Source organism: Cellulomonas rhizosphaerae (genome assembly GCF_003470205.1).
GTDB lineage: Bacteria > Actinomycetota > Actinomycetes > Actinomycetales > Cellulomonadaceae > Cellulomonas > Cellulomonas rhizosphaerae.
On record NZ_QWKP01000218.1, the window covers coordinates 1 to 57,288 of the forward strand.

The 57,288-nt window shown below is 73.7% G+C and carries 52 protein-coding genes (1 of these 52 only partly in view); 34 read left to right on the forward strand and 18 right to left on the reverse strand.

Annotated elements, in window-relative coordinates:
• The 3 genes from D1825_RS15360 to D1825_RS15370 form a co-directional block, all read right to left on the reverse strand.
• Positions 1-828, reverse strand: an 828-nt coding sequence (locus tag D1825_RS15360; protein WP_118768292.1) for an MFS transporter, incomplete at its 3' end; no start/stop codon positions are given.
• Between the two features lie 107 nt (positions 829-935).
• A complete protein-coding gene (locus D1825_RS15365) occupies positions 936-1,412 on the reverse strand; it encodes a MarR family winged helix-turn-helix transcriptional regulator (protein WP_118768293.1) in 477 nt (158 codons plus the stop codon).
• Positions 1,413-1,545: 133 nt separating this feature from the next.
• Entirely contained in the window at positions 1,546-3,054 is a 1,509-nt protein-coding gene (locus D1825_RS15370; RefSeq protein ID WP_118768294.1) for a sugar porter family MFS transporter, read from the reverse strand.
• A gap of 201 nt (positions 3,055-3,255) precedes the next feature.
• Here D1825_RS15370 and D1825_RS15375 point away from each other — a divergent pair, with 201 nt between their 5' ends.
• The 3 genes from D1825_RS15375 to D1825_RS15385 all read left to right on the forward strand — a co-directional run bounded on the left by D1825_RS15375 (position 3,256) and on the right by D1825_RS15385 (position 6,165).
• Positions 3,256-3,855, forward strand: coding sequence for a hypothetical protein (locus D1825_RS15375; RefSeq protein ID WP_118768295.1), 600 nt, complete (start codon positions 3,256-3,258; stop codon positions 3,853-3,855).
• Between the two features lie 675 nt (positions 3,856-4,530).
• Positions 4,531-5,151, forward strand: coding sequence for a DUF47 domain-containing protein (locus D1825_RS15380; RefSeq protein WP_118768296.1), 621 nt, complete (start codon positions 4,531-4,533; stop codon positions 5,149-5,151).
• 6 nt (positions 5,152-5,157) lie between these two features.
• Complete coding sequence (locus tag D1825_RS15385; protein ID WP_118768297.1) at positions 5,158-6,165, forward strand: inorganic phosphate transporter; 1,008 nt, start codon at positions 5,158-5,160, stop codon at positions 6,163-6,165.
• A 29-nt stretch (positions 6,166-6,194) separates the two neighbouring features.
• Here D1825_RS15385 and D1825_RS15390 read toward each other — a convergent pair whose 3' ends face one another.
• Genes D1825_RS15390 through mshD form a run of 3 tightly spaced genes read right to left on the reverse strand, consistent with a single transcriptional unit; the run spans position 6,195 to position 10,365 of the window.
• Positions 6,195-7,172 carry an NUDIX hydrolase gene (locus tag D1825_RS15390; RefSeq protein WP_118768298.1) on the reverse strand — a complete coding sequence of 326 codons (978 nt, stop codon included), beginning with the start codon at positions 7,170-7,172 and terminating at the stop codon, positions 6,195-6,197.
• Positions 7,169-9,406 (reverse strand): RNA degradosome polyphosphate kinase, encoded by a 2,238-nt coding sequence (locus D1825_RS15395; RefSeq protein ID WP_118768299.1) that lies wholly within the window; start codon positions 9,404-9,406, stop codon positions 7,169-7,171. Before D1825_RS15395 ends, D1825_RS15390 begins: the two co-directional genes overlap by 4 nt.
• Positions 9,403-10,365, reverse strand: a complete 963-nt coding sequence (gene mshD / locus D1825_RS15400; protein WP_118768300.1) for a mycothiol synthase — start codon at positions 10,363-10,365, stop codon at positions 9,403-9,405. Before mshD ends, D1825_RS15395 begins: the two co-directional genes overlap by 4 nt.
• A 92-nt stretch (positions 10,366-10,457) precedes the next feature.
• On the opposite strand from mshD, the gene D1825_RS15405 reads away from it, so the two are divergent.
• Positions 10,458-11,867, forward strand: a complete 1,410-nt coding sequence (locus tag D1825_RS15405; RefSeq protein ID WP_233549933.1) for an NAD(P)-binding domain-containing protein — start codon at positions 10,458-10,460, stop codon at positions 11,865-11,867.
• Between the two features lie 326 nt (positions 11,868-12,193).
• On the opposite strand, the gene D1825_RS15410 is transcribed toward D1825_RS15405, so the two are convergent.
• The 5 genes from D1825_RS15410 to D1825_RS15430 form a co-directional block, all read right to left on the reverse strand.
• The gene (locus tag D1825_RS15410; protein ID WP_118768301.1) at positions 12,194-13,618 is read right to left on the reverse strand and encodes a cellulase family glycosylhydrolase; all 1,425 of its coding nucleotides are present in this window, start codon (positions 13,616-13,618) and stop codon (positions 12,194-12,196) included.
• A gap of 184 nt (positions 13,619-13,802) precedes the next feature.
• A complete protein-coding gene (gene serC, locus D1825_RS15415) occupies positions 13,803-14,918 on the reverse strand; it encodes a phosphoserine transaminase (protein WP_118768302.1) in 1,116 nt (371 codons plus the stop codon).
• A 139-nt stretch (positions 14,919-15,057) separates the two neighbouring features.
• Positions 15,058-17,046, reverse strand: a complete 1,989-nt coding sequence (gene acs, locus D1825_RS15420) for an acetate--CoA ligase (RefSeq protein WP_118768303.1) — start codon at positions 17,044-17,046, stop codon at positions 15,058-15,060.
• Between the two features lie 89 nt (positions 17,047-17,135).
• Positions 17,136-17,957, reverse strand: a complete 822-nt coding sequence (locus tag D1825_RS15425) for a hypothetical protein (RefSeq protein ID WP_118768304.1) — start codon at positions 17,955-17,957, stop codon at positions 17,136-17,138.
• Between the two features lie 52 nt (positions 17,958-18,009).
• Positions 18,010-18,834, reverse strand: coding sequence for a formate/nitrite transporter family protein (locus tag D1825_RS15430; RefSeq protein WP_118768305.1), 825 nt, complete (start codon positions 18,832-18,834; stop codon positions 18,010-18,012).
• Positions 18,835-18,925: 91 nt separating this feature from the next.
• Between D1825_RS15430 and D1825_RS15435 the strand changes: the two genes are divergently transcribed.
• Both D1825_RS15435 and D1825_RS15440 read left to right on the forward strand, forming a co-directional pair.
• Positions 18,926-20,029 (forward strand): NADH:flavin oxidoreductase/NADH oxidase, encoded by a 1,104-nt coding sequence (locus tag D1825_RS15435; RefSeq protein WP_118768306.1) that lies wholly within the window; start codon positions 18,926-18,928, stop codon positions 20,027-20,029.
• Between the two features lie 40 nt (positions 20,030-20,069).
• Positions 20,070-20,420, forward strand: coding sequence for a hypothetical protein (locus D1825_RS15440; protein WP_138067696.1), 351 nt, complete (start codon positions 20,070-20,072; stop codon positions 20,418-20,420).
• Here the strand turns inward: D1825_RS15440 and D1825_RS15445 are convergent.
• Entirely contained in the window at positions 20,417-21,811 is a 1,395-nt protein-coding gene (locus D1825_RS15445) for an NAD-dependent malic enzyme (RefSeq protein WP_118768308.1), read from the reverse strand. The two genes, D1825_RS15440 and D1825_RS15445, sit on opposite strands and share 4 nt — an antisense overlap.
• Before the next feature lie 53 nt (positions 21,812-21,864).
• Here D1825_RS15445 and D1825_RS15450 point away from each other — a divergent pair, with 53 nt between their 5' ends.
• Genes D1825_RS15450 through D1825_RS15460 form a run of 3 tightly spaced genes read left to right on the forward strand, consistent with a single transcriptional unit; the run spans position 21,865 to position 23,588 of the window.
• Complete coding sequence (locus D1825_RS15450) at positions 21,865-22,299, forward strand: helix-turn-helix transcriptional regulator (protein WP_118768309.1); 435 nt, start codon at positions 21,865-21,867, stop codon at positions 22,297-22,299.
• A 24-nt stretch (positions 22,300-22,323) separates the two neighbouring features.
• Positions 22,324-22,725, forward strand: coding sequence for a VOC family protein (locus D1825_RS15455; protein ID WP_118768310.1), 402 nt, complete (start codon positions 22,324-22,326; stop codon positions 22,723-22,725).
• A 23-nt stretch (positions 22,726-22,748) separates the two neighbouring features.
• Positions 22,749-23,588 (forward strand): Fic family protein, encoded by an 840-nt coding sequence (locus D1825_RS15460; RefSeq protein WP_118768311.1) that lies wholly within the window; start codon positions 22,749-22,751, stop codon positions 23,586-23,588.
• A gap of 415 nt (positions 23,589-24,003) precedes the next feature.
• Here D1825_RS15460 and D1825_RS15465 read toward each other — a convergent pair whose 3' ends face one another.
• Positions 24,004-24,810: an HAD family hydrolase gene (locus D1825_RS15465; RefSeq protein ID WP_233549934.1), complete on the reverse strand. Its 807-nt coding sequence runs from the start codon at positions 24,808-24,810 to the stop codon at positions 24,004-24,006.
• Positions 24,811-25,009: 199 nt separating this feature from the next.
• On the opposite strand from D1825_RS15465, the gene D1825_RS15470 reads away from it, so the two are divergent.
• From D1825_RS15470 to D1825_RS15500, 7 genes are all read left to right on the forward strand, one after another.
• Positions 25,010-25,753 (forward strand): pilus assembly protein FlpE, encoded by a 744-nt coding sequence (locus D1825_RS15470; protein ID WP_118768313.1) that lies wholly within the window; start codon positions 25,010-25,012, stop codon positions 25,751-25,753.
• On the forward strand, positions 25,750-26,928 hold the full coding sequence (locus D1825_RS15475; RefSeq protein WP_118768314.1) for a TadA family conjugal transfer-associated ATPase: 1,179 nt from the start codon (positions 25,750-25,752) through the stop codon (positions 26,926-26,928). Before D1825_RS15470 ends, D1825_RS15475 begins: the two co-directional genes overlap by 4 nt.
• A complete protein-coding gene (locus D1825_RS15480; protein ID WP_233549935.1) occupies positions 26,925-27,551 on the forward strand; it encodes a type II secretion protein F in 627 nt (208 codons plus the stop codon). Before D1825_RS15475 ends, D1825_RS15480 begins: the two co-directional genes overlap by 4 nt.
• On the forward strand, positions 27,548-28,114 hold the full coding sequence (locus D1825_RS15485) for a type II secretion system F family protein (RefSeq protein ID WP_118768315.1): 567 nt from the start codon (positions 27,548-27,550) through the stop codon (positions 28,112-28,114). The genes D1825_RS15480 and D1825_RS15485 overlap by 4 nt, the downstream gene beginning before the upstream one ends.
• Before the next feature lie 145 nt (positions 28,115-28,259).
• Positions 28,260-28,844, forward strand: coding sequence for a DUF4244 domain-containing protein (locus D1825_RS18680; protein WP_233549936.1), 585 nt, complete (start codon positions 28,260-28,262; stop codon positions 28,842-28,844).
• The gene (locus D1825_RS15495; RefSeq protein WP_118768316.1) at positions 28,841-29,227 is read left to right on the forward strand and encodes a TadE family type IV pilus minor pilin; all 387 of its coding nucleotides are present in this window, start codon (positions 28,841-28,843) and stop codon (positions 29,225-29,227) included. The genes D1825_RS18680 and D1825_RS15495 overlap by 4 nt, the downstream gene beginning before the upstream one ends.
• Positions 29,224-29,571, forward strand: a complete 348-nt coding sequence (locus D1825_RS15500) for an Rv3654c family TadE-like protein (protein ID WP_118768317.1) — start codon at positions 29,224-29,226, stop codon at positions 29,569-29,571. The genes D1825_RS15495 and D1825_RS15500 overlap by 4 nt, the downstream gene beginning before the upstream one ends.
• A gap of 109 nt (positions 29,572-29,680) precedes the next feature.
• On the opposite strand, the gene D1825_RS15505 is transcribed toward D1825_RS15500, so the two are convergent.
• Positions 29,681-32,209 carry a DEAD/DEAH box helicase gene (locus D1825_RS15505; RefSeq protein ID WP_233549937.1) on the reverse strand — a complete coding sequence of 843 codons (2,529 nt, stop codon included), beginning with the start codon at positions 32,207-32,209 and terminating at the stop codon, positions 29,681-29,683.
• 100 nt (positions 32,210-32,309) lie between these two features.
• On the opposite strand from D1825_RS15505, the gene D1825_RS15510 reads away from it, so the two are divergent.
• The 5 genes from D1825_RS15510 (at position 32,310) to D1825_RS15530 (ending at position 37,643) form a co-directional block, all read left to right on the forward strand.
• A complete protein-coding gene (locus D1825_RS15510) occupies positions 32,310-33,068 on the forward strand; it encodes a LamB/YcsF family protein (RefSeq protein ID WP_118768319.1) in 759 nt (252 codons plus the stop codon).
• Positions 33,065-33,694 (forward strand): 5-oxoprolinase subunit B family protein, encoded by a 630-nt coding sequence (locus D1825_RS15515; RefSeq protein ID WP_118768320.1) that lies wholly within the window; start codon positions 33,065-33,067, stop codon positions 33,692-33,694. Before D1825_RS15510 ends, D1825_RS15515 begins: the two co-directional genes overlap by 4 nt.
• Before the next feature lie 97 nt (positions 33,695-33,791).
• On the forward strand, positions 33,792-34,658 hold the full coding sequence (locus D1825_RS15520; RefSeq protein WP_118768321.1) for a 5-oxoprolinase subunit C family protein: 867 nt from the start codon (positions 33,792-33,794) through the stop codon (positions 34,656-34,658).
• Positions 34,659-35,061: 403 nt separating this feature from the next.
• The gene (locus tag D1825_RS15525; RefSeq protein WP_118768322.1) at positions 35,062-36,855 is read left to right on the forward strand and encodes a ribonucleoside triphosphate reductase; all 1,794 of its coding nucleotides are present in this window, start codon (positions 35,062-35,064) and stop codon (positions 36,853-36,855) included.
• A gap of 77 nt (positions 36,856-36,932) precedes the next feature.
• Positions 36,933-37,643 (forward strand): anaerobic ribonucleoside-triphosphate reductase activating protein, encoded by a 711-nt coding sequence (locus D1825_RS15530; protein WP_407643340.1) that lies wholly within the window; start codon positions 36,933-36,935, stop codon positions 37,641-37,643.
• On the opposite strand, the gene D1825_RS15535 is transcribed toward D1825_RS15530, so the two are convergent.
• Together D1825_RS15535 and D1825_RS15540 are read right to left on the reverse strand one after the other, a co-directional pair.
• Positions 37,627-38,856: a hypothetical protein gene (locus tag D1825_RS15535; protein ID WP_118768324.1), complete on the reverse strand. Its 1,230-nt coding sequence runs from the start codon at positions 38,854-38,856 to the stop codon at positions 37,627-37,629. The genes D1825_RS15530 and D1825_RS15535 overlap by 17 nt on opposite strands.
• Positions 38,853-39,380 (reverse strand): RNA polymerase sigma factor, encoded by a 528-nt coding sequence (locus D1825_RS15540; protein ID WP_118768325.1) that lies wholly within the window; start codon positions 39,378-39,380, stop codon positions 38,853-38,855. Before D1825_RS15540 ends, D1825_RS15535 begins: the two co-directional genes overlap by 4 nt.
• Before the next feature lie 201 nt (positions 39,381-39,581).
• Between D1825_RS15540 and D1825_RS15545 the strand changes: the two genes are divergently transcribed.
• Positions 39,582-41,879, forward strand: coding sequence for a sodium-translocating pyrophosphatase (locus D1825_RS15545; protein WP_118768326.1), 2,298 nt, complete (start codon positions 39,582-39,584; stop codon positions 41,877-41,879).
• A 145-nt stretch (positions 41,880-42,024) separates the two neighbouring features.
• Here the strand turns inward: D1825_RS15545 and D1825_RS15550 are convergent, their stop codons facing one another.
• The gene (locus D1825_RS15550) at positions 42,025-43,047 is read right to left on the reverse strand and encodes an LLM class flavin-dependent oxidoreductase (protein ID WP_158580752.1); all 1,023 of its coding nucleotides are present in this window, start codon (positions 43,045-43,047) and stop codon (positions 42,025-42,027) included.
• A 113-nt stretch (positions 43,048-43,160) separates the two neighbouring features.
• Between D1825_RS15550 and D1825_RS15555 the strand changes: the two genes are divergently transcribed.
• Positions 43,161-43,643, forward strand: coding sequence for a hypothetical protein (locus tag D1825_RS15555; protein WP_147356276.1), 483 nt, complete (start codon positions 43,161-43,163; stop codon positions 43,641-43,643).
• Positions 43,644-43,646: 3 nt separating this feature from the next.
• On the opposite strand, the gene D1825_RS18310 is transcribed toward D1825_RS15555, so the two are convergent.
• On the reverse strand, positions 43,647-43,814 hold the full coding sequence (locus tag D1825_RS18310) for a hypothetical protein (protein ID WP_158580754.1): 168 nt from the start codon (positions 43,812-43,814) through the stop codon (positions 43,647-43,649).
• Between the two features lie 85 nt (positions 43,815-43,899).
• On the opposite strand from D1825_RS18310, the gene D1825_RS15560 reads away from it, so the two are divergent.
• The 11 genes from D1825_RS15560 to D1825_RS15610 form a co-directional block, all read left to right on the forward strand.
• Positions 43,900-45,417, forward strand: coding sequence for a DUF7059 domain-containing protein (locus D1825_RS15560; protein ID WP_118768329.1), 1,518 nt, complete (start codon positions 43,900-43,902; stop codon positions 45,415-45,417).
• A 166-nt stretch (positions 45,418-45,583) separates the two neighbouring features.
• Complete coding sequence (locus tag D1825_RS15565) at positions 45,584-46,768, forward strand: efflux RND transporter periplasmic adaptor subunit (protein ID WP_233549939.1); 1,185 nt, start codon at positions 45,584-45,586, stop codon at positions 46,766-46,768.
• Complete coding sequence (locus D1825_RS15570; protein ID WP_118768331.1) at positions 46,761-47,504, forward strand: ABC transporter ATP-binding protein; 744 nt, start codon at positions 46,761-46,763, stop codon at positions 47,502-47,504. Before D1825_RS15565 ends, D1825_RS15570 begins: the two co-directional genes overlap by 8 nt.
• The gene (locus D1825_RS15575; RefSeq protein WP_118768332.1) at positions 47,501-48,733 is read left to right on the forward strand and encodes an ABC transporter permease; all 1,233 of its coding nucleotides are present in this window, start codon (positions 47,501-47,503) and stop codon (positions 48,731-48,733) included. Before D1825_RS15570 ends, D1825_RS15575 begins: the two co-directional genes overlap by 4 nt.
• A 35-nt stretch (positions 48,734-48,768) precedes the next feature.
• A complete protein-coding gene (locus D1825_RS15580) occupies positions 48,769-49,740 on the forward strand; it encodes a DUF5666 domain-containing protein (RefSeq protein ID WP_118768333.1) in 972 nt (323 codons plus the stop codon).
• The gene (locus D1825_RS15585) at positions 49,733-51,919 is read left to right on the forward strand and encodes an HlyD family efflux transporter periplasmic adaptor subunit (protein ID WP_118768334.1); all 2,187 of its coding nucleotides are present in this window, start codon (positions 49,733-49,735) and stop codon (positions 51,917-51,919) included. Before D1825_RS15580 ends, D1825_RS15585 begins: the two co-directional genes overlap by 8 nt.
• 108 nt (positions 51,920-52,027) lie before the next feature.
• Positions 52,028-52,864 (forward strand): pyrroline-5-carboxylate reductase, encoded by an 837-nt coding sequence (gene proC, locus D1825_RS15590; RefSeq protein ID WP_118768335.1) that lies wholly within the window; start codon positions 52,028-52,030, stop codon positions 52,862-52,864.
• A gap of 11 nt (positions 52,865-52,875) precedes the next feature.
• Positions 52,876-53,883, forward strand: coding sequence for a LacI family DNA-binding transcriptional regulator (locus D1825_RS15595; RefSeq protein WP_233549940.1), 1,008 nt, complete (start codon positions 52,876-52,878; stop codon positions 53,881-53,883).
• Between the two features lie 135 nt (positions 53,884-54,018).
• Positions 54,019-55,191 carry an epoxide hydrolase family protein gene (locus D1825_RS15600; RefSeq protein WP_118768337.1) on the forward strand — a complete coding sequence of 391 codons (1,173 nt, stop codon included), beginning with the start codon at positions 54,019-54,021 and terminating at the stop codon, positions 55,189-55,191.
• Between the two features lie 164 nt (positions 55,192-55,355).
• The gene (locus D1825_RS15605; protein WP_118768338.1) at positions 55,356-56,960 is read left to right on the forward strand and encodes a xylulokinase; all 1,605 of its coding nucleotides are present in this window, start codon (positions 55,356-55,358) and stop codon (positions 56,958-56,960) included.
• Positions 56,961-56,973: 13 nt separating this feature from the next.
• Positions 56,974-57,288, forward strand: the 5' portion of a protein-coding gene (locus D1825_RS15610; protein ID WP_118768349.1) for an L-ribulose-5-phosphate 4-epimerase. It continues 393 nt past the right edge of the window; 315 of the gene's 708 nt are visible here — the first part of the coding sequence; its start codon is at positions 56,974-56,976; the stop codon falls past the right edge of the window.

Sequence of the window (57,288 nt, forward strand, 5' to 3'; positions counted from 1 at the left end):
GCCGACGGCGACGCTCCCGATCACCGCGAGGACCAACGTGCGGTTCTTGAACAGGTGCAGCGGGATGATCGGCTCGGCGGCCTTCGACTCGGCCCAGATCGCCAGCGCGAGCGCGACGAGGGAGCCGCCGACCATGGCGGCGGTCTGCCACGAGCCCCACGCGAACTTGTCGCCCGCGAACGTGATCCACAGCAGCAGGCCCGCGATTCCGACGGAGATGAGCGCGGCGCCCAGGTAGTCGATCTTGACGACGCGACGCACGACCTTGGGCAGGTGCAGCGTGCGCTGCAGCACGACGATGGCCGCGACGGCGAACGGCAGGCCGACGAAGAAGTTCCAGCGCCACCCGAGCGCGGAGTCGGTGAGCACGCCGCCGAGCAGCGGGCCGCCGACCATCGCGACGCCCATGACGGCACCCATGTAGCCCATGTACCGGCCACGCTCGCGCGGGCTGATGATGTCGGCGATCAGGACGCTGCCGAGCGCGGTCAGGCCGCCCGCGCCGATGCCCTGCAGGGCGCGCATGCCGATGAGCATCTCGGTGTTGTGCGAGAAGCCGGCGAGCGCCGCGGACACGACCGAGATGACCAGCGCGAGCTGGATGAGCAGCTTGCGGTTGACCAGGTCGGCGAGCTTGCCCCAGATGGGGGTGGAGATCGTCGTGGTCAGCAGGGTCGCGGTGACGACCCAGGTGAACGCGGACTGGTTGCCGTTCAGGTCCGTGATGATGCGGGGCAGGGACGAGGAGACGACGCTCGTCGCGAGGATCGAGACGAACATCCCCAGGAGGATGCCCGAGAGGGCCTCGAGGACCTCGCGGTGCGTCATGGCCGGTGCCTTGACGTCTTCGGTGCTGACTTCAGTGCTCAACGCGGTGTTCCTTCTGTGTGCGGGGATGGGGCGGCCCGGCGTCGTCGGCAGGTCGAAGGTGGGGGTCAGGCGTGGGGGTGCTCGGCTGCGTCGATGGCCGCGGCGAGCCGGTGCAGGACCGTCGTCGCGGCGTCGACCTCGGCGGGGGACCAGGCGGCGAACACGTCGCGGACCCGGGCCTCGAGCGCGTGCTCGATCTCCCGGGTGCGCCGCCGGCCCGCGGCCGTCAGGGCGATGGTCCGCACGCGGCGGTCGTCGGCATCCACGATCCGCTCGACGAAGCCGTCGTCGACCATGAGGCTCACCTGGCGGCTCGCGACCGAGATGTCGACGCGCAGCACCTGGGCGATCTCGCTGACGGGCAGCGGGCCGCGCAGGTCGAGCGTGCGGATGATCGCCAGCGTCGCTCGCGAGCAGTCGACCGTCCGCGCGAGCGTCGCGCCGCCCTCGCGGAGCGTGCGGGTGAACTGCTCGACCGCGCGCAGCAGGGTGAGGTGCGGGCTCGCGGTCGCGCGCTCGGGCTCGTCGAGCAGGACGCTCATGGATCTCCTTGGTTGCTTGCTGCAACCATATACACCGATGCTTGCAGCAAGCAACTTTTCTCCGGGTGATCTCGGACGCACGAAGGGCGCCCGACCGCGGTGGGTCGGGCGCCCTTCGTCGGGACGTGCGTGACTACGAAGGCTGGGCGGCGGCGCCGCGGCCCTTGCGCTCGACCTGGAGTCCCTCCATGTCCTCGAGCTGGCGCCCCTTGGTCTCGGGGACCTTGGTGAGCACGAAGAAGAAGGAGAGCGCGGCGAAGGCTGCGTACATCGCGTACGGGATGGTCGCGCCGAATGCCCCGAGCAGCGGGGGGAACGAGATGGTGATCGCGAAGTTGGCGATCCACTGCGCCGCCGCCGCGACGCCGAGCGCTGCGGCGCGGATGCGGTTGGGGAACATCTCGCCCAGCAGCACCCAGACGAGCGGACCCCACGTGGCGCCGAAGAAGACCACGAACAGGTTGGCAGCGACGAGCGCGACCGGGGCCCAGGCGCCCGGCAGGGAGACGTCGTCGCCCGTGCCCGACGACTGAGTGAAGGCGATCGCCATGATCCCGAGGCAGACGGCCATGCCGGCCGACCCGATGAGCAGCAGCGGGCGGCGGCCGATCTTGTCGATGAGCGCGATGGCGATGAACGTGACGGCGACGTTCGTGACCGACGTGATCGTCGAGATCGTGAACGAGTCGCTCTCGTCGAATCCGACCGCCTGCCACAGCGTGTTGGAGTAGTAGAAGATCACGTTGATGCCGACGAACTGCTGGAACACCGACAGCAGGATGCCGACCCAGACGACCGGCAGGAGCCCGAACCGAGGTCCCTTCAGGCTGGCCTGCTGCTCGAGCTTCTTGTCCGCCTCGATCGTCCGCTCGATCTCGGAGATGCGCTGCTCGGCGTCCTCGTCAGGACCGAGCACCGAGGCGAGCACCGTCTTCGCCTCCTCGCGCTTCCCGCGAGAGATGAGGTAGCGCGGCGACTCGGGGATCATCAGCGCGAGGATCCCGTAGACGGCGGCCGGGATCACGGCGACGATGAACATCCACCGCCAGGCCTCGAGGCCCCAGAGCTCGGCCGAGGCGGCGAGCTGGTCGCCCGTCGGGCTCGTCGAGCTGGCGATGATCTGGTCGGACAGCAGGGCCGCGAAGATACCGATGGTGATCGCGAGCTGCTGCAGCGAGCCGAGGCGGCCACGCATCGCGGCGGGCGCGATCTCGGCGATGTACGCCGGGGCGATGACCGAGGCGATGCCGATGCCGATACCGGCCATCACGCGCCACAGGATCAGGTCCCAGACGCCGAACGCGATGCCGGACAGGATCGAGGAGACGAAGAAGAGCACCGCGCCGAGGAACATGACGCGCGTGCGGCCCCACCGGTCGGCCAGCTTGCCGCCCGCCCAGGCACCGAACGCGCAGCCGAGCAGCGCGACCGCGACGGCGAAGCCCTTGAGCGTGTCGCCGAGGTCGAACTGCACCGCGATCGCGTCGACCGCGCCGTTGATGACGGAGCTGTCGAAGCCGAACAGGAAGCCACCGACGGCCGCCGCGACCGCGAGGGCGATCGCCCGGTTGTGGTGAGGGTGCCGCCCGGACTGCGCGGCCGATGCCGCTCCGCCCTGGGGTGGCTCTGGGGTGTGGGACATGGTCCAGGCTCCTCCGGCTCCGCCCCCAGGTGCCTCCCGGGGTGTGCTTTCCCCAACTCTGGCCCGCGACCTGCGTCCTTGCACGTCGAGGAGCATTTCGGACACTACCCAACTCTCGGGGGTGCCGGGAGGGGTGAGGCAGGATGGTCGGCGGAGGTGGTGATGTCCGACTCGGAAGCCCGACGCCCTCGTCGTCCCGCGATGCTCGACCCGGCCCAGGCCGAGGAGCTGCCCGGTGGACTCGACCCGGCCCTGCGCTCGCAGGTCGCGCACACGACGGCCGCCGCGCTGGTCCACCACGGGCGCGCGAACGCCGACCCCGACGTGCTGGCGCGGCTCATCGCCCTCGTCGAGACCGAAGGTCTGGACGTCGTCGCGGCACTCTGGTCCGACGCACCCGCGCCGACCCTGCCCGGGGCGCTCTGGCGGCTCTACGTGCTGCGCGAGTGGGTGCGGCGCGACCCCGACACGGTCGCCGACCGCTACCGGCTCGGTGTCGGCGCAGCGCCGGTGCACGAGGTCGTGGCCGGCGTGGCCGACGCCGCCGGCCCGGCCGACGTCCGCGCGGTCGCCGACGCGGTGCTGTCCGGCGTGTACACCGGGGACCTCGACGTCGCGCTCGAGCGGGCCGCCTCGTTCTGCCGGGTGCTCGCTGCGGGGGCTGCGTTCGACGCCGACCACCTCGACGTCGTCGATCCCGGCGGCGCGGTGCGGCTGACCCACGGCGCGGCGTCGCTCGTGCGGACCGCCGAGGAGCTCGAGCACGCCGCCGCCCTGTGGCGGGCCGGCAAGCTCGAGTGACGACGCCCGGACCCGGCCGGTGCCGCGGCGCCGGGCGTAGCATGGAGGGCGACGCCGGGTCGCGGTAGCCCCGGGCTCCATTTCAAGCCACTTCGAGTGGCCCCGCGCCGAGAGGCGCTCCCGGCCCGGCGTCGCCCTAGCGGGCACGCCTGCTGCGCCGGTGCTTCGCCCCGTCGCCGGCCAGGACCCACCGGCCCGGCGTCGCCCACCCCCCCGATCCCTGAACTGCTGTGAATGCAGGGATCGTTGCAGCGCGCGTGCACGTGAGCGGCGCGAATGGTTCAACGAGACCTGCGTTCATCGGGGGGAGCGGGGTGCCGCGGGGGCGGCGGGCGCTGCGGACGGGAGAGCGCGGATGGGGTGATCGCCTGAGCGCATCGGGGTGCTCGTGCCCGGGACGGGTGGTTCGCGCCGGTTCGGGTGGAGCGGGCGCGGCGGGTTGCTGGGCAGGGCTCCGAGTGAGGCTCGCCACCCTCGGCGCGCGCGGAACGGCGGGGCGCGAGCGTGGTCGAGGGCCACGACGTACGAGATGCGTCGCGGGAGGGACCAAAGCGGTCCCGAGCGCGTCGTTCGGGTGTCACCATGTGTGCACCCCCGAGTCGCCTCGCGTTAGGTAATCAAGGGGGCTTGTCCTAGCCTGATTTCCGTCCGCCGTCCCCCTCCCCGGAGCCTCCCGTGCGCCTGCGCCTGACACCGCGCGACACCACGTTCTTCGACCTCTTCGCCGCCTCTGCCAAGCACCTGGTCACCGGAGCAAACCTCCTGGGCGAGATGCTCGGCGCGGACCGGCCGACCCGCAAGGAGATCGGCAAGGCGATCGCTGAGGCGGAGCACGCAGCCGACGACGCGACCCACACGATCATGCGTCGCCTGAACCAGACGTTCGTGACGCCGTTCGACCGCGACGACATCTACAACCTCGCGTCGAGCCTCGACGACTGCATGGACTACATGGACGAGGCCGCTGACCTCATCGTCCTGTACAAGGTCGACGAGCTGCCCGCGCGCGTCTCGGACCAGGTCCAGGTGCTGCAGCGTGCCGCCGAGCTGACCGCCGACGCGATGCCGCGCCTGCGCTCGATGGACTCGCTCTCGGAGTACTGGGTCGAGGTCAACCGCCTCGAGAACCAGGCAGACAAGATCCACCGCAAGCTGCTGGCCCAGATGTTCGACGAGATCGCCGACCCGATCGAGCTCATGAAGCTCAAGGAGATCGTCGAGAAGCTCGAGGACGCCGCCGACGCGTTCGAGAAGGTGGCGAATACCGTCGAGACCATCGCGCTCAAGGAGTCCTGAGCCACGGTGGAAGCAGCACTCGTCGTCGTCGTCATCGCGCTCGCGCTCGGCTTCGACTACACCAACGGTTTCCACGACGCAGCGAACGCCATCGCGACCTCGGTGTCGACGCGCGCGCTGACGCCGCGGGTCGCGCTCACCATGGCGGCCGTCATGAACTTCGTCGGCGCCCTGCTGGGAACGGCGGTCGCCGAGACGATCGCGACGTCGATCGTCGACCTCAAGGACGCGACTGGGCACCAGGCGCTCGTCGTGATCGTCTGTGCGCTCGTCGGCGCCATCACGTGGAACCTCATCACCTGGTGGTTCGGCCTGCCGTCCTCGTCGACGCACGCGCTGATCGGTGGCCTCGTCGGCGCCGGCCTTGCCGCGAGCCTCGGCGTCTACTGGCAGTCGGTGTACGAGAAGGTCGTGCTGCCGATGGTCTTCTCCCCGCTCGTCGGCTTCCTGCTCGCGTTCGCGATCATGGTCGGCGTGCTGTGGCTGCTGCGGAACGCGGCGCCCGCCAAGACGATGCGGCGCTTCCGCCTCGCGCAGACCGTCTCCGCCTCGGCGATGGCCCTGGGCCACGGCCTGCAGGACGCGCAGAAGACGATGGGTGTCATCTACCTCGCGCTGCTGACGGTCGGCTGGGCGAACCCGGACGACGGCATCCCGCTGTGGGTCAAGGTCTGCGCGGCCGCCGCGATCTCCGCCGGAACGTACTCGGGCGGGTGGCGCATCATGCGCACGCTCGGGCGCAAGATCATCGAGGTCGACCCGGCGCGCGGCTTCGTCGCCGAGTCCGTCTCCGCGACCGTGCTGTACGTCAACGCGTTCGTGCTGCACGCGCCCGTCTCGACGACGCACACGGTCACCTCGGCGATCATGGGCGTCGGCGCCACCAAGCGGGCCTCCGCGGTGCGCTGGGGCGTGGCGAAGAACATCGGCATCGCGTGGGTCCTGACGATCCCGGCCGCCGCAGCCGTGGCCTCGCTCTTCTACTTCGTGCTGAACCCGATCCTCAACCGATAGCGGCCTGATCGGGGTGTGATCAGCGACGGTCAGGCCGCGACGGGCTTGTGCCGCTCGACGGCCACGACCCGCGGCCCCTTGGCCGTCTGGGCGACGTGCGCGACGAGCGCCTCGCCCGGCTCGAGGAACGGGTCGTCGGTGGGCATCGCGTCGACGACGGATCGTCGGGCGTGCTGGGCGAGGACGTCCAGGACGGTCGGCAGCACCGGTCGGTGCGTGCACAGCACCGAGTCGCCCGGCCACTCCAGCAGGTCGACGAGCTGCCGGGCCACGCGCGCGGGCGACACGGTGTGCTCCTGCTCGGTGAGCAGCGGCGAGATCTCGATCGGCACCTGCGCGGCGGCGCCGTAGGGCTTGACGGTCGCAGCGCAGCGGCCCCACTCGCTCGAGACGATGCGGGACGCACCGAACGCGGACAGGACCGGGACGAGCCCGGTCGCCTGCCGGGCGCCCACGGCGGTCAGCGGCCGGTCCAGCTCGGTGCCCTTCCACGCGGACCGACGGGTCGCGCGGCCGTGCCGGGCGACGACGACCGCGCGAGTATCGAGCCGCCCCTTGCGGTGGGCCTCGACGAGGTGGACCAGCGGGACGGCGTCGTCGGACCGGGTGAGCCGTTGAGCCGCGACGTCCACGTCGAACCAGCGCACCTGGTCGATCTCGTCCATCGAGGCACGGGGGACCGGCGGCCGGGCGCGCAGCGCGGCGGCGTCCTGCCGGCCCGCGACCTGGGCGGCCCAGTAGCGCACGCGCTTGGTGCGCCCGTCGGAGATCTTGTACTCCAGGCCGGGCAGCGGTATGCCGAGCACGACGTCGTGCGTCGTCTCCTCGGCGACCTCGCGCCAGGCGGCCTGCACGATCGTCTCGCCCGGGTCGAGCTTGCCCTTGGGCCACGACCAGTCGCGGTAGCGAGGACGGTGCACGAGTGCGACCTGCAGCCGCCCCGTACGGACGCGCCACACCAGGGCGCCGGCGGCCTCGACGACCGCCGGGTGGGTCGGGTGACTCACCGGCCCGAGCCCGGGCGCCGACGCTGCCGCGCGATGAGCTGGGCCTGCAGGTCGACGAGCGGCCCGTCCGGCCCCTGCGCGTGACGGGTCCAGGCGCCCTCGGCGTCGAGGTGCCAGGACGCGGTGCCCTCGTCCATCGACTCGTCGATCAGGTCGACGAGCTCGGCGATCTGATCGTGGTCGGCGATCCGGACGAGCGCCTCGACGCGCCGGTCGAGGTTGCGGTGCATGAGGTCGGCGCTGCCGATGAACACGTCGGGGCCCTCGAACGTGTCGTCCTCGGTCGGCACGGCGTGCGCGAACGCGAAGATCCGGGCGTGCTCGAGGAAGCGGCCCAGGATCGAGCGGACGCGGATGTTCTCGCTGAGTCCCGGGACGCCGGGGCGCAACGAGCAGATGCCGCGCACGACGATGTCGACCGGCACGCCCGACTGGGACGCGCGGTACAGGGCGTCGATCGTGGCCTCGTCGACCATCGAGTTGACCTTGATCTTGATCCACGCCGGGTGGCCGTCGCGCGCGGCCTGGGCCTCACGGTCGATCCGCTCGACGAGCCCGGCGCGCACGCTGCGCGGGGCGACGAGCAGGCGGTGGAACCGGCTCTTGGGCGCGTACCCGGAGAGCTGGTTGAACAGCCGCGTGAGGTCCTGGCCCACCTCGGGGTCGGCCGTCAGCAGGCCGACGTCCGTGTACAGGCGCGCGGTCTTGGGGTGGTAGTTGCCGGTGCCGACGTGGCTGTAGCGGCGCAGCCCGTCCGACTCCTGACGGACCACCAGGCTGAGCTTGCAGTGCGTCTTGAGCCCGACGATGCCGTAGACCACGTGCACGCCGGCCTGCTCGAGCTTGCGGGCCCAGGAGATGTTGTTCTGCTCGTCGAACCGGGCCTTGATCTCGACCAGCGCCAGCACCTGCTTGCCCGCCTGGGCGGCGTCGATGAGGGCGTCGACGATCGGGGAGTCGCCCGACGTGCGGTAGAGGGTCTGCTTGATGGCCAGCACCTGCGGGTCGGCCGCGGCCTGCTCGAGGAACGTCTGCACCGACGTGGAGAACGAGTCGTACGGGTGGTGCAGCAGGATGTCGCGCTCGCGGATCTTGGCGAACACGTCGGTCGGGGTCGCGCTCTCGACCTCGGCCAGCTGGCGGTGGGTGGTCGGGACGAACCGCGGGAACTGCAGGGCGGCGCGGTCGAGGTCGGCGATGAGGTTGAGCCCGGTCTGGTCGAGCGGCGCGGGCAGCTCGTAGACCTCGTCGTCGGCCATGCCCAGCTCGCGGATGAGCAGGCGGCGGATGCGTGGGCTGATGCCCTCGGCGATCTCGAGCCGCACGGGCGGGCCGAACCGGCGGCGCAGCAGCTCCTTCTCCATCGCCTTGAGGAGGTTCTCGGCATCGTCCTCCTCGACCTCGACGTCCTCGTTGCGGGTCACGCGGAACGTGTGGTGCTCCTGGACCTCCATGCCGGGGAACAGGTGCTCGAGGTGCTCGGAGATGACGTCCTCGACGGGCACGAAGCTCGTCGGGCCCTTCTCGACGCTCGCGGTCTGCTCGTCGGGCGCGCTCGGGCGGCCGCTCGCGTCGACCGCGATGAAGCGCGGCAGCAGGGGCGGCACCTTGACGCGGGCGAAGTGCTCCTTGCCGGTCGTCGGGTTCACGACGACCACGGCGAGGTTGAGCGACAGGCCCGAGATGTACGGGAACGGGTGCGCGGGGTCCACGGCGAGCGGCGTCAGGACCGGGAAGATCTGGCGCCGGAAGAACTTGCGCAGGCGGTCCTGCTCGCTCTCGCCGAGGTCCTGCCAGCGCACGAGCGTGATTCCCTCACGGGCCAGCGCGGGCTGGACCTGCTCGGCGAACACGCGCGCGTGCCGGTCCATGAGCTGGTGCGCCTGCTCGCTGATGGCCTCGAGGACCTGCCGCGGCGCGAGGCCCGACGCGGCCGTCACCGCGATGCCGGTCGCGATGCGGCGCTTGAGGCCGGCGACGCGGACCATGAAGAACTCGTCGAGGTTGGACGCGAAGATCGCCAGGAACCGCACGCGCTCGAGCAGCGGGAGGTCCGGGTCCTCGGCCAGCTCCAGCACGCGCTGGTTGAACGCGAGCCAGGAGACCTCGCGGTCGCTGAACCTGTCGTCGGGCAGGGGCTCCGAGGGCGCGGGTTCGGGCGCGGTCTCGGGGGCCGCGACGTGCTCGGCGATGTGGGCGGCGAGCTCGGCTTCGAGCGCAGGTGCGTCCGTCATGGTGCCATCGTGGCACCGGTCGGTGAACGGCGGGTATCGGAACCGAACATCACGTCCGTCGCCGACTTCTCGAACCCGGCGCGGCGGTACGTCCGGATCGCGACGGTGTTCTCCGCGCCGGTGTAGAGGATCGCCGCCGACAGTCCCCGCGCGGCCAGGTGGTTGAGGCCCGCGACGGTCAGCGCGCTGCCCAGGCCCAGGCCCTGCGCGTCGGGGTCGACGCCCACGACGTAGATCTCGCCGACCGGCACGGGCCCGTGCTCCCCGGCCGGGTGCACCTTGGTCCACACCGAGCCGAGCAGCTTGCCGTCGCGCTCGGCGAGCAGGAACCCGGCCGGGTCGAACCAGGCCTCGAGCTCGCGCGCGCGCAGGTCGGCCGACGTCATGCGGCCCTGCTCGGGGTGGTGCGCGAACGCGCGCGAGTTCACGCGCCGCCAGGCGTCCTCGTCCTGGCCGGGCACGAACTGGCGCAGCGTGACGCCGGGGGGCAGGACCACGTCACCGCCGCGCTCGAGCGGCTCGAGGCGCATCTGCCACAGCTCGCGGACCACCGGCATCCCCGCGTCGGCGGCGAACGCCCGGGCCGCGGGCAGGTCGCCGTGCGCCCACACGTGCAGCACCCGGTCGAGGACGTCGTCGGTCACGGGCGCTCCGGCCGCCAGCAGTGCCCGGCCCACGCCGCGGCGGCGGTGCGCGGGGTCGACGACCAGCTCGCCGCGGACCGTCGCGGCGAGGCTCACGTCGAGCTGCGCGTACCCGGTGAGCGTGCCGTCCTCGTCGCGGGCCAGCAGGTGCGCGACCCGCGCCTGGTCGTCCTCGAGCCACAGCAGCGGCTGCTCCGAGAGCGGCGCGATGCCGTCGACCGCTGCGGCGCGCGCGGCCAGCTCGCGGACCTCGTCCGCCTCGGGCGTGGGCAGCGGCCCCGTGCGGACCTGGACCGGCGTGCTCGGATCGGACATCCGTCCATCCCACCACGACAGGCCGTCCGCGGGGGCGGGTGAAATGCCGAAGCCCTCCTCGGCGCGCGCGTGGGCGGGTACGTTGGTCGGACATGGACCAGCCGCCCGACGAGACGCGCGAGGCCCCGGCGAGCCCGGAGCCGGCCCGTGCGTCTCCCCGGTCCGACGACACGATGGAGCTCGTGCTGGAGTTCGACGACGCGGGGTCGCCGCGGCCCGTGCCCGTTGGGGGTGGGGCGCACGCTCATGTGGACGCGGCTCCCGTGGACGACCTCGGTGCGGGGGACGACGAGGCGCCGTCGGCGGAGCCCGTCGCCGTCGAGGCGCCCAGCCGGCGGTCGCGGCGGGAGCGCGGCGCGCACCGGTCGGCCGACGGGCCGGTCGAGGTGGACGTCGTCGTCATCGGGGCCGGTCAGGCGGGGCTCTCGTCGGCCCATCACCTGCGCACGAGCGGCTACACGGCCGTCGGCGAGCGCGGGTGGGAGCGCGCGGAGCGGACGTTCGTCGTCCTCGACGACTCTCCCGCACCCGGCGGCGCGTGGCAGCACCGGTGGCCTGGCCTGACGATGGCCGACGCGCACGGCGTGCACGAGCTGCCCGGCATGCCGTTCCGCGTCGTCGACCCCGCGGAACCCGCCGCGCGTGCGGTGCCGCACTACTTCGCGCAGTACGAGGACGCGTTCGACCTGCACGTCCAGCGGCCCGTGAAGGTCGCTCGCGTGAGCGACGTCGACGGGTGGCTCGTGGTCGAGTCGCACAGCGTCGAGCGGCCCGACGAGGGCGTCGTCTGGCGTGCCCGCGGGCTCGTGAACGCCTCCGGCACGTGGTCGAAGCCGTTCTGGCCGGTGTACCCGGGGCAGGCGGCGTTCCGCGGCCGCCAGCTGCACACGCACGACTACCGCACGCCGCAGGAGCTGGCGGACGGGCACGTGATCGTGGTCGGCGGCGGCACCTCCGCGGTGCAGCTGCTGCTCGCGCTCGCGGAGGTCACGACGACCACCTGGGTGACCCGCCGGCCGCCCCAGTGGCGCGACGAGGAGTTCAGGCCGGAGGTCGGCCGGGCCGCCGTGGCGCTCGTCGAGGAACGCACGCGCGCGGGGCTGCCCCCGCAGAGCATCGTCAGCGTCACCGGCCTGCCGCTGACCCCGGCCTACCGCGCAGGCATCGAGGCCGGCGTGCTCGCGGCGAGGCCCATGTTCAGCCGCCTGACCGCGACGGGCGCAGAGTGGGACGAGGTCCCTGTCGCGAACGGCTGGGCGGAGGGGCCGGCGTCGGTGGAGGCCGCGACGGTCCTGTGGTGCACGGGCTTCCGTGCCGCGCTCGACCACCTCGCGCCGCTGCGGTTGCGCGGGACGGGCGGGGGGATCGTGATGGACGGCACCTCGGTCGTCGCCGATCCGCGCATCCAGCTCGTCGGCTACGGCCCGAGCGCGTCGACGATCGGCGCCAACCGCGCCGGCCGCGAGGCCGCCCGCAACCTCCAGGCCCTGACGACCCCCTGACACCGGCCAGGCCGCGCAGCACGCGCACCCTGGTCACTCGGCGTCGTGGGCACACACCGCACCGCGCCGCCCCCGACTGCGGCGCAGCGCTGCGCTCGGGCGCTTCGGTGCAGCGTTAGTTGCGCATAGCGGTACTAACGCTGCACTTAGTGGCCCGGGACGCGGACGCGGGTCGGCGCGGCGCGGCGCTTAGGTGCAGCGTTACTTACGCATAGCGGCATTAACGCTGCACCTAGTGGCCCTGGGGCCGGCGCTGGTGCGTGCGTGGCCCCGGGCTCGGGGGAGCACGGGGCCACGCGGTGGAGCTGCTCTGGCGGTGGGGTGGGTCAGCTGGCCGTGCAGGTGACCGGGGTGGAGGCGCTCGGGGCCGTGCCGGTCCCCACCCACCCGTAGGTCGTCGTCGCGCCGGCGCCCAGCGAGCCGTTCCACGGGGCGTTGGTGACCGTCTCGATCGAGCCCGCCTGGCTGAACGTGCCGGACCACCCCTGGACCGTGCCGCCCGTCGGGACAGCGAAGGTCGTCTTCCAGGCGGCGATCGCCGACGTGCCGGCCTTGATCGTCACGCCCGCCTGGTACCCGCCGGGCCAGGTGCTGCTCACGGTGAGCGTCGCGGTGCACGCCTTGCCGGCCGGGGTGGTCGGCGTCGGGGTGGGGGTCGGCGTGACCGTCGGGGTGGGCGTCGGAGTGGGGGTGGGGGTGGGAGTCGGGGTCACGGTCGGCGTGGGCGTCGGCGTCGGCTGGGTGCCGCCGTAGATCTTCGCCGTCACGGCCGTCGCCTTGATCCCGTTGACCCCGTTGAGCACCTTCTGGCCCCACGGGGAGAGGTTCGCCGGGTTGAAGTTGAGCACCATGTCGAGGATCGGGTCGGTGTTGCCCGACCACGACCAGCCGTAGTAGCCGATGTTGCGCTTCACGGCCTCGGCCATCACGGTCGCGTCGTCGACGTCGGCCGTGCTGTTCCGGTAGCCGAACTCGCCGACGATCAGCGGCAGGCCCTTGGCCTTGAACGCGTCGAGGTACGACGTGATCGACGAGGCGGTGTTGTAGACGCCGTACATGTGGATCGAGAACAGCGTGTTCGCGTCGGGGTCGGCGGCCGCGACCGTCGCCGCGCTGTCGCGCATGATGTTCTTCCAGTCCTGGCCCCACGCGGGGGCGTCGACCACGATGTTGTGGTGCAGGCCCGCGGCGCGCAGCTTCTTGATCGCGGCGGCCGTGTCACCGGCCCACTTGGTGTTGGCGGTGTCGTTGTTGCCGAACGGCTCGTTGCCGATGTTGATCTGGATGTAGTCCTCCTGGCCCTGGAGGACCGAGGCCAGCGAGATCCAGTAGCTGGCGGCCGTGTCGAGGCTCGAGGCGGCGCCCTCCTCGCCGTAGCCCGTGGTGTCGTGGTCCTCGAGCATGCAGATCAGCTTGTTCGCCTTGCAAAGGCTGATGATGTTCGCGACGTCGGCCGCGTCGTTCTTGGTCCAGCGCGTGCCGTCGGAGAGCACCACGCGCAGCGCGTTGGCCCCGGCGGCGCGGATGGCGGGGATCGCGGCCGCGGTCTGCGAGGTGTACCAGGTGTGCGCGTGGCTCACGCCGCGGGCGACGAACGGCGTGCCGTCCTTCTCCACGAGCTGGGTGCCCGAGATGTGCAGGCCGGGCGGCGTGGCGGCCCGCGCCGACGTGGAGACCAGCGTCGTCGCGCCGAGCGCGACGAGTGCGGTGGCCACGGCGACGCCGGGCAGCAGGGACTTTCGAGACCTCATGGGACATCCTCGTTCCGGGGGCTTCGGGTGGCCGCGCACGTGCCGGCGGCCGGTTGGCTGCACCCACCCGCCGCGCCGTCGTCGGCCGGCAGGCGGGTGCGTGGTCACACAACCAGTTAGCCCTGCGGGCCTCCACGGCCCGAAACGTTTCACCCCGGATGTCGGGCGCCCGACGAGGCAGGGGTCAGAGGTGCTCGACCACGTACTCCACGCAGCCGACGAGCCGGCTCACGTCGTCGGGCTCGATCGCGGGGAACATCGCGACCCGCAGCTGGTTGCGCTTGAGCGCCCGGTACGGGAACGCATCCAGCACGCCGTTGGCGGCCAGCGTCGCGACGACGCGGTCCGCGTCGACGGACGCGTCGAGGTCGATGGTCCCGACGACCTGTGAGCGGAACGCCGGGTCGGCGACGAACGGTGTGGCCCAGTCGGTCCGCTCGGCCCAGTCGTAGAGGCGCGACGACGAGTCGCGCGTGCGGGCGACGGCCCAGTCGAGCCCGCCCTGAGCGTTGAGCCAGCGGATCTGGGAGTCCATGAGGACCAGGGTCGCGATCGCCGGGGTGTTGTACGTCTGGTGCTTGGCCGAGTTGTCGATGGCCGTGACCAGGTCGAAGAAGTCGGGGATCCACCGGTCGGTCGCGGCGACCTGGTGCGCGCGCTCGATCGCGGCGGGCGACAGGATCGCCGCCCACAGGCCGCCCTCGGAGGCGAACCCCTTCTGCGGCGAGAAGTAGTAGACGTCGGTCTCGGCGATGTCGACCGGCAGGCCTCCGGCGCCGGACGTCGCGTCGACGAGCACCAGGGCGCCCTCGTCGGCCTCGGCCACGCGCTGCACGGGCAGCATCACGCCGGTGGACGTCTCGTTGTGGGGCCACGCGTACACGTCGCTGCCGGCGCTCGCGGCGGGCAGCACGCCCTGACCGGCGGGCACCTCCTGCACCACCGGGGCGGCCAGGAACGGTGCAGCGGCCGTCTCGCGTGCGAACTTGCGGCTGAACTCCCCCAGCACCAGGTGGTGCGAGCGCTCGCGGACGAGAGCGAACGTCGCGATGTCCCAGAAGGCGGTGGCGCCGCCGTTGCCGAGCACCACCTGGTACCCGTCGGGCAGCCCGAACAGCGTCGCGAGCCCCTCCTGCACCGAGCGCACGACGTTCTTCACGGGCGCCTGGCGGTGCGAGGTGCCGAGCAGAGCGCGGTGGGCGACGAGCGCGTCGACCTGCGCGTCGCGGACCTTGGACGGGCCGGAACCGAAGCGACCGTCCGCGGGCAGCAGGTCGGCGGGGATGGTCAGCTCAGCCACGGGGTGCCTCTCGATCGGGATCGGGGGCCAGTCTGGCAGCCCGCAACCCGCGCCCCGCCGCCCATTCCACGCGGCGGACGACCCAGGACGCGCGAACCCGGGGTCGCAGTCGCACGACCACGACCCCGGGCTCCGCGGCTCAGTCCTCCTGCTTGGCCCCCGGTGCGGACAGGCCCGCCGCGATCAGGTCCATGACCGACGAGTCCGCGAGCGTGGTCGCGTCGCCGACCTGGCGGTTCTCGGCCACGTCGCGCAGCAGGCGGCGCATGATCTTGCCCGAGCGCGTCTTGGGCAGCTCCGCGACGACGAGGATCTGGCGCGGCTTGGCGATCGGCCCGATCTCCTTGGCCACGTGGTTGCGCAGCGTCGTCTGCACCTCGTCGGGCGCCTGGTCCCCGCCGCCCGCGTCACCGCGCAGGATGACGAACGCGACGACCGCCTGCCCCGTGGTCTCGTCGGCCGCACCCACGACCGCCGCCTCCGCGACCCACGGGTGGGACACGAGGGCGGACTCGATCTCGGTGGTGGACAGGCGGTGGCCGGACACGTTCATCACGTCGTCCACGCGGCCGAGCAGCCAGATGTCGCCGTCGTCGTCCTTCTTGGCGCCGTCGCCGGCGAAGTACAGGTCCTTGAAGCGCGACCAGTACGTGTCGGCGTAGCGCTCCTGGTCACCCCAGATGCCGCGCAGCATCGACGGCCACGGCTCGGTGATGACCAGGTAGCCGCCCGCGCCGTCCGGCACGGGGTTCGCGTCGTCGTCGACGACGGTCGCGGCGATGCCCGGCAGCGGCACCTGCGCCGAGCCCGGCTTGGTCTCGGTGACGCCCGGGAGCGGGCTGATCATGATCGCGCCCGTCTCGGTCTGCCACCAGGTGTCGACGATCGGCGCCTTGTCGCCGCCGATGACCCGGCGGTACCAGATCCACGCCTCGGGGTTGATCGGCTCACCGACCGAGCCGAGAACGCGCAACGAGGAGAGGTCGAACTTCGACGGGATCTCCTCGCCCCACTTCATGCACGTACGGATGGCGGTGGGTGCGGTGTACAGGATCGAGACCTTGTACTTCTCGATGATCTCCCACCAGCGACCGCGGTGCGGGGTGTCCGGCGTGCCCTCGTAGATGACCTGCGTGGCGCCGTTGATCAGCGGGCCGTAGACGACGTACGTGTGGCCGGTGATCCAGCCGATGTCGGCGGTGCACCAGTAGACGTCGGTCTCGACCTTGAGGTCGAAGACCGCCTTGTGCGTGTACGCCGCCTGCGTGAGGTAGCCACCCGTGGTGTGGAAGATGCCCTTGGGCTTCCCCGTCGTCCCCGAGGTGTACAGGATGAACAGCGGGTGCTCGGCGTCCAGCGGCACGGGCGTGTGCTGGTCGGAGGCGCCGTCGACGACGTCGGACCACCACACGTCGCGCTCGTCGGTCCACTCGACGTCGCCGCCGGTGCGCTTGACCACGAGCACGTGCGTGACGGTGTGCTCGCCCTTCGTCAGTGCCTCGTCGACCGCGGGCTTGAGCGCCGACGCGGCACCGCGGCGGTAGCCGCCGTCGGCGGTGACGACGAGCTTGGCCTCGGCGTCGACGATCCGCGAGTACAGCGCCTCGGCGGAGAACCCGCCGAAGACCACCGAGTGCGGAGCGCCGATGCGGGCGCACGCGAGCATCGTGAACACGGCCTCGGGGATGAGCGGCAGGTAGATCGCGACGCGGTCGCCGGTCTCGACGCCGAGCGCGCCGAGCGCGTTGGCGGCCTTGGAGACCTCGCGCTGCAGGTCCGCGTAGGTGATGGTGCGTGTGTCGCCCGCCTCGCCCTCGAAGTGCAGCGCGACGCGGTCGCCGTTGCCCTCCTCGACGTGCCGGTCGACGGCGTTGTACGCGGCATTGAGCTGCCCGTCGGCGAACCACCGGGCGACGGGGGCGCCCGACCAGTCGAGCACCTCCTCGAACGGGGTGCTCCAGTCGAGCAGGTCACGCGCCTGCTCGGCCCAGAACGCGGGGCGGTCGGCGTTCGCCCACGAGTACGTGTCCTTGTGGGCGTTGGCCTGGGCGGCGAACTCGGAGCTCGGGGGGAACCGGCGGTCCTCGGAGAGCAGGTTCTCCAGACCACCGGGGGTCGTGTCGGTCACGCAGACCTCCTGTGCAGCGGCATCGGTGCGACGGGGGCGAGCCCCCGGACCGCACTCTAGTCATCTCCGCCCGGAGGCTCGCGCCGAGGTCAGCGGTGCCGCTCGCGGAACTCCCCGAGCCGGACGCCGCGACGACGCGCAGCGGCCGCGACGAAGCCGGACAGCAGCACGAGGAACCCGGCCGTGAGCAGCGTGCCCGACGAGCCGGAGACGAGCACCTGCGTGATCGTCAGGTGCCACCCCGAGGAGTCGACGTACTGCAGCGTCAGGTCGCGCGCAACGCCGGGTGCGATGAGCGAGACGCCACCGAGCCCGGACAGCACGACGCCCGCGGTGAGCGGGACGGCGGGCGTCCATGTGCCGAGCAGGACGACCCAGCCGAGCAGCAGGAGGCCGATCCCGACGAGCACGATGCCCATCGTGTCGACCGTCGCCGTCCAGCCGCTGACCTGCGCCTCGAGGATGCGCGCCTGGCCGATCAGCAGCGTGCCCGCCGCGACCGGGCCGAGCACGAGCCCGACGATCGCGCCGACGACGTGCGTGCCGACCGACGTCGAGCGCGGCGCGTTCGGGTCCGGGAAAAGCTCCTCGTCGGTCGGGGGCTGCGGCGTGAACGTGGACTCGGGAGCGGCCACCACGGGCTGCTCCTTGGTCCCCGGCGCGGGTTCGGCGGGAGGCGGGACGACGGCCGTCGCGGGGCCGGTGCTCGGCGCGGCGGGCTCGACCGGGGTGCGGGAGCTGACGCGCGCGAAGGTCTTCGTCGGCTCGTCCTCCGGCGGCGGCGTCGGCGCGGGACGGACGACGGCGTGGCGGCCGGTGTCCACGGCGGGCTCGCTCGCGGGCGCCTGCGGGGGCTCGCCGTCGACGGCGGGCTGGACTTCGGTCGGTCGGTCGGGGTCGGAGGTGCTCATCCGTGCTCCAGTGATGGCCGAGGGGGCGACGCGGGTGCGCCGCCGTTCCCGGTCACCGTATTGCGGTCGTCGTCGCCTCGCGCTCCGGTGCGGGCGTGTCGGGCGACGCGGGTCGGCTGCCGTAGGCGTAGGCGAGGCCGACGAGGACCGCGCCGCCGATCGTGTTCCCGAGGCCGACCACCGCGACGTTCCGGGCGAACTCGCCGATCGTCGCGCCGGGCAGGCCACCGAGCAGCCCGAGCGAGAAGGTCGTCATGTTCGCGACCACGTGCTCGAAGCCCGAGGTGATGAACACCATCACGCACGCGAAGATCACCGCGATGCGCGCACCCTCGCTGCGCAGCCGGGCCGCGCACCACACGGCCAGGCAGACGAGCAGGTTGCACAGGATGCCCCGGACGACGAGCTGGCCCGAGGTCTCGGCCGCCTTGTGCTCGATCATCGTCGCGATCATCGCCCCGCCGGGCGTGCTGGGGGCCAGGACACCGGAGGCGTGCACCAGCACGGCGAAAACGAAGGCACCGACGAAGTTGCCGGCGAGCACGGCGAGCAGCGTGGCCGCGGCGCGCGCCCAGCCGACCACGCCGCGGACGGCACCCTGCGTGAGGATCATCATCGCGGAGGTCGCCAGCTCACCCCCGGCGACGACGACGATCGTCAGCGCGACCCCGAACACCAGGCCCTGGACGAGCGGCGTGAACCCCGAGCCCACCGCGGCGAGCGGGCCGCCGGCGGTCGCCATGATGACGACGCCGATGCCGATGTAGGCACCCGCGAGGGCGGTCCGCACCAGGAAGACGCCGGGCGTGCGCAGCAGGTCGACCTTGTGGTGCGCGGCGTCCGCCTGGGCGTCGACGGCTTCGGAGATGGTCAGCACGGGTTCAGCGTCCCGCGAACACCCGGCCGGATCCTGGGACGAAGGACCGAGGGCCTCAGCCGACGCGGCCCGCCGGACATAGCGTGGCTGCATGACCTCTCTGTTCGACCCGATCACCCTGCGCGGCACCACCTTCGCCAACCGGGCGTGGCTCGCGCCCATGTGCCAGTACTCCGCCGTCGACGGCGTCCCGAACGACTGGCACCTCGTGCACCTCGGCGCGCGCGCCGCCGGCGGGTTCGGGCTCCTGCTCACCGAGGCGACGGCCGTGGTCCCCGAGGGTCGGATCTCGCCCCAGGACACGGGCATCTGGGACGACGAGCAGGTCGCGGCCTGGCGCCGCATCACCGACTTCGTGCACGCGCGCGGGACCAAGATCGGCATCCAGCTCGCGCACGCCGGCCGCAAGGCGTCGACGCACTCGCCGTTCTCCTCCGGGCGCGGTTCGGTCCCGCCCGCCGAGGGTGGCTGGGGCACGGTCGGGCCGTCGGCGCTCGCCTTCGCGGGCTACGCCGAGCCGTCGGCGCTGACCGCCGCCGAGATCGCCGAGATCCCCGGGCAGTTCGCCGCGGCGGCACGCCGGTCGCTGGCCGCCGGTTTCGACGTCGTCGAGATCCACGCCGCGCACGGCTACCTGCTGCACCAGTTCCTCTCGCCGCTGTCGAACGTGCGCGACGACGAGTACGGCGGCTCGCTCGAGAACCGCGCGCGGCTGCTCGCCGCGACGGTCGAGGCCGTCCGCGCCGCGTGGCCCGACGAGCTGCCGCTGATCGTGCGGGTCTCGGCGACCGACTGGGTCGAGGGCGGGCTCACGGTCGAGGACGTCGCGCTCGTCGCGAAGGACCTGGCCGGCCGCGGCGTCGACCTGATCGACGTCTCCACGGGCGGCAACGCGGCGGCCGAGATCCCGGTCGGGCCGGGCTACCAGGTGCCGGCCGCGCGTGAGGTGCGCGCGTCGGCCGGGCTCGCCGTCGCGGCCGTCGGGCTGCTCGACGACCCCGTGCTCGCGGAGCACGTGATCGCGACCGGGGAGGCCGACGCGGTGCTCGTCGGGCGGGGCGCTCTGCGCGACCCGTCGTGGGCGCTGCGGGCCGCGCACGAGCTCGGCGTCGTGACGCAGGCGCTGCCGCTCGACGCGTCGTCGGCCACGACCACCGGGTGGCAGCCGCAGTACGTGCGGGGCGCCTGGCGCTGAACGTCCGCCTGCGCAGCTTGGCGGCTGACATGCTGGCCGGGTGATGCGTCGCGTGGTGCCGGCCGCTGCAGTCGTCGTCGTGTCCGTTGCGGTCGTCGTGCTGGTCGCACTGCTCGACCGGGCGACCGTGACCGCCGCGAGCGGGCTCGGGATCCTCCGATTCGGCGGTCCCTTCGGCTGGCTGGGCCAAGACCAGTCCGTGCTCGACCCGCCGTTGCCGTTCGAGACGCGCCCGCTGGGCCCGTGGGAGCACCCGACGAGCGTCGCGTGGCTCCCGTTCGTCACGGACGTCGCGATCGTGGCCGTGGTCGTCGCGCTGATGTACTCGCTCGCGGCCCGGGTGCTGCGCTCGCATCGGTCGCCGGCTACGACCGCGCTCGCTCGTGCCTAGGCGGTCGCCGCCTGGCGCGCCGCTTCGGCGACCGCGTGAGCGACGCGCGTGGTCACCTCGGGGTTGAACACGCTCGGCACGATGTAGGTCGGGTTGAGCTCGTCCGGGCTGACCACCGACGCGAGCGCGCGGGCCGCGGCCAGCAGCATCGTGTCCGTGATGGTGTGCGACTGCGCGTCGAGCAGGCCACGGAAGACGCCGGGGAACGCGAGCACGTTGTTGATCTGGTTCGCGAAGTCCGAGCGGCCGGTCCCGACGACCGCGGCGTGCTGGGCCGCCTCGTCGGGGTCGACCTCGGGGCGCGGGTTGGCCAGCGCGAAGACGATCGAGTCGGGGGCCATCGTCGCGACGTCCTCGCCGCCGATGACGTCCGGGGCCGAGACGCCGATGAACACGTCGGCCCCGGCGAGCGCCTCGCGCAGCGTGCCCGTGACGCCGCGCGGGTTGGTGACGCTCGCGGTCCAGCCGAGGCGCTCGGTGAGCCCGGGCCGGGCCGCGTGGATGAGTCCGTCGACGTCCGCGACGACCACGTCGGTCGCGCCCGCGGCCAGCAGGAGCCGCAGCACCGCCGTCCCTGCGGCGCCCGCCCCCGACAGCACGATCCGCACCGAGCGGATGTCCTTGCGGACCACGGTCAGCGCGTTGGTCAGGGCCGCGACGACGACGATGGCCGTGCCGTGCTGGTCGTCGTGGAACACCGGGATGTCGAGCCGCTCGCGCAGTCGGCGCTCCACCTCGAAGCAGCGTGGCGCGGAGATGTCCTCGAGGTTGATCCCGGCGAAGACCGGCGCGATCGCGCAGACCGTCTCCACGATCTGGTCGACGTCGGTGGTGTCGAGCGCGATCGGGAACGCGTCGATGTCCGCGAACCGCTTGAACAGCACGGCCTTGCCCTCCATCACGGGCAGCGCGGCGAGCGGGCCGATGTCGCCGAGCCCGAGGACCGCGGTGCCGTCGGTGACGACCGCGATGGTGTTGCGCTTGATCGTCAGTCGTCGGGCGTCCTCGGGGTGGGCCGCGATGGCCTCGCAGACGCGCGCGACGCCCGGCGTGTACGCCATCGACAGGTCGTCGCGGTTGCGCAGCGGGACCTTCGAGGTGATCTCGAGCTTGCCGCCCAGGTGCATGAGGAACGTGCGGTCGCTGACGCGCTCGACGACGACGCCCGCGAGGGCCTTGAGGGCCTCGACGATGTCCGACGCGTGCTCCTCGCCGCGGGTCGCGCACGTGACGTCGACCGTCATCTGCTCGTGGCCCGACGCTGTCACGTCGAGGGCGGTGACGATGCCGCCGGCGACCTCGATCGCGGTGGTCAGCTCGCTCACGGCGGTGGGGCGGGCCTGGACCTGCAGGCGGGCGGTGATGGACGACGAGACGCTGGGGGCCGGCATGGCTGCCAGTCTGCCCCTGCCGTCGTCGGGCGACCTGTCCTACGGTTGTCGGCATGACTCCCGACGAGCTCGCGACGTTGGCGGACCTGCGCCGCGCGCGCGACCTCATCGACCGCGAGTACGCCCGGCCGCTCGACGTGCCGACGATGGCGGAGCGCGCGTACATGTCGCCCGCGCACTTCTCGCGCCGCTTCCGTGCCGCGTACGGCGAGACGCCCTACAGCTACCTCATGACGCGGCGGATCGAGCGAGCGATGGCGCTGCTGCGGTCCGGGGCCTCCGTCACCGACGCGTGCATGGAGGTCGGGTGTACCTCGCTCGGGTCGTTCAGCTCGCGGTTCTCGGAGATCGTGGGGGAGAGCCCGACCGCCTACCGCTCGCGGGAGCACGCGGCGGTCAAGGCGATGCCGCCGTGCGTAGCGAAGGTGCAGACGCGGCCCGTCCGGCGGCCGGCGCCCATCGAGCAGGATCGAAGAAGCAGCGCGTAGGGCCCGCTCTCTAGGGTCGTGGCCATGAACATCTCGCTGAAGTACACCAATGTGACCGTCAACGACGTCGACGAGTCGATCTCCTTCTACGAGGCGCTCGGCATGAAGATCCTCAACGACGTGGCCTCCGGCGACTTCCGCTGGGTCACCCTCGGCAGCGACACGCAGCCCGGCCTCGGCATCGTCATCTCCGTCCCGCACGCGGGCCGCTCGCAGGCCGACGGCGATGCGCTGCAGGAGCTGCTCACCAAGGGCTCGTTGCCGTTCCTCGTGTTCAGCTCGTCGGACGTGGACGCCACCTTCGAGAACCTGCTGGCGTTCGGCGCCGAGGTGCTGCAGGAGCCCATCGACCAGGACTGGGGGCCGCGCGACTGCGCGTTCCGCGACCCGTCGGGGAACAGCGTGCGGATCGCACAGGCGGTCTGACGTCGTCTCCTAGGGTGGCGGGCGTGGACCCGCTCGCCGCCCTGGCCGACCTGCCCGGCGTCGCCGACTCGCTCGCGCGGGCTCGGACGGCCTGCGAGGAGCTGCGCTGGCACGAGGCGTACCGCCGCCGCTGGCGCGAGGTCCGCGCCGAGGCGGGGATCCGGTCCGCGCGGGCAAGTGCGGCGCTCGACGGGGGACGTGTGCCGCTCGAGGCCGTGCGGTCGCTCGCGGTCGGCTCCCCGGCACCCGCGGGCCTCCCTTTCGTGCTGGCCGGTGGGGCGTTGCGCGCGTCGGCGCTCGTCGAGTCGCTCATGCCCGACCTCGGTGCCCGCGACACCCCGCCTCTGCCGCCGTTCGGGCAGCTGCTCGCGCGGGTGCACGCCGCAGCGGCGTCGGGGCTCGTCGCGGACGCGGACCTCGGGCGGCTGCGTTCGTCTGCCGATCCCCAGGACCTGACGGGCCTCGGCTCTGCGCCCACCGGTGAGGAGCTGGCTGCGCGGCTGGCACTGCTCGGGTCGCTGGTCGAGGCGTCGCGCGCTCCTGCCCTCGTCGTCGCTGCCGTCGTGCACGGTGAGCTGCTGACGCTGCGGCCGTTCGTCGCGGGGAACGGGGTCGTGGCCCGGGCGGTGTTCCGGCTGCTGCTCACGTCGCGCGGCCTCGACCCGACGGGGTCGGTGATCTGCTCGGCCGGATGGGCCGCGTCGCCGAACCCGTACCTGGGGGGTGCCGCGGGCTTTGCGACCGGGGACGCCGCCGCCGTCGCGCGGTGGATCGTGCTGTGCGCCGACGGGGTCGACTCCGGAGCTGCGGCGGCACGGGACGTGGCGGACTCCGTGCTGGCGGGGTCGCTCTCGCCGGGCTGACGCTGCGCGGACCTTCCCGCTCGCCCGCTCGGCGCCCCGCTGACAGGTCGCTGGTTCGTCGAGAAGTCGCTGGTTGCAATCGGCGACCTGTCGCGGAACCTGCGATCCGTCGCGCCCGCGTCGGCGTGCCGGCGGCCGGACACACACAACGGCGGCGTCCCGAGGGGCGCCGCCGTTCCGCCTGCGACCGGAAGTGATCAAGCGCGCTCTGTGTGGTTCGCAACGGGTCCAGCCCGGTCGAACTGCCCATAGGTGGGCTCTCCTGCGCGTGGGTACCTCGCGGTCATGCAGTTGTGACTCTTGTGGTACTCCCCGATCCGGCCGATGGGAAGGGCTGGCGGCGTCGGTGCAGGTCGACCGGTTCGGGATGTCGGATGGTGGGACGCGAATCCCGTGATGCGGACAGCGCGGGGGGTCAGCCGCGGGCGCGTCGTCGGCCGAGGTACCAGCCGACCGCGAGCCCGGCGGCGACCAGCGCCACGACGCCCACTGCCGCGATCGAGGCGGGTCGTCGCGCGAACGCGAAGAGTGCGACGGGTCGGCTGAAGGCCAGGACCCCCCACCCCTCCTGCTCGGCCAGGCGGCGAAGCGTGCGGTCGGGGTTGACCGCGAAGCCGTGGCCGACGACGCCGAGCATCGGTGCATCGGTGATCGAGTCGGAGTACGCGAAGCTGCGCGACAGGTCGTAACCCTCGCGCTCCGCGAGCTCGCGGATGCCGATCGCCTTGTTCTCGCCGTAGGCGTAGAAGTCGATCTCGCCTGTGTATCGGCCGGCGGTGACGGCCATGCGTGAGGCGATGACGTGGTCCGCGCCGAGCACGGCGGCGATCGGCTCGACGATCTCGCTGCTCGAGGCGGACACGATCACCACGTCGCGGCCGGCGGCGTGGTGCTGCTCGATGAGCGCGACCGCCTCGGCGTAGACGGTGGGGTCGATGGCCTCGTGCAGGGTCTCGGCGACGACGGCCGAGACCTGCGAGACCTCCCAGCCGGCCACGTTGCGGGAGAGCTGGACGCGTAGGCGCTCGGTCTGGTCCTCGTCGGCCGCGCCCATGAGGTAGACGAGCTGCGCGTAGGCCGTGCGCAGGACCTTGCGGCGCGTGAGCATGCCCTGCGCGAGGAACCCCCGCGAGAACGCGGTGGCCGACGACGTCGCGATGATCGTCTTGTCCAGGTCGAAGAACGCCGCCTCGCGGGTGGCCGTGCTCGGATGGGCGTCCATGCTGGTCCGGGTCTGCTTTCGGTGCGCGCGTCGGGGATGTGCGGTCGCGGCGAGCGTAGCCCGCGGCACCCACATCGCGACGGCTGAACTCCGGCCCGCTGGTTCGCCGAGCCGACCACAGGCCCCCGTCGTCGACGCGTCCGTCCACAGATCGCCTCGCCCCCGGTTCTCGCGCTGCGCGCGAGGGGAGGCTCGGGCGATGGATGTCGTCGAGTGGCCCGTGCGCGCCGCGCAGCCCGCACCCCCGAGACGTCCGGCGGCGCGGGTCGTCGGCGTGCTCGGTGCGCGGGGCGGTGTGGGGGCGTCGGTGCTCGCAGCGGGTCTCGCGCAGCGCCTGTCACGCGAGACCGCGGCGGCACTGGTCTCCCTGGACCGCGGGTCGGTCGGCCTCGACCTGCTCCTCGGGACCGAGCGCGTGCCGGGCGGGCGGTGGCCGGACCTGGCCGGAGCCCGCGGCGAGGTGCAGGGCGTCGATGTCGTCGAGCTGCTGCCCAGGTGGGGGTCGTGCGCGGTCCTCGGTGCGTCCTCGTCGGGCGCGGGCGTGCCGGACGACGACGTCGTGCGGGACGTGCTCCGCGGACTCGGTGCCGTGCTCGGGGCCGTTGTGCTCGACCTGGATCGCGGCGAGGTGCTCGCGGGCAGGTCGGTGCCGTGCGACGTCGTGGTGGTCGTCGTTCCGCGCGACCTCGCCGCCGTGGCCGGCGCTCTGGCGCTCCTGGCACGCCTCCCGGGTGTCCCGGTGGTGCTCGTCGTGCGCGGGCCGGCGCCTGGTGGGATGGGCGTGGCCGAGGTCGGACGAGCGCTGGGGCTGCCGGTCGCGGTGAGCTGGCGCGACGACGCACGGGTCGCGTCGTCGATCGAGCACGGCGGCCTCCGGGTGGCTGGGCGGACCGCCCGCGTGGTCTCGGCGGTCCTCCGCGCGGTCGATCGGCCGGCGAGGTGAGCGGCGACGAGATCCTCCACGCGGTCCGTGCCGCGCTCGGCGGTGCGGGAGCGGTGTCTGACGAGGCCATCGCGCGGGCGGTCGAGGACGCAGCCCGGTCGCGAGGGCGGCTGCTGGGCTCGTCGGCCGCGGCGGAGCTCGTCCGGGACGTCCGCGACGCGATGCTCGGCGCCGGCCCGCTGCAGGCGCTGCTCGACGACCGCGAGGTGACGGACGTGCTGGTCAACGGACCGCGCGACGTCTGGGTGGAACGAGCCGGGCGCCTCGCGCACACCGACGTCGACCTCGGCTCGCCCGCCGACGTCCGCGCCCTGGCCGTGCGCCTCGCGGCAGCCGGCGGAGCGCGGCTCGACGACGCCGAGCCCGCCGTCGACGCGCGGCTGCCCGACGGCACCCGGCTGCACGCGGTGCTTCCGCCGGTCGCCGACGGCGGCACGCTCATCAGCCTCCGCGCGGTGCGACGGCGGGCCTTCTCGCTCGACGCCCTGGTGGCGTCGGGGACGCTGGCGCCGCCGCTCGCGCCCGTGCTCCGCACCCTCGTCGAGCGGCGCGCGAACCTGTTGGTGTGCGGTGCGACCGGGGCCGGCAAAACCACGCTGCTCGCGGCGATGCTCGCCGTGGTGCCGCCCGACGAGCGCATCGTGCTGATCGAGGAGGCCGGCGAGCTCGAGTGCGGCCACCCGCACCTCGTGCGGCTCGTCGCGCGGCGCCCGAACGTCGACGGCGCAGGGCGCGTCGATCTCAGCGACCTCGTCCGGCACGCGATGCGGATGCGGCCCGACCGAATCGTCCTGGGGGAGTGCCGTGGGGCCGAGGTCGGCGACGTGATGACCGCGCTGAACACCGGCCACGACGGCGGCTGCGCGACCCTGCACGCCAACGCGGCGGCCGACGTGCCGTCGCGGCTGGAGGCTCTCGGATCGCTCGCGGGTCTGAGCCGCGAGGCGGTGCACGCGCAGGCGGCCAGCGCTTTCGACGCGGTGCTGCACGTGCGGCGGTCCGGCCCGGCCCGTTACCTGGCGGAGGTCGGCGTCGTCCGGCGCTCGCCCGACGGCCTGGAGGTGGCGACGGCCATCAGCGCCGACCCCGGCGGCGCGACCGTGCGGGGGACGGCGTGGCCCGCGCTCGCGGAGCGGTGGGGGCTCGCGTCGGGCAGGCGAGCGGGGGCCGCGTGATCGGCGCCGCGGTGATCGTCGGGGTGCTCACGTGGTTCGGGCTGCCTCGTCGGCGCCGCGGGCGGTCGATCCGGCTGCGCGCGCGGGACGACGCGCGCCCGGTCGTGCTCTCGGCGGCACTGCTCGTCGTGGCCGCCCAGCTGCGGGCGGGGTCGTCGCCCGAGGACTCCTGGCGGCGCGCGCTCGGGCCCGGAGTCTCCGTACGCGACGGGGTGCCGGACGTATCCGCATTGGTCGGGCCCGCGCGACGCCGCAGTGCCGGGGGTGGCGACGCGAGTCGGGCGGCGGCCGTGGTCGTGGCCGCGGGGGTCGCACGGTCGTTGGGCGCGCCGCTGGCGGGCGTCCTGGAGCACGTCGCGGGTTCCGTCGCGGCCGAAGAGGAGGCGGCGGCGGAACTGGATGCTGCGCTCGCGGGACCGCGGGCCACCGCGCGAGTCCTCGCGTGGCTGCCCGTGCTGGGGCTCGTCGTGGCGGGGCTGCTGGGCGCGGATCCGCTGGCCGTCGTGCTCGGCGGAGGCATCGGGACGGCGTCGGCCGTTCTCGGGGCCGGGCTGCTCGTGCTGGGGCGGCTCTGGACGCGGGGCCTGCTGCGGCGCGCCGGCGCGGGCCGGGTCGGCGGGTGAGCGAGGTAGCGCTGGTGTGCGTCGTCGCGGCGGTCCTGTCCTCGGCGCCGTGGGTCGGCTCGGGGCGGCCCGGTGCCGGGCGCGCTCGGCGGCTACCACCCGCCGTCGACCCGGCTCCGCACGGACGTGCTGCGGTCGGCATCGACGAGGCGCTGCTGCTCGACGTCGTGGACGCGGCGCTGAGTGCCGGGGCGCCGATCCCGCGGGCTCTGCAAGCCGTCGGCGAGCTGATGGGCGGTCCGGTCGGTGCGGTGCTGGTGCGCGCGGGCGGTGCGCTCGTGCTCGGCGCCTCGTGGTCCGCGGCGTGGTCCGGGAGCCCCGCAGCAGTTCGCGACCTCGCCGACGGCCTCGAGCCCGCCTGGACCTCGGGCGTCGCGCCGGGACCCGCCCTGCGCGCGCGGGCCGCACGGATCCGTGCCGAGCGACGGAGCCGGACCCGGGCGGCGGCCGCGACGCTCGGTGTGCACCTGGTGCTGCCGCTCGGGCTCTGCTTCCTGCCCGCGTTCGTGCTGCTCGGGCTCGTGCCGCTCGTGTTCAGCCTGGCGGCGGGGCTGCTCGGATGAGCCTCGACCCGCGCCCAGCCGACCACAGCCCCGCGGTGAGCGTCCGTCGTCCACGGAATCGGCCTGCGTGCCCGCGGCGCACCGTCGCGACGTCGCAGCCTGGGTGGGCGTCGAGGTCCGGCGCGCTGGAGTGGTTGGAGGAGCGATGAGGACCCTGCTGGACGTGCGGCCGACGATGCCGCCTACGAGCCTCTCGGGGCAGGTCGACGACGCGCGCGACGATCCGCGCGACGATTCGCGCGACGATCCGCGCGACGAGCCGACCGACGAACCTAGCGACGGCGCTGGCGACGAGCCGCGTGACGGCTCTCGAGGCGTCCTGCGCGGTGGCCCGACCGTCGTGCACGGCGAATTGGCCGGCGGGGTCGTGGCCGCCGGCATCGTCGACCGGTCGACGCACAGCGAGGCCACCTCCGACGACGGGCCGGGGATCGACGAGCGGCGTGGCGCCGAGGAGCCCGACGAGCTCCACGTCCGCCGACGCCTGCGCGCCGCCCGCCCGCGCACGGACTTGCGGCCGGTCGCCCGCGGCCGGCACCTGCAGGTCGTGGTGGACAGGGTGAGCCGGGCGGTGCAGGGTGAGCTGCGCGAGGCGGGGATGGCGACCGCCGAGTACGCGATCGCGACGCTCGCGGCAGTCGGCTTCGCGGGCCTGCTCGTCGTCATCCTCAAGGGCAACGAGGTGCGCGGGCTGCTGATGGGGATCGTGCGGCAGGCGCTCTCGCTGTGAGCGTCGCCGACGGCCGCGATCGGGGCTCGGTCACCGCCGAGCTCGCCGTCGGGCTGCCCGGCGTGGTGCTGCTGCTCGTCGCCGTCCTGACGGTCGCGGCCGCCGGCATCACGCAGCTGCGGTGCGCGGACGGTGCTCGTGCCGGCGCGAGGGCCGCCGCTCTGGGGTCCGAGGATGCGGCTGTCGACGCCCGCCGGGTGGCCGGCGACGGGGCGAGGGTGGCGATCGCGACGGCCGGCGGGTGGGTGACGGTGACGGTCAGCGCGGACGTCGCTGGGCTGCCGTTCGGCGGTGGTGCGCTGCGTGCGAGCGCGTCGTCCGTGGCGCGGGTGGAGCCGTCGCTCGGTGCGGCGCCCGCCCCGAGCGCGGTCGTGCGCCCGTGAGGCGCGCGACCGGCCCTCCTGAGCGCGGCTCGGGGACGGTGCTGCTGCTGGCGGTCGTCGGTGTGCTCGGCCTCGTCGCCGTGGTGCTCGGGCTCCTGGCCGCTGCCCAGGGCGCTCGCAGTCGGGCGCAGAGCGCCGCCGATCTCGCAGCCCTCGCTGCCGCCTCGGCCTGGCGCGACGGGTGGGGCGACCCGTGCGGCGTCGCGGCTGAGGCGGTGCGGCGCAACGGCGGCCGGCTCGTCGACTGCGACGCGCTCGCGGGCGGCGTGGTGACGGTCGTCGTCTCGGCCCCGTCGCCCGCGGGTGCGGCGACTGCGCACGCTCGCGCGGGGCCGTCGTCGTGAGCGGCCGGTCATGACGGGCCGGGTGGCCCGGGAGGGTCGATCCGGCGGGGTGTCCGCGCACTCGGCGTGGCTCGATCTGGGCATCCCCGGCTCGAGGCGGCCCGACGAGTCAGGACGTCGCGTGCGTGAGGACGGCGTCGAGCAGCCGGACGGCGGCGGCCTTGTCGAGCGGGTTGTTGGCGTTGCCGCACTTGGGCGACTGCACGCACGCGGGGCAGCCGGTCGCGCAGCGGCAGGAGGCGATGGCGTCCCGGGTCGCGCGCAGCCACGTCGCGCCGAGGGTGAACCCGCGCTCGGCGAACCCGGCGCCGCCCGGGTAGGCGTCGTGCACGAACACGGTCGCCTCCTCGGTGTCGATGTGCAGCGCGGTCGAGAGGCCGCCGAGGTCCCAGCGGTCGCACGTGGCGAGCAGCGGCAGGAGCCCGATCGACGCGTGCTCGGCGGCGTGCAGCGCACCCGGCACGGCCTCGAGGGTGACGCCTGCCTGCTCGAGCACGGCGGCGGGAGCGGTCCACCACACCGCGGTCGTCCGCAGGGTCCGTGCGGGCAGGTCGAGCTCGCTGCTGCCCAGCACCTGCATGTCCGGGATGCGCTTGCGCTGGTAGCCGAGCACCTGGGTGGTCACGTCGACCGAGCCGAAGCCCCACGTGATCGGGCCCCAGGCGACCTCCTGCTCGACCGCGACGATCTCGGTCGACGTCACCCAACGCGCCCACGTCCCGTAGTCCACGTCGTTGCGCGTGACCAGTGCGACGCCGTCGTCGAGGTGCAGCTCGTCGACCACGAACATCAGCCCCTGGTGCACGTACACCGCGCCGGGGTGGACGGTGGAGTCCGCGGATGCCGCGTCGACGGTCCCGAGGAGGCGGCCCGTGACCGACTCGACGACCCGCACGGGGTCGCCGCCCGCGCCGCGCAGGTCGGTCAGCCGCGACGCCGGCTCGGCATGGGTCCAGTACCAGCCCGACGAGCGTCGCCGGAGCGCCCCCCGCTCGACGAGCTCGTCGAGCAGCTCGGCCGTCCGCGGGCCGAACAGGTCCAGCTCGTCGAACCGCAGCGGCTGCTCGGCGGCGGCGGCGCACAGGTGCGGGGCGAGGACGTAGGGGTTGGTGGGGTCGAACGTCGTGGCCTCGACCGGGACGTCAAAGATCGCCTCGGGATGGTGCACGAGGTAGGTGTCGAGGGGGTCCTCCCGTGCGACGAGCGCAACGAGCCCGTCCGCGCCGGCGCGGCCCGCGCGGCCGGCCTGCTGCCACAGCGAGACACGCGTGCCGGGCCAGCCGGCGATGAGCACCACGTCGAGCCCGGAGATGTCGACGCCGAGCTCGAGCGCGTTCGTCGTGGCCAGCGCGCGCAGGTCGCCGGTGCGGATCGCGCGCTCGAGCTCGCGCCGCTCCTCGGGCAGGTAGCCGCCGCGGTAGGCGGACACCGCCCGGACGAGCGACGGGTCGACCTCGAAGAGGTGCGAGCGGGTCGCGGAGGCGACCGACTCCGCGCCGCGGCGCGAGCGCGTGAAGGCGAGCGAGCGCGCGCCTGCGACGACGAGGTCGGTGAGCAGGTCGGCGATCTCGGCGGTCGCGGTGCGCCGCGGCCGGTCGGTGGCGTCGGCGACGAGCCGCTCGCCGGTCCCGAGCGGTCCGGCGCCCTCGGCCGGAGCTGCAGAGCTCGGCCAGACGTCGTCGGGCGCGGGTGGGACGAGGTCGTCGGCAGCCCTCGTGGCCTGGGCAGGAACGGGCAGCGGGGTGGCCCACGGGTCGTCGTCCGGCACCAGCTCGGACCACGGCCCCGGCGTGCCGGGGAGCTCGGGCGGCCGCCAGAGGACGAACGTCTTGCGGCCCGCGGGGGAGGCGTCGTCGGTCACGGCCGTGACCTCGTCGGGCGAGACCCCCAGGAGGCGCGCCGCGCTCGCGGCGGGGTCCGCGGTGGTGGCCGAGGCGAGCACGAACACGGGCGACGAGCCGTACGCGGCGGCCAACCGGCGCAGCCGACGCAGGACGAGACCGACGTGTGCGCCGAACACCCCGCGGAACGCGTGGCACTCGTCGAGCACGACGTACCGCAGCGAGCCGAGCAGGCGTGCCCAACGCCGGTGCTGCGGGAGGAGTGCGAAGTGCAGGAAGTCGGGGTTGGTGAGCACGACGTCGGCGTGCTCCTGGACCCAGCGGCGCTCGTCGAGCGAGGTGTCGCCGTCGCACGTCGCGACCCGCACGTCGCGCGTGCGGCCGGCGGTGAGCAGCCGGTCGAGCGCGGCGAGCTGGTCCGCGGCGAGCGCCTTGGTCGGGCAGAGGTACAAGGTGCTGCCGCGGCGAGTGACCGACTCGATGCGGCCCGGGTCCAGGAGGGCGCCTGCCGCGTCGGCGCGGATGCTCGACAGCGCGGGCAGCCAGTACGCGAGCGACTTGCCCGACCCGGTCGAGGTCGCCAGCACCGTGTGTCGCCCGGCCCAGGCCGCGTCCGCGGCGGCCACCTGGTGCACCCACGGGCGCTCCACGCCGAGGGCGCGGTAGCCCTGGACGAGGTCGGTGTCGGCCCACGCGGGCCAGTCGGCGTGCTCGCCCGGCCGGGCCGGGATGTGGCGCACGTGGGTGATCCGATCGGTGCGACGACCGCCGGCCCCCAGCACGTCCAGCAGGTCCACGCCGCCATCCTCGCATCGGTCGCCCACCCTCCGACCTCGGCGCGCGTGACTGGAGCGCGCGGGCGACGCGCCGGCCCGACGGTTCTGGGACGCTGGGCGCATGGTGGCGCGCATCGACCTCAACTGCGATCTCGGCGAGGACTTCGACGCCTGGGCGCCGGGCGTCGACGGCCTCGATGCGCAGCTGCTGGGCATCGTGACCAGCGCGAACGTCGCGTGCGGCTTTCACGCGGGGGATGAGCGCGTGATGGCGCACGTGTGCCGGACCGCGGCCGCACGCGGAGTGAGCGTGGGCGCGCACGTCTCGTACGCCGACCGGGAGAACTTCGGCCGTCGGTTCGTCGACGTCCCGGCCGACGAGTTGCGCGAGCAGGTCGCGACCCAGGTCGAGATCCTCCGCCGGATCGCTCAGGCGAACGGCGCGCGGGTCGCCTACGTCAAGCCGCACGGTGCGCTCTACAACGCGGTCGTCCACCACGAGGGGCACGCGCGGGCGGTCGTCGACGGCATCGGCGACCTGCCGGTCGTCGGCCTTCGAGGGTCGGCCGTGCTCGCGCTCGCCCGTGCTCGGGGGCTGCGGACCGTGACCGAGGCCTTCGCCGACCGCGGCTACCGGGCCGACGGGACGCTCGTACCCCGCGGCGAGCCCGGCGCGCTCGTCACCGACGAGGACGAGGTCGCGGAGAGGGTGCTGCGGATCGCGACGCGCGGGCTCGTGCGCGGTGCCGACGGGCGGGACGTGGCGGTCGAGGCCGAGTCGGTGTGCGTGCACTCCGACACTCCCGGTGCGGTCGCACTGGCGGCCCGCGTCCGCTCCGTGCTGGTGGGTGCCGGGGTCGAGCTGCGGGCCTTCGCGTGAAGGTCCTGCCGTTCGGCGACGACGCCGTGCTCGTCGAGCTGGACGACCTCGCGCAGGTCCGCGCGCTCGACGCCGCGGTCCGCGCAGCCCGGGGCGAGGGGCGGTTCGCGGAGGTCGTCGACCAGGTGCCCGCCGCCCGGACGCTCCTGCTGCGCGGCGTCGGCGCGGTCGACCACGCAGCCCTGGCCACCGCCGTGCGGGCTCTCCCGGCAGGTCCGGCCGCGCCGGTCGCGGAGCGGGCAGCCCCGGTCGTCGAGCTCGAGGTCACGTACGACGGCCCGGACCTGGACGAGGTCGCCGACCTGACGGGGCTGTCGGCCGACGAGGTCGTCGCGCGCCACACGGCAGCGACGTACACGGTCGCGTTCGGCGGGTTCATGCCGGGCTTCGCGTACCTCGTCGGGCTCGACCCGCTCCTGCGCGTGCCCCGGCGGCCGAGTCCCCGCGAGCGCGTCCTGGCGGGTTCGGTCGCGATCGCCGACGAGTTCAGCGCGGTCTACCCCGCGGCGACCCCCGGAGGCTGGCGGTTGATCGGCCGGTGTGAACGCCCGCTCTGGGACGTCGACCACGAGCCACCCGCGCTGCTCGCGCCGGGCACGCGCGTGCGCTTTGTCGAGGCGGGCTGATGGCCACCGCTCACCCGCCCCGTGCCGGACGCGAGCTGGAGGCGGGCGCTGACGGCCGCCACCTATCCCGTGCCGGGCGCGAGCTGGCGGCGGGCCTTTGACCGCCCTCGAGGTGCTCGCGCCCGGGATGCTCGCCCTGGTCCAGGACCTGGGCCGCCCGGGCTGGGCGCACGTCGGCGTCGGGCGGTCCGGTGCGGCGGATGGCGGTGCGCTGCGGCTGGCGAACCGGTTGGTCGCCAACCCCGAGTCGGCGGCCGGGATCGAGGTGCTGCTCGGCGGGCTCCGGCTGCGCGCACGCGGCCCGGTCACCGTCGCGCTGGCGGGCGCCGAGGGGCCGGCGGAGCTCGACGGTCGACCGATCGGGCGAGATGCGGTCATCGAGGTCCCCGACGGCGGTGAGCTCGTCGTCGGGAACGCGACCCGGGGGCTGCGGACGTACGTCGCCGTGCGGGGAGGCGTCGCCCTGCCCGCGGCCCTGGGGTCGCGCTCCGCCGACCGGCTCGCGGGCCTGGGTCCGGCTCCGCTGGCCGCGGGCGACGTGATCCCGGTCGGTCCCGCGCCCGACGAGCTGCCGATGGTCGATCTCGCGCCCGTGCCGCCGTGGCCCGACGAGGTCGTCGTCCCCGTGCTCCCTGGCCCGCACGCCGACTGGTTCGCCGACGGGCTCGCCGTGCTCACGGCCCGGGGCGGCTACCAGACCACGCCTGCGAGCGACCGCGTCGCGCTGCGGCTCGACGGCCCGGTCGTCGAGCGCCGCCCGGATGCGCTGGGGCGTGGGCTGCCGCCCATCGGGCTGGTGCCCGGCGCGGTGCAGATCCCGCCGAACGGCCTCCCGGTCGTCTTCGGCGCCGACCACCCCGTGACGGGCGGCTATCCCGTGCTGGCCGTGGTGCGCTCGTCGGCCCTGGGCAGCCTGGCCCAGATCCGCCCGGGCGACCCGCTCCGCTTCGTCGCGTCCCGCTGACCCGCCGCTCCGCCCAGCCCCGACCCGCCCCGCAAACCGGTGCCGCCCGCCTCATCGCCAGCTGCTGCCCATCGGTTCGCCGATTCGGCATCTTCTCGCCGATTGCAACCGGCGAGATGATGCCGAATCGGCGAACTGATCGGCGGAGCCGTGCGCCGGTCGGGCGAAGCCACGCGGGCGCGCCGCGGACCGTGCGCGAGCGACACGCCGCGCGCACCAGACGGGTTCGCCGGCGACACGCCGGACGGCGCCCGGGAGGGGCCAGCAAAGGGTGGAGCCGGCGGGACCTAGGTCCCCCCGGCCGCCGCTCGTCGGGCATAGAAATGCGCACATCTTGCGGTCCGCATCCAGGGCAACCACAACATGTGGGCCCGGCGCCGCGAGACGGGCGAAGGAGCACGACATGGCGGACCCGGTGGTCGTCGAGGTGGGGCGAGCGGTCGACGAGTACCTCGAGCGCAGCGACTGGCGGGTCAACGCCAACGCGAACCAGGGCTACTCGCTCGGCGGGCTGATCCTCAACACGTCGGGCAAGGTGATCGCCAACTACTGGCTCAGCCACGTCTACCCGACCGAGGTCGGCCAGGCGCACCGCGAGGGCGACCTGCACATCCACGATCTCGACATGTTGTCCGGCTACTGCGCGGGCTGGTCGCTGCGGACGCTGCTGCAGGAGGGCCTCGGCGGGATCCCCGGCAAGGTCGACGCGCGCCCGGCCAAGCACTTCAGCGCGGCCATCGGGCAGATCGTCAACTTCCTCGGGACGATGCAGAACGAGTGGGCCGGCGCGCAGGCGTTCAGCAGCTTCGACACCTACATGGCGCCGTACGTGCGGACCGACGGGCTCAGCTACACCCAGGTGCGGCAGGGGATCCAGGAGCTCGTCTACAACCTCAACGTGCCGAGCCGCTGGGGCACGCAGACGCCGTTCACCAACCTGACGTTCGACTGGATCTGCCCGCAGGACCTGGCGGGGGAGGTGCCGTTCGTCGGCGAGCAGCCGTGCGACTTCACGTACGGGGACCTGCAGCGCGAGATGGACATGATCAACCGCGCCTACATGGACGTCATGACCGAGGGGGACGCGACCGGGCGCGTGTTCACGTTCCCGATCCCGACGTACAACATCACCCAGGACTTCGACTGGGACAGCCCCAACGCCGACGCGCTGTTCGCGATGACGGCCCGCTACGGGCTGCCGTACTTCCAGAACTTCATCAACTCCGAGATGAACCCGGGCGACGTTCGCTCGATGTGCTGCCGCCTCCAGCTCGACCTGCGCGAGCTGCTCAAGCGCGGCAACGGGCTCTTCGGGTCGGCCGAGCAGACGGGCTCGATCGGCGTGGTGACGATCAACTGCGCGCGGCTCGGCTACCTGTACGGGGGCGACGAGGAAGGGCTGCTGGCGCGGCTCGATGAACTCATCGACCTGGCGTGCACGAGCCTCGAGCTCAAGCGCGAGGTCATCGCGCGGCTGCTCGACGAGGGCCTGTTCCCCTACACGCAGCGGTACCTGCCGTCGCTGGACAACCACTTCTCGACGATCGGCGTGAACGGGATCAACGAGATGGTCCGCAACTTCACGTGCGACGCCGCTGACATCACCGACGACGCCGGACACGCGATGGCCCGTCGGCTGCTCGACCACGTGCGCGCGCGGATGGTCGAGCTGCAGGAGAGCACCGGCCACCTCTACAACCTGGAGGCCACCCCGGCCGAGGGCACCACGTACCGGTTCGCCAAGGAGGACCGGTCGCGCTGGCCGGACATCCTGCAGGCGGGGACCGACGAGAACCCGTACTACACGAACTCCTCGCAGCTCCCGGTCGGCTTCACGGACGACCCGTTCGAGGCGCTCGCGCGGCAGGACGAGCTGCAGACCAGGTACACCGGCGGCACCGTGCTGCACCTCTACATGGCCGAGCGGATGTCTTCGCCCGACGCGTGCCGCGCGCTGGTCCGGCGCGCGCTCGAGACCTTCCGGTTGCCGTACCTCACAGTGACGCCGACGTTCTCGATCTGCCCGTCGCACGGCTACCTGGCCGGCGAGCACACGTCGTGCCCCACGTGCGGCGGCGAGTGCGAGGTGTGGACCCGCGTCATGGGCTACCACCGGCCCGTGAGCTCGTTCAACGTGGGCAAGAAGGGCGAGCACGCGGAGCGCACGCCGTTCCGCGAGCCGGCGCTCGCGCGATGACGACCGACCTAGCCGCACTGGTGACCAGAGTGGCTGGTGAGAGCGGATCGGCGGCACTCCTGGCTCGCCAGTCACAGGTGCGGCTAGGTCGGGCCGATCCGGGAGGCCCGGCCGCGAGTCCCGCGTCGACCGAGCAGCCGGAGGGGCGGGCCGACGACCTCGCGATCGCCGGGATCACGCCGATGTCGAGCTGCGACTGGCCCGGCCGGCTCGTGGCAACCGTGTTCCTGCAGGGCTGCCCGTGGCGCTGCACCTACTGCCACAACGCGGCGATCCTCGATCCGCGCACGCCCGGCGTCGTGCCGTGGGTCGGGATCCGTGACCTGCTGAGCAGGAGGCGCGGGCTGCTCGACGGGGTGGTGTTCTCCGGCGGGGAGCCGACCCGGCAGCGCGGGCTGGTCGACGCGGCTCGTGAGGTCCGGGACACGGGGTTCGGCGTCGGCCTCCACACGGGCGGGGCGTTCCCGGCGGCGCTCGCCCGAGTGCTGCCGCACGTGGACTGGGTGGGGTTCGACGTCAAGGCCCCGACCCGGTTGTACGACGCGGTCACCGGGCGCGGCGGCGCCGCGCAGGCGTTCGCGTCGCTGCGGCTGGTGCTGGAGTCCGGGGTCGACGTCCAGGTGCGCACGACGGTCGACCCGACCGTGCTGACCGACGCCGACGTCGCCGAGCTGACCGCGGCGTTGGCCGAGGAGGGCGTGCGGGACCACGTGCTGCAGGTCGTCCGGACGGACGGGACGACGAGCGAGTATCGCGCCGCCCACGCCGCGGTCACAGGCCGAACGTGACCTGCCGAGGGTTCGCGACGACGACGACGGGCGAGGCAGGCGTGCTGACGACACCGTCCGCATCGACCGATCGGGTGGGCTGGGCGACGACGTACGGCCAGGCGACGTAGCTGCCCCGCAGCTGGGCCGCTCCGCACGGCACCACGAGCGTCGGCCCGTCGAGCTCTGCGGTCGCGTCGGGTCCGACGGTCAGTTCTCGCAGCGCCCCGCGGCCCGGGACGACGAAGCCGACTATGACCCCGTCGTCGACCAGCGCGAGGCTGCCGGCCGAGTCCGTCCGCGCGTCGATCGTCCGCCCGCCCGACGCCCCGAGCGTCACGGACCACGGTGGCGCCGTCGACGACCAATCCGACTCCGGGGTGTCCGCGGCGAGCACGAGGCCGGCCGCGTCGGGGAGCGCGTGGATCGAGACGTCGACGGGCCTGCCGCACGCGAAGAGGTCGTCGGCAGGCGGCGCGGCGGCGGCAGCGGCATCGGCTGTGGGCGACGGCTCGCCGCCCGCACCGACGACGAGCGGCAGGTCGGTGCTCGCGCGCCCGTTGCCCGAGACGTCCTTGCCGGAGTACCCGACGGTCTGCGTGACCCACAGGCGGTAGCTCCCGGCAGGGATCGCGATGCTGCCGTTGCCGCTCGGGTACTGCTCGCACGAGACGAGCGGCAGCGTGTCGTCGGACTCGAGCGGGAACGGCTCCCCCCCGAACAGGACGTTGGCGTAGTAGGCGTCGATCTCATCGAGAGCGGGCACGCTCGGTCCCTCCTGGACCCCGACGACGACGCCGTCGGAGTCGACCACGGTGAGCTCGGTGCCGTAGATCCAGCCGTCGGTGACGGACTCGGGTGCCGCCATCGTGGTGTGCACCGCGATCGCGTTCCCCGTCGCCGCGGCGAGGGTGGCCCGCAGCGCCAGGCCGCCGGCCTCGTCCAGCACGTCGTCGACCTGCTTCCCGCACCGGTCGAACTGCGCGGGCCAGTCGGCGACCACGCCGGGAGCAGGGCCGATCGGCGGATCGGCGGCGGGCGTGCGCGGCAGGAACGACGGCGTGGCGACGACGACGGCCACGACCGCCAGGGCCGCGACGCCGACGACGCCCCCGGCCCGGACGGCACGACGGCGTCGGACCCGGGAGCGGACCAGCGCGACGGGCACGGTGTAGCCGGCGGCCTCGTCGGACGCCTCGGCGTCGGACAGCGCGCGGTGCAGCGGGTCGTTCATGACCGGGCCTTTCCCTGCATGACCGGGAGCTCCTCGAGCGCGGGCAGCGGGCCCAGCAGGTCGGTGAGCTTGCGGGTGGCGGTGGACAGGTAGCGCTTGACGGTGCCCTCGGCGAGCTCCATCCGGGCCGCGACCTCGGGGACCGTGAGGTCCTCGCAGTAGCGCAGCACGGCGGCGACGCGCTCCTGGGGAGCCAGCGTCGCGAGCGCCGAGCGGACGTCGACGACGGCCCCGACGGCGACCGCCGGGTCGGCCACGTCGCCGGACGACCCGAGCAGGTGGCGCACGCGCGACCAGCGCTGCGAGCGCCGGACGCCGTCGAGGTAGCAGGTCAGGATCGCGCGCCGCACGTAGCGCTCGGCGTCGTCGGGCGTGAACCCCGCGCGCCGACGAGAGAACGTGCGGACCAGGGCGTCCTGGACCAGGTCCTCCGCGGTGCGGGCGTCGCCGCTGACGAGGTAGGCGTAGCCGAACAGGGCTCGGCCTCGCTCCCGCGCCAGCACCGCCAGGGGGTCGTCGTCCACGTCGTCCGTCCTCCGGTCCACGACGGGGTCGGGCGACCGGCGTCATCAGCCCAAGACGCTCACCGGGCAGGAATCGTTGTAGACGTTACCGACACGTCACCGACCGGCTGTTGCGCGTGACTAGACTGCCCGGGTCCGGCGGCAACGGGGCCGTGGGGCGAGGCGTGATCAGGGGACCACGCCGACTTCCGAGGAGGATGCATGATCGAGCTCGGTTCCACGAGCATCACGATCGTCGCCGTCATCGCCGCCATCGCGGTAGCCGCGCTCGTGATCGCAGCAGTGCTGCGCCGCCAGGTGCTCGCGGCCGGTGAGGGCACGGCGTCGATGCAGGAGATCGCCAAAGCGGTCCAGGAGGGCGCATCGGCGTATCTCAACCGTCAGTTCCGCACGCTGGCCCTCTTCGCGGTCGTCGTGTGCGCGTTGCTGTTCCTGCTGCCCGGCGACGCCGGCATCAAGTGGGGACGGTCCATCTTCTTCCTCGTCGGCGCGGTGTTCTCCGCGTCGATCGGGTTCCTCGGCATGTGGCTCGCGACGCGCGCCAACCTGCGTGTCGCCGCGGCGGCCTCGGAGAAGGGCGGCCGGGCCGAGGGTGCGCGGATCGCGTTCCGCACCGGTGGCGTCGTCGGCATGTCGGTCGTCGGCCTGGGCCTGCTCGGCGCCGCGAGCGTCGTGCTCATCTACCGCGCGGACGCGCCGTCGGTGCTCGAGGGCTTCGGCTTCGGCGCGGCGCTGCTCGCCATGTTCATGCGCGTCGGCGGCGGCATCTTCACCAAGGCCGCCGACGTGGGCGCCGACCTCGTCGGCAAGGTCGAGCAGGGCATCCCCGAGGACGACCCACGCAACGCCGCGACCATCGCGGACAACGTGGGCGACAACGTCGGCGACTGCGCCGGCATGGCGGCCGACCTGTTCGAGTCGTACGCGGTGACGCTCGTCGCCGCGTTGATCCTCGGCAAGGCCGCGTTCGGCGAGCAGGGCCTCGTGTTCCCGCTCATCGTCACGGCCGTCGGGGCGATCGTCGCCGTGATCGGCGTGGCCATCACGCGGGTGCGCGGCGAGGAGTCGGGCCTGGCGGCCATCAACCGCGGGTTCTACATCTCGGCCGTCATCGGCGTGGTGCTCGCGGCGGTCGCCGCGTTCGTCTACCTGCCGTCGTCCTTCGCGGACTTCACGAACGGCAACCTGCCGGACCACGACGGCGACCCCCGCCTGATCGCGTCGCTCGCGGTCGCGATCGGCGTCGTGCTCGCGGGCATCATCTTGTGGGTCACGGGCTACTTCACCGGGACGACGAGCAAGCCGACGCTGCACGTCGCGGCGACCACCCGCACCGGCGCGGCGACCGTGGTGCTCTCGGGCATCGGGGTCGGCTTCGAGTCCGCGGTCTACACGGCGGGCATCATCGCGGCGGCGATCTGCGGCGTCTTCCTCATCGCCGGCGGGTCCATCGGCCTCTCGCTGTTCCTCATCGCGCTCGCGGGCTGCGGGCTGCTGACCACGGTCGGTGTCATCGTCGCCATGGACACCTTCGGCCCGGTGAGCGACAACGCGCAGGGCATCGCGGAGATGTCCGGCGACGTGAGCGAGGAGGGCGCGCAGATCCTCACCGACCTGGACGCCGTCGGCAACACCACCAAGGCCGTGACCAAGGGCATCGCGATCGCGACGGCCGTGCTCGCCGCGACCGCCCTGTTCGGCTCCTATGCCGACGCGGTGGCGACCAAGACCGCCGAGGTGGCGGGCGGTCCGCTCAGCGACCTGACCGCGGCGATGATGAACTACTCGATCATCAGCCCGATCACGCTCGTCGGCGTGATCCTCGGCGGCGCGACCGTGTTCCTGTTCTCGGGCCTGGCGATCGACGCCGTGACCCGGGCCGCCGGCGCGATCGTGTTCGAGGTGCGTCGCCAGTTCCGCGACCACCCCGGGATCATGACCTACGAGGAGCGTCCGGAGTACGGCCGCGTCGTCGACATCTGCACGCGCGACTCGCTGCGCGAGCTGGCCACGCCCGGCCTCCTGGCGGCCTTCGCGCCGATCGCCGTCGGCTTCGGCCTCGGCATCGGCCCGCTCGCGGGCTTCCTCGCCGGCGCGATCGGTGCCGGCGTGCTCATGGCCGTGTTCCTCGCCAACGCGGGCGGCGCGTGGGACAACGCGAAGAAGATCGTCGAGGACGGCCACTACGGCGGCAAGGGCTCCGACGCCCACGCCGCGGCCATCATCGGCGACACGGTCGGCGACCCGTTCAAGGACACCGCCGGCCCGGCCATCAACCCGCTGCTCAAGGTGATGAACCTCGTGGCGCTGCTCATCGCCCCCGCCGTGGTCGTGGTGACCGTAGGCCCCGACGCCAACACGGGGCTGCGCCTCGGCATCGCGATCGTGGCCGCGCTCATCGCGTTCGGGGCGGTCGTCGCGTCCCGGCTGCGGGCGGCGCGCGTGGACCGCGAGGCCGAGCGGGACCAGGTGCCCGCGCAGGACGCGCTCGTCCCCTGACGCGTCGCACGACGACGGCCCCCGGGAATCCCGGGGGCCGTCGTCATGTCAGGACGCGGCCTGCCCGCAGGGGTGGGCAGGCCGCGTCGGCTCGTGCCTCATGATGCTCCCCGTGGGGCCGTGAGGACCAGGGTGCTGTCGCCCGTCAGCGCGCGGGCGTCCACCCCAGGGCCGGGGCGACCGACGTCGCGACGTTCTCCAGGATGCGGCGGCTCATCGCGTGGGTCGCATCCGCGGGCAGCACGACGTCCAGGCCCGTGGCCTCCCGCAGCGCGACGTCTGCGGACAGGCTCGCGACGACCTCGTCGGGCGACCCGTGGTGCGTGGGGCTGAACACGCCGAACCCACCCTGCTTGGGCCGGCCGCGCTCGTCGAACCGGCCTGCATACCAGGCGATGTAGTCGGCGAACAGCTCGTCGTCGGCGGGCGTGACCGACGGCAGGACGATGCGCCCGGCGACGACACGGGGTGTGCGGCCGGGCACGTCGAACGCCGAGCGGTAGGCCACGATCTGGTCGCGCTGCCCCTCCTCGAACGAGCGGCCGTCGTCGTTCGTGTTCAGGGTCGACACCAGCAGGTCCATGCCCTGCTCGCCGGTGCGGACCGCGGTCTCGACCGAGCCGGGGCCGTACCAGACGCGGCCGGCCAGGCCCGGGCTGTGCGGCGTGACGGTCAGGGGCGTGCCGGGCGGCGCGATGGGGAAGCCGCCCTCGGGCGCGACGGCGACGGGCTCGTCGGCGAGCGCCGCGCGCAGGCGGGCGATGCGGTCCTGCGACTCGTCGTCGAACGAGCGCTCGCTCGCGCCGTGCACCGTGTCGAGGAGCGTCGAGGCGGGCTTGATGCCGCCCGCGACGCCTAGCTCGAGGCGTCCGCCCGAGAGCAGGTCCACCGTGGCCGCGTCCTGCGCGACGCCGATCGGGTCCGCGTACCGCATGGGCAGGACCGCGGTGCCGAACCGGATACGGCTCGTGGCCTGCCCGATCGCGCCGAACAGCGGGAACGGCGAGGACAGGAACCGCTCGAGCTGCCGCACGCGGACCCAGCCGATGTCGTAGCCGAGCTCCTCGGCGTACTGGAACAGGTTGACCGCGTCGCGCAAGGAGTCGGCGGCGCGGGCGGGGTCGTCGTACGGGACGAACGTGAGGAAGCTGAGTTCGAGTCGGGTCACGAACGGCAGCGTAGGACGACGGGGGCGCGCACCGCCGCGGCGTCGGCCGGGTGTCCGGATGGCAGACGTCATCGCCCGGTCGGGTGACGCGCCCGTGCGCGTGAGCTGGGAACATGTCCGCGGTGACGAAAGGGGCAGGTATGAGAGCGGAGTTCTGGGGGATGGTGCCGCGCGGGCGCCTTCTCGTGGCCTACCTAGTCACGCTCGTCTTGGCGTTTCCCTTGATGTCCCTCGCTGACGCGTGGATCGGCAGTAACTGGAGCTTCGTGCTCTTCATCATCGTGATCCTGCCCTTGGCCGAGCTCGTGGCGTTTAAGGTCGTGCGCCCCGCGCCCGAGATCAAGTCCGTTCCGAACCCGACAACCGTCACGGCGGTCCACGTCACGCTCGTCGAGGTGGGCCCGGATCGCCGCGCGGTGACGGGCGCGCTGCTGCGCCATCGCTACCAGTACGAGGCCGCCAAGCGTCTGGCGGGCGGCGTCCCGTCGACGCCCATCGTCGTAGCAAGCGGGCTCACGGCCGAGGCCGCCGACGCCTGGCGGCGCGACCTCGAGAAGGCGCACGCCGTCGTCACGGTCGGTCCGTCCGCGGGCTGACAGCTATGTCGGCTCGGCCCCCGTCGGGTCGGTCGGGTAGATCTTGCGCTGCGTGTCCTCCTGCGTCGGCCCCTGCGGCGGCTGGTCCTCGTCGCCCGGGCGAGACGCTGGCGCCGCCTCGACGGGATCGGGGGAGTCGCCCTCGAACTGGCTGGTCGTCTCGTCGGGCATGGTCGTTCCCCTCGTCGGGCATCGGGTGGCCCCCTCACTGTCCGCCCGCTCGTCGCGCGGCGCATCCGCACCCGACAATGGGCGCATGACCCCGCCGAACCCTGACCCGACGCTCGTCGAGACCCTCCGCTCGGACCTCACGGCCACGGGCTACGGCGTCGTCGGCGTCGAGGAGCTGCTGGGCCCCGTCGCGGCGGACGCGCTGCACCGCGAGGAGCCGGTGCCCGCGCTCCGGGCGAGCGCGGCGAGCTCGGACCCCCTCGCGGCGCTGGTGCGGCTCTTCCTGCTCGGGCTCACGGTCCCCGGCGACGCCGTGGAGCGTGCGCTGCCGCGCCTGGGTGTCGAGGGCGCGGCACGGCTCGGCCTGCTCGAGAAGTCCGGCGACGAGGTCCGCGCCCTGGTCGACCTGCGGCCGTACACCGCGGCCGACGGCCACGGCGAGGTCGACTGGTGGATCGCGTCCGACCTCGGCGAGCTGGCCACGGGCCGGGCGCTGCGGACCGACCACGTGCTCGGGGTCGGCGGCGCGTCGACGACGTTGGCGCAGGTCACCGTGCGAACGGAGGTTGGGCGCGTGCTCGACCTGGGGACCGGGTGCGGGATCCAGGCGCTGCACGCGAGCCGCCACGCGCAGCAGGTCGTCGCCACGGACATCTCGCAGCGCGCCCTGGCGTTCACGCGCTTCAACGCGGCCCTCGCGGGCGTGGAGCTCGACCTGCGGCTCGGGTCGATGCTCGACCCCGTGGCCGGCAGCGAGCTCGACCTCGTCGTGAGCAACCCGCCGTTCGTCATCACGCCGCGCTCTGCCGACGTGCCGGCGTACGAGTACCGCGACGGCGGCCGGGCGGGCGACGCGATCGTGCGCGAGCTCGTGACGGGCGTGGGCTCGGTGCTCGCGCCGGGCGGGGTCGCGCAGATGCTCGGGAACTGGGAGGTGCCGCGCGGGTCGTCCTGGGACGAGCGCGTGGGGCAGTGGCTCGACGATTCCGGGCTCGACGGCTGGGTCGTCCAGCGCGAGCTGCAGGACCCGGCGCAGTACGCCGAGACCTGGATCCGCGACGGTGGCACCACGCCGGACCGTGACCTCGACGCGTGGCGCACCCGCTACGCCGCGTGGCTCGACGACTTCGCCTCGCGGGACGTCGAGGCCATCGGGTTCGGCATCATCACGCTGCGCCGGCCGCCGCTCGGGGTCGCGACGATGCGCCGGCTCGAGGAGGTCACGGGCACGGTGCAGCAGCCGCTCGGGCCGGCGATCGCCGCGTCGCTCGCAGCCGAGACGTGGCTCTCGTCGTCGTCCGACGACGTGCTCGCCGCCGCGCACCTCGTCGTCGCACCCGACGTCACCGAGGAGCGCTACCTGACGCCCGGCGCGGTCGACCCCCAGGTGGTGCTGCTCCGGCAGGGCGGCGGGTTCGGGCGCGCGGTGCAGGCCGGGACCGCGCTCGCCGGGTTCGTCGGCGCGTGCGACGGGGACCTGTCGGCCGGGCAGATCGTCGGCGCGCTCGGAGCCCTGCTCGGGGTCCCGGCGCAGGACGTCGCCGCGGACGTGCTGCCGAGTGTGCGCGGGTTGGTGCGCGACGGGCTGCTCACGCTCGCGTAACCGCAGGTCACGCCCTCACAGCCTGGTCATAGGTTCCTGATACGCCTCCACCAGGTGGCCTCCCTAGGTTCTGGATCAGATCGCCACCAGGACCGTGAGGGAGAGCATGCGCGCGCGTTGGAGAAGGACCCGGCCATGGGTTCGGGTCGTCGGAGCAGTCGTCATCGTGGGGCTCGTCGCCACGGGTGCATGGTGGATGTGGTGGCGCCAGCCCGCGTCCGCCGAGGCGCAGGGGCCGACGACCCGGACGGTCGAGGCGAGCCTGTCGACGATGGAGAAGACCGTCTCCGGCACGGGCACCCTGGAGCCCACCGTTCAGGAGGACGTGAGCTTCGCGGTCTCGGGCACCGTGACGAAGGTCAAGGTCGCGGCCGGCGACACGGTCACGAAGGGCCAGGTGCTCGCCACCGTCGACACGCTGACGCTGGACGCCGACCTGCTGTCCGCCAAGTCGACTCTCGCCCAGGCAGAGGCGCGGCTCTCGGACGCCGAGGACGCAGCCGACGGCTCCGACTCGTCGGACGCGCAGGTGGCCGCCGCGAAGGCGCAGGTCGAGGTCGCCCAGGCAGGGGTCGACGACGCCGACGCGGCCGTCGACGACGCCGTGCTCAAGGCGCCCGCCGCGGGCCTGGTCACGACCGCCGACCTCGAGGTCGGCGACGTGGTGACGACCGGGTCCACCGGTTCCAGCGGCGGCGGCGCCGCCCAGCCGTCGAGCCAGTCGAGCACCTCGACGACCACGAGCACCGGCCAGTTCGTCATCGTCGGGACCGGTGCGTGGCAGGTCGCGACGACGGTCAGCGAGGCCGACGTCGCGAACGTCGCCGCGGGGGACCAGGTCGAGATGACGTCCGACGACCTCGCCGACACCCTCTACGGCACCGTCGCCTCGGTCGGGCTCGTCTCGACCAGCACGTCCGGCGTGGCTGCCTACCCGGTGGTCGTCGACGTCACGGGCGACACCACGACGCTGCACGACGGCACGAGCGTCGACGTCTCGATCATCTACGAGCGCCGCACCGACGTGCTGACGGTCCCGGCCCTCGCGGTCACGACGGCCGACGGCGCGAGCACCGTCACCGTCCAGGCGACCGACGGCACGCAGAAGAAGGTCACCGTCACGACGGGCGAGACCTCGGGCAACCTCGTCGAGATCACGGACGGGCTCGCGGAGGGCGACGCGGTCGTGCTGCAGACGTTCCAGGCCGGCACGGGCAACCGGCAGGGCGGCCAGACCGGCCAGCTCCCCGGCGGCGGTGACTTCCAGGGTGGCTTCCCGGGTGGCGGCGACTTCCAGGGCGGCCCGGGCGGCGGCCAGGGTGGTCCGCAGGGCGGTGGCACCAATGGCTGACCTCTTCGACGCCTTCGCGTCCACGGGCACCGTTCTCGCCGAGCACGGCTCCCCGGTCATCGAGCTCGTCGGCGCCCGCAAGACCTACCGCACCGGCAGCATCGAGTTCGAGGCCCTGCGCGGCATCGACCTGCGGATCGAGCAGGGCGAGTACGTCGCGATCATGGGCCCCTCGGGGTCCGGCAAGTCGACGCTGATGAACATCATCGGCTGCCTCGACACCCTCACCGAGGGTGACTACCGGCTGGCGGGCGACGACATCGCCGAGCTCGACGAGATCGACCTGGCCCAGATCCGCAACCTGCGCATCGGGTTCGTCTTCCAGCAGTTCCACCTGCTGCCCGCGCTGTCCGCGTGGCGCAACGTCGAGCTGCCGCTCATGTACCGGCAGGTGCCCGTGGGCGAGCGCCGGGCGCGTGCCGCGGCCGCGCTCGAGCGCGTCGGCCTCGGCGACCGGGTCGCCAACCGGCCCGGCGAGCTGTCCGGCGGTCAGCAGCAGCGCGTCGCGGTCGCCCGTGCGCTGGTCGGCGAGCCCGACCTGCTCCTGGCCGACGAGCCGACCGGCAACCTCGACTCGCAGTCGACCGCCGACGTGCTGGGGCTGCTCGACGAGCTGCACCAGCAGGGCCGCACGATCGTCCTGATCACGCACGAGCTCGAGGTCGCGCAGCACGCGCGGCGCATCGTGTGGGTGCGCGACGGGCTCATCCAGTCCGACGAGGTGATCGACCGGTGAGCTGGCTCGAGACCCTCCGGACGGGCTGGTCCGCCGTCCGGTCGCACGGCCTGCGCTCCGCACTGACGGTGCTGGGCATCCTCATCGGCATCGCCGCGGTGATCCTCACCGTCGGCCTCGGGCTCGGGACGCAGAAGGACGTCAGCGCGCAGATCAGCTCGCTCGGCTCCAACCTGCTGATCGTCACGCCCGGCAGCAGCACGGGCACGGACGGCGTGCGCGGCGGGTTCGGCTCGGCGGCCACGCTGACCCGGGCCGACGCCGAGGCCCTCGCGTCCAGGACCAACGCGCCCGACGTGTCCGCGGTCGCCCCCGAGAAGTCGACCTCGGCCAGCCTCGAGGCGAACGACACCAACTGGACGACGACCGTCACGGGCACCACCGCCGACTGGCTCGACGTGCGCTCCCGCGAGCTCGAGAACGGCACGTTCCTCACGGCGGCCGACGACACCGACCGCGCGAACGTCATCGTCCTCGGCTCCGAGACCGCCACCGAGCTGTTCGGCACCACGCGCGTCGTCGGACAGTCCGTGACGATCGGCGACGACGACTACCAGGTGATCGGCGTCCTGGCGGCGGAGGGTGCCAGCGGCTCGGAGGATCTCGACGACCTCGCGCTCGTCCCGTTGTCCACGGCGTCCGAGCAGCTCGTCGGCGGCAACGCGCGCAGCTCGGTGTCGACCATCTACGTGCAGGCCGCCTCGACCGACCAGCTCTCCGCGGCCAACCAGGAGACGACCACGCTCCTGCTCAACCTGCACGGCATCACGGCCACCGACTCGGCCGACTTCACGGTCAGCTCGCAGGACGCCCTGGTGTCGACGGCGACCGCCGTCTACCGGACGCTGACCGTGCTGCTCACCGGCATCGCGGCGCTGTCCCTGCTCGTCGGGGGCATCGGCGTCATGAACATCATGCTCGTCTCGGTCACCGAGCGGACGCGCGAGATCGGCCTGCGCAAGGCGCTCGGTGCCCCGCCGTGGGCGATCCGCCGCCAGTTCCTCGTCGAGGCGTCCGTGCTCGGCCTCGCGGGCGGCGTCATCGGCGCCGGGCTCGGCATCGTCGCGGCCCACGTCCTGCCCGGGCTGCTCGACACGTCGATCGTCGTGTCCGGCGCGGCCGTGGCCGGCTCGGTCGTCGTGGCCGTCGGCATCGGCCTCGTGTTCGGCGTCTACCCGGCCACGCGAGCAGCCCGCCTCACCCCCATCGACGCGCTGCGGTCCGAATGACCCGCGCGGCTTCCACCACCCCCAGGAGCTCCACCATGTCCCGTACCCGCCCCTTCCTCACGCTCGCCGCGCCGCTCGCGGTCGCCGCGCTCGTGCTCGCCGGGTGCTCCGGCGGGTCCGAGCCCGCCGCGACCGCCGAGCCGGCAGCGACCGCCGCTCCCTCCGCACCCGCCGCCGCGGACGGTAACGCCGCACGCGGGGGCCCGATGGGCGGTGGCGGCACCACGGGCCAGATCGCCCAGGTCGGCGACGCGACGCTGCAGGTGCGCGACGACGACGGCCAGACGACCGTGACCTGGAGCGACGACACGACGTTCTCCGCGACGACCACCGGCACGCTCGCCGACGTCACGGTTGGCTCGTGCGTCACGGCGATCACGGGCGGCGCGCCCGGTTCGACCGACGACAGCACCTCCGCCGACGCGGCCGCGACGAGCGTGAGCGTCACCGCCGCGACCGACGGCGAGTGCACGACCGGCTTCGGCGGCGGGCGCGGCGGCGGGACCCCGGGCGACCGGCCCTCGGGCGCCCCGACGGACCTGCCGAGCGGCATGCCGACGGCGGGCGCGGGCCAGCCCGGCGACGCCCCGACGGGTGGCACGGGTGGTCGAGGCGGCTTCGGCGGCTTCACGACCGGCAAGGTGACCGCGGTCGACGGCTCGACCATCACGGTCGACGCCGCCGGCCAGGACGGCGCCACGACGAGCAAGGCCGTGACCGTCGACTCCTCGACCACGTACTCGGCCACCGCGAAGGCGAGCGCGAAGGCGCTGGCCGTCGGCGCGTGCGCGTCGGTGCAGGGCAAGGCCGACGACAAGGGCGCGGTCGCCGCGACGCGGATCGTCGTCTCGCAGGCCACCGACGGGGAGTGCAGCACGGGCTTCGGCGGCGGCTTCGGCGGACGTCCGGGCGGGCAGGGCGGACCCGGCGGGCAGGGTGGCGCCGGGGGACAGGGCGGACAGGGTGGTCAGGACGACACCAGCACGCAGGGGTCGGCCGATGCCTGAGCCCACGCGTCCCTGTGGCGCCGCCCGTCGGCGCAAGCGCCGCCGCCGCATCGCGGTCCTCGTCGTCGTGGCCGTCGTCGCGGTGACGCTCGTCGGCGGCGGGGTCGCGCTCGCGGCCGGTCGTGAGGACGGCGAGCACTACCGCACGGCCACCGCCGCGCTCGGCTCGGTCACGCAGCGCGTCGACGCGGTGGGCACCGTGAGCTCGGCCGAGCGCCGCGACGCCTCGTTCTCCGTGGCCGGCACGGTCTCGAAGGTCGATGTCGCTGTCGGCGACACGGTCGAGGCGGGCGACCCTCTCGCCTCGCTGGACCCCGCCGACCTGCAGTCCGACGTCGACGACGCGACCTCCGCCCTCGCGGACGCCAACCAGCAGCTCTCCGACGACCTCGACTCGCAGACGTCGACGAGCACGACGAGCGCCACGACCACCGCGACCGGCGCCTCGACGTCCTCCGCCGCCGCAGCCATCACCCCCGCGGTGTCGACGGGCGGCGCCGTCGTCTCGAACGCCGCCTACGTGTCGGCGGCGGCTCCCGGGGCGGCGAAGCCCAGCGCGAGCCCGAGCGCCGGTGCGGGATCGTCGGACGTCGACGAGGCCCTCGCCGCGGTGCACGACGCGCAGGCCGCGCTGCTCGCGCGGTACGACACGACGACGAAGACGCTCACGGCGAGCGGCGACGCGGTCGACGCCTCGACGGCGGCGTGCACCGCGTTCCTCGCGGTCACGACGGCCTCCGGCGCCGCGGCGACCGGCGACGTCCTGACGATCACGCCGGGCACGGCAGCGGCAGGCTCGGCGGTCAAGGTCGTCGCGTCGGGCGCCGGCAGCGACCCGGTGCAGGTGCGGCTCGCCTCGAGCGGCGACGTGCTCACCGAGGTCCCGCCGAAGGACGGCGCGTTCACCGTCGGCGTCGTCCTGCCCGCGGGCACCGCGGCCGGCTCGGACGCGCTGCGGCTCACGACCGCGGACGGCACGGCGATCTCGTCGACCGCGCTGACGGTCACCGCCGCCGACGACGGCTCGGTCGCCGACGCGCTGGCGGCCTGCCAGGCAGCGATCGGCGACGCGCTCGACGCGGCGACCACCGTGGGCGACGCGCAGACGACGCTCATGTCGCTGGCCAAGGACCTCGACGCGGCGGTGACCGCGTACGCGAAGGCCGTCGACGAGGCAGGCGGCGCAACCACGCCGACGACTCCGACGACGCCCACGACCCCCACGAAGCCGAGCCAGCCGGCCAGCCAGCCCACGGCGCCCAGCGACCACGCGACCCAGCCGACGGCCCCGACCGACGGCCGCACGGGCACGGACGGCACCGGCGGCACGGGCACCGGGGGCACCGGCACAGGAGGCACGGGCACCGGGGGCACGGGCACCCAGGGCGGAGGCCAGACCACGACCCAGGCCGCCACGGCCGCGGACATCGTCGCCGACCGCGCCGCGATCGACCTCGCGCAGGCCAACCTCGACATCGCCACGAGCAAGCTCGCGCTGGTGCACTTGACCAGCCCCATCGCGGGCACGGTCGCGGCGGTCTCGATCGCCACGGGCGACTCGGTGAGCGCGTCCTCGACCACGGCCGTCGTCACGATCCTCGGCGCCGAGGGCTACACCGTCACCACGACCGTCCCGCTCGGCTCGATCGACGTCGTCCAGGTCGGGCAGTCGGCGGACCTCACCGTGCGCAGCACGGATGACACGCGCACCGCGAAGGTCTCCAGCATCGGCATCCTGGACGTCTCGACCTCCTCGACCCCGGCGTACACGGTGGACCTGGCGGTCGACCCGACCGACGTGCAGCTCTACGACGGCTCGTCGGCGCAGGTGCGCATCGAGGTCGCCGGGGGCGCGAAGGTCCTCACCGTGCCGACCTCGGCCGTGCACGTCGACGGCTCGGCCACGACGGTCCAGATGCTCGAGGGCGGCACGGTCTCCTCGGTCCCGGTCGTGCGCGGCGCGGTGGGCTCGGAGCTCACGGAGATCACGTCGGGCCTGAGCGCGGGCGACGAGGTCGTCCTCGCCGACCTCACGGTGTCGATGGACTCGAGCGGCGACTCCACGAGTGGCGGCCTGTCGGGACTCGGTGGGTCGACGACGGAGGCGCCGGGTAGCGGACGCTTCCCCGCCGGCGGGTTCCAGGGCGGCGGGTTCCAGGGCGGCGGCAACCGCGGCTGATCTGTCCATCCCGGCGAGGCCGGGACTCACGGCGCCGCCCGCGTCGGTAGGCTCGCGGGCGGCGCCAGTGTCGGCGCGTCGAGACCCTGACGTGAAGGACGCACGACGATGAGCGAGCAGCAGGACCACGCGGGCGCGCAGGTCGCCGTGCTCGGCGGCGGTGTCATGGGCGAGACGCTGCTCGCGGCGCTGCTCGCCTCGGGATGGTCGTCGCACCAGGTGGAGGTCACCGAGCAGTCGGTCGCCCGCTCCGACGACCTGGCCGGGCGCTACGCGGTCCGCACCGGCGCGCGCAACGCCACCGCGGCCGCGCGCGCGGACGTCGTCCTGATCGCGGTCAAGCCGCAGGTGGTGGGCTCGGTCCTCGACGAGATCGCACCCGTGCTGCGCGGCGGCACCGTGGTCGTGAGCGTCGCGGCCGGCCTGCCGCTCTCGTTCTACGAGCGGCGCCTGCCGACGGGCACCCCGGTGGTGCGCGTCATGCCGAACACGCCGGCCGTCGTCGGCAAGGGGGCCTCCGCGATCGCACCGGGCTCCGCCGCGAGCGAGGGCCACCTCGTGCTCGTCGAGAAGATCCTGTCGACCACCGGGCTGGTGTTCCGCGTCGCGGAGAAGGACCTGGACGCGGTCACAGCGATATCCGGCTCCGGTCCGGCCTACGCCTTCTACCTGATCGACGCGATGGCCGAGGCGGGCGTGCTGCTCGGCCTCCCGCGGGACCTGGCCACGAGGCTCGCGGTCGCGACCGTCGAGGGGTCCGCCGCGCTCGCGGCGCAGAGCGGGGACCATCCGGTGGTGCTGCGCGAGCGCGTCTCGTCGCCCGGCGGCACGACGGTCGCCGCGGTCCGTGAGCTCGACGCGCACGGCGTGCGGGCCGGGATCGTCGCCGCCGCGCAGGCCGCGGCCGACCGGTCGCGCGAGCTCGGCTCGCAGTACGCCGGCTGATCGTGATGGACATGCCCGCGCGCCCACCGGCGATGAGCGACGTGGCGCAGCGCGCCGGCGTCTCGCACCAGACGGTCTCCCGCGTCCTGAACGGCCACCCGAGCGTGCGTCCCGAGACGCGCGACCGCGTCAACGAGGCCATCGCCGAGCTCGGCTACCGGCGCAACAGCGCGGCCCGCGCGCTGGTGACCCGGCGATCGGACACGCTCGGCGTCGTCACGCCGGCCAGTGCGCTGCACGGTCCGACGAGCACACTCGTCGGGTTCGAGGAGGCCGCGCGCGTGGCCGGCTGGTACGTCTCGGTCGCCACCGTCCGGCAGGTCGACGCCGAGACGATGCGCAAGACCGCGGAGCACTTCCTCGACCAGGGCGTCGACGGCATCGTCGTGATCGCCCCGACGAACGAGATCGCGCAGGCCGTCGCGGGCCTGGACTCGCCGGTGCCGATCGTCATGATCTCCTCGACCCCGGACGTCCCGCCGGGGCGCCACGTGCACGCGGTCGGCGTCGACCAGCGGCAGGGCGCCCGGCTGGCCACGCGTCACCTGCTCGACCTGGGCGGCCCGGTGCTGCACGTCGCCGGCCCGCAGGACTGGTTCGACGCCCAGGACCGCCTGGCCGGCTGGCACGACGAGTGCGTGGCCGCCGGCATCGACCTGATCGAGCCGGTCGTGACCGGCTGGGGCGCCGACGACGGGTACGCGATCGGGCGCCGGCTCCTCGACTCAGGTGACCTGCCGGCGTCGATCTTCGCCGCGAACGACCAGCTCGCGCTCGGGCTCGAGCACGCGTTCTGGGAGGCCGGCGTCCGCGTCGGTCACGACGTGGCCCTCGTCGGCTTCGACGACGAGGCGGGCTCGTCCCACTACGCCCCGCCGCTGACCACGGTCCGCCAGGACTTCGCCGAGCTCGGCCGCCTGGCCACCTCGGTCATGCAGGCCGCGCTCGACGGCGGGCCGAGCGAGCGGCACGTGCTGCCCCCCGAGCTCGTGGTCCGCGCGAGCTCCGCCCGCGCCTGAGGCGAAAGCCCGTCACGCCGTCGCCTCCGGCCCACCACCACCGAGCGCGGGTCAGACGGCGCGAGGGCGCGTCGCGCGCGACCCGCACTCGCGCCGTCGGATCCGCCGTCGGTAGCCCGGCCTAGGGTGGCGGGCATGACGGATGTGCCCGCCCGCATCGTGCCGTTCGAGCCGCAGACCGGCGCCCGCCGAGAGGCGGCCCTCGACGACCTGCGCCGCCGCCTGCGGGCGACGCGCTGGCCGGACGCTCCCGCGGACGCCGGCTGGTCGCTCGGCACGGACGTCGACTACCTGCGCGAGCTCGTCGCCTACTGGACCGACGAGTTCGACTGGCCGGCCCAGGAGGCGGCCCTGTGGCGGCACCCGCGCCTGCGGGTCGAGGTCGAGTGCCTGGGCATCCACGTCGTGCACGCGCGCGGCGCCGGACCGAGCCCGCTCCCGATCGTGCTGAGCCACGGCTGGCCGGACTCGTCGTGGCGCTACCAGAAGGTGGTCGGCCTGCTGACGGACCCGGCCTCGCACGGCGGCGACCCGGCGGACGCGTTCGAGGTCGTCGTCCCCGACCTGCCGGGCTTCGGCTGGTCGGACCCACCCGCAGGGCCGCCGCTCGACTCGATCGCCGTCGCCGGGCTCTGGGCGCAGCTCATGACCGCGCTGGGCTACGACCGGTTCGTGGCCGCGGGCGGCGACCTGGGCAGCCACGTGAGCCGCTACCTCGCGCTCGACCACCCGGACCGAGTCGCAGCAGTGCACCGCACGGACGCCGGGCTGCCCGTCTTCGGCGGCGACGCGGCGCTGCTCACCGACGAGGAGCGTGCCTGGTTCGCCGAGGTCGCCGCGTGGGGCGCGGCCGAGGGCGCCTACGGCGCGATCCACCGGACCAAGCCGCAGACCGCGGCGTTCGGGCTGACCGACTCGCCCGTGGGGCTCGCCGCGTGGATCGTCGAGAAGCTGCGCTCGTGGAGCGACTGCGGCGGCGACGTCGAGCGCGCGTTCAGCAAGGACGAGATCCTGACCAACGTCACGCAGTACTGGCTCGCGGGCACGATCGGCTCGTCGATGCGGATGTACAGCGCGAACGCCGCCATCGCGCCCGAGCAGCTCGCGCGCCGCGTGGAGGTGCCGTCCGGGTTCTCGATCTTCGGGGGCGACGTCGTCCGGCCGCCGCGCGCCTGGGGTGAGCGCACCGCGAACGTGGTGCGCTGGACGGAGCCGCCGAAGGGCGGGCACTTCGCGCCGTTCGAGGAGCCCGAGGTCTACGCCCAGGAGCTGCGCGACTTCTTCCGCCCGTTCCGAGCTCCGCGGTAGTCGGTTCCCGCACGACGCGCGTCTGGTTCCCGACGGCGCGCCGACCGCGAACCGCCGAATTGTTGGCAGTCCCGCCAGCCGGTGTACACAGGAGCATTGTTAGCGCTAACATTTGCCAGACCTCGGGACACAGCCGTCCCGGGCCGGACGTGCGAAGGGGCGCGATGAGCCAGGAACCAGGCTTCGGGGGGGACGCGACCCGCGAGGTGATCGCCGCGGGGCGCGCGACGCTCGGCATCGAGCTCGGCTCGACGCGGATCAAGGCGTGCCTGGTCGGACCCGACTCCGTGCCGATCGCGAGCGGCAACCACGACTGGGAGAACCAGTACATCGACCGCCGCTGGACGTACTCGCTGGACGCCGTCTGGGCCGGGCTGCGCGAGGCGGTGGCCAACCTCCTCGACGACGCCGAGCGCCGCCACGGCGTGCGGCCGACGACGTTCCGCGCCGTCGGCGTCTCCGCGATGATGCACGGCTACCTGGCGTTCGACGCCGACGGCGAGCTCCTCGTGCCGTTCCGGACCTGGCGCAACACCAGCACCGAGCGGGCCGCCGCCGAGCTCAGCGCGCTGTTCGGCCACAACATCCCGCTGCGCTGGTCGGTCGCCCACCTCTACCAGGCGATCCTCGACGACGAGCCGCACGTGCCGCAGATCGCCTCGGTCACGACGCTGGCCGGCTACGTCCACCGCCGCCTGACCGGCCGCGACGTGCTCGGGGTGGGCGACGCGTCGGGGGTCTTCCCGATCGACACGATCACCCACCAGTACGACGACCAGCTGCTCGCGCGGTTCGACGGGCTCGTCGCCGACCGAGGCATCCGGCTCGTCGACCTGCTGCCCGACGTCCTCGTCGCGGGCGAGGAGGCCGGCACGCTCACCCCCGAGGGAGCGGCCCTGCTCGACCCGAGCGGCGCGCTCCAGCCCGGCGCACCGTTCTGCCCGCCCGAGGGCGACGCGGGCACGGGCATGGTCGCCACGAGCTCGGTCTCGCCGCGCACCGCGAACGTCAGCGTGGGCACGAGCATCTTCGCGATGGTCGTCCTGGAGAAGCCGCTGGCGCGCGCGCACGACGAGCTCGACCTGGTCACGACGCCCGCGGGCGATCTCGTCGCGATGGTGCACTGCAACAACGGCGCGAGCGAGCTCGGCGAGTGGGCCGGCGTGTTCGGGCAGTTCGCGGGGGCGCTCGGCCAGCCCGCGGACGCCGACGCGGTGTTCGGCGCGCTGCTGCGCGCGGCGCTCGACGGCGAGCCCGACGCGGGCGGCCTGCTGGCCTACAACTACCTCTCCGGCGAGCCCATCACGGGCCTGGCCGAGGGGCGCCCGCTCGTCGTGCGCACGCCCGACAGCAGCCTGACCCTCGCCAACTTCGCGCGTGCGCTCCTCTACTCGGCGTTCGGCACGCTCAGCCTCGGGCTGCGGGTGCTCGCCGAGGAGGGCGTCGAGCTCGACGCGATGTTCGCGCACGGCGGGCTCTTCCGGACCGCGGGCGTCGCGCAGCGGCTGCTCGCGGCGGCCGTCGGTGCGCCCGTGGCCGTGGGCAGCGCGGCCGGGGAGGGCGGCGCGTGGGGGATCGCTGTGCTCGCGAGCTACCTCGACGTCGCAGACCGACTCGACCTCGGCACGTACCTCGCCGAGCGCGTGTTCGCGGGCGCCCAGATCGACGTGGTCGAGCCGGACCCGGACGACGTCAAGGGTTTCGCCGCCTTCCTCGAGCGGTACGTGGCCGGCCTCCCGGTCGAGCGTGCCGCCGCGGACGCGGTCTGAGGGGGAGACGACGATGACCGACGAGATCCAGCGCACGCGCGAGGTGGTCGCGCGGCTGCACGCCGAGCTCCCGCGGTGGGGCCTGGTGGTGTGGACCGCGGGGAACGTCTCGCAGCGGGTGGCGGGCACCGACCTGTTCGTGATCAAGCCCTCGGGCGTGACGTACGACGAGCTGACGCCCGAGGCGATGGTCGTGTGCGACCTGGACGGCGACCTCGTCGACGGCACCCGCGCGCCCTCGAGCGACACCGCCGCGCACGCCTACGTCTACCGGCACATGCCCGAGGTCGGTGGCGTGGTGCACACGCACTCGACGTACGCGACGGCG

Coding starts and splice junctions, on each gene's coding strand:
- D1825_RS15365 (WP_118768293.1), bottom strand. CDS start 1,412: ATGAGCGTCCTGCTCGACGAGCCCGAGCGCGCGACCGCGAGCCCGCAC.
- D1825_RS15370 (WP_118768294.1), bottom strand. CDS start 3,054: ATGTCCCACACCCCAGAGCCACCCCAGGGCGGAGCGGCATCGGCCGCG.
- D1825_RS15375 (WP_118768295.1), top strand. CDS start 3,256: ATGCTCGACCCGGCCCAGGCCGAGGAGCTGCCCGGTGGACTCGACCCG.
- D1825_RS15395 (WP_118768299.1), bottom strand. CDS start 9,406: ATGACGGACGCACCTGCGCTCGAAGCCGAGCTCGCCGCCCACATCGCC.
- mshD (WP_118768300.1), bottom strand. CDS start 10,365: ATGTCCGATCCGAGCACGCCGGTCCAGGTCCGCACGGGGCCGCTGCCC.
- D1825_RS15405 (WP_233549933.1), top strand. CDS start 10,458: ATGGACCAGCCGCCCGACGAGACGCGCGAGGCCCCGGCGAGCCCGGAG.
- D1825_RS15410 (WP_118768301.1), bottom strand. CDS start 13,618: ATGAGGTCTCGAAAGTCCCTGCTGCCCGGCGTCGCCGTGGCCACCGCA.
- D1825_RS15425 (WP_118768304.1), bottom strand. CDS start 17,957: ATGAGCACCTCCGACCCCGACCGACCGACCGAAGTCCAGCCCGCCGTC.
- D1825_RS15435 (WP_118768306.1), top strand. CDS start 18,926: ATGACCTCTCTGTTCGACCCGATCACCCTGCGCGGCACCACCTTCGCC.
- D1825_RS15445 (WP_118768308.1), bottom strand. CDS start 21,811: ATGCCGGCCCCCAGCGTCTCGTCGTCCATCACCGCCCGCCTGCAGGTC.
- D1825_RS15450 (WP_118768309.1), top strand. CDS start 21,865: ATGACTCCCGACGAGCTCGCGACGTTGGCGGACCTGCGCCGCGCGCGC.
- D1825_RS15455 (WP_118768310.1), top strand. CDS start 22,324: ATGAACATCTCGCTGAAGTACACCAATGTGACCGTCAACGACGTCGAC.
- D1825_RS15465 (WP_233549934.1), bottom strand. CDS start 24,810: ATGGACGCCCATCCGAGCACGGCCACCCGCGAGGCGGCGTTCTTCGAC.
- D1825_RS15470 (WP_118768313.1), top strand. CDS start 25,010: ATGGATGTCGTCGAGTGGCCCGTGCGCGCCGCGCAGCCCGCACCCCCG.
- D1825_RS18680 (WP_233549936.1), top strand. CDS start 28,260: ATGAGGACCCTGCTGGACGTGCGGCCGACGATGCCGCCTACGAGCCTC.
- D1825_RS15510 (WP_118768319.1), top strand. CDS start 32,310: ATGGTGGCGCGCATCGACCTCAACTGCGATCTCGGCGAGGACTTCGAC.
- D1825_RS15525 (WP_118768322.1), top strand. CDS start 35,062: ATGGCGGACCCGGTGGTCGTCGAGGTGGGGCGAGCGGTCGACGAGTAC.
- D1825_RS15535 (WP_118768324.1), bottom strand. CDS start 38,856: ATGAACGACCCGCTGCACCGCGCGCTGTCCGACGCCGAGGCGTCCGAC.
- D1825_RS15545 (WP_118768326.1), top strand. CDS start 39,582: ATGATCGAGCTCGGTTCCACGAGCATCACGATCGTCGCCGTCATCGCC.
- D1825_RS15555 (WP_147356276.1), top strand. CDS start 43,161: ATGTCCGCGGTGACGAAAGGGGCAGGTATGAGAGCGGAGTTCTGGGGG.
- D1825_RS18310 (WP_158580754.1), bottom strand. CDS start 43,814: ATGCCCGACGAGACGACCAGCCAGTTCGAGGGCGACTCCCCCGATCCC.
- D1825_RS15560 (WP_118768329.1), top strand. CDS start 43,900: ATGACCCCGCCGAACCCTGACCCGACGCTCGTCGAGACCCTCCGCTCG.
- D1825_RS15570 (WP_118768331.1), top strand. CDS start 46,761: ATGGCTGACCTCTTCGACGCCTTCGCGTCCACGGGCACCGTTCTCGCC.
- D1825_RS15580 (WP_118768333.1), top strand. CDS start 48,769: ATGTCCCGTACCCGCCCCTTCCTCACGCTCGCCGCGCCGCTCGCGGTC.
- D1825_RS15585 (WP_118768334.1), top strand. CDS start 49,733: ATGCCTGAGCCCACGCGTCCCTGTGGCGCCGCCCGTCGGCGCAAGCGC.
- proC (WP_118768335.1), top strand. CDS start 52,028: ATGAGCGAGCAGCAGGACCACGCGGGCGCGCAGGTCGCCGTGCTCGGC.
- D1825_RS15595 (WP_233549940.1), top strand. CDS start 52,876: ATGCCCGCGCGCCCACCGGCGATGAGCGACGTGGCGCAGCGCGCCGGC.
- D1825_RS15600 (WP_118768337.1), top strand. CDS start 54,019: ATGACGGATGTGCCCGCCCGCATCGTGCCGTTCGAGCCGCAGACCGGC.
- D1825_RS15605 (WP_118768338.1), top strand. CDS start 55,356: ATGAGCCAGGAACCAGGCTTCGGGGGGGACGCGACCCGCGAGGTGATC.